At 66.9% G+C, this 47,201-nt stretch carries 41 protein-coding genes and 2 pseudogenes; 29 read left to right on the top strand and 14 right to left on the bottom strand.

Annotated elements, in window-relative coordinates; translation table 11 throughout:
- Positions 1-39 precede the first annotated feature (39 nt).
- Complete coding sequence (locus tag AB0M74_RS27895) at positions 40-1,359, top strand: FHA domain-containing protein (protein ID WP_366529258.1); 1,320 nt, start codon at positions 40-42, stop codon at positions 1,357-1,359.
- A gap of 67 nt (positions 1,360-1,426) precedes the next feature.
- Here the strand turns inward: AB0M74_RS27895 and AB0M74_RS27900 are convergent, their stop codons facing one another.
- Positions 1,427-2,872, bottom strand: a complete 1,446-nt coding sequence (locus AB0M74_RS27900; RefSeq protein WP_366529259.1) for a metallopeptidase — start codon at positions 2,870-2,872, stop codon at positions 1,427-1,429.
- Between the two features lie 105 nt (positions 2,873-2,977).
- Between AB0M74_RS27900 and AB0M74_RS27905 the strand changes: the two genes are divergently transcribed.
- The 5 genes from AB0M74_RS27905 (at position 2,978) to glmM (ending at position 9,988) form a co-directional block, all read left to right on the top strand.
- Entirely contained in the window at positions 2,978-5,470 is a 2,493-nt protein-coding gene (locus AB0M74_RS27905) for an FHA domain-containing protein (RefSeq protein ID WP_366529260.1), read from the top strand.
- A gap of 64 nt (positions 5,471-5,534) precedes the next feature.
- On the top strand, positions 5,535-7,292 hold the full coding sequence (locus tag AB0M74_RS27910; protein ID WP_366529261.1) for a hypothetical protein: 1,758 nt from the start codon (positions 5,535-5,537) through the stop codon (positions 7,290-7,292).
- A 144-nt stretch (positions 7,293-7,436) separates the two neighbouring features.
- The gene (gene rplM / locus AB0M74_RS27915) at positions 7,437-7,880 is read left to right on the top strand and encodes a 50S ribosomal protein L13 (RefSeq protein WP_366529262.1); all 444 of its coding nucleotides are present in this window, start codon (positions 7,437-7,439) and stop codon (positions 7,878-7,880) included.
- On the top strand, positions 7,877-8,392 hold the full coding sequence (rpsI, locus tag AB0M74_RS27920) for a 30S ribosomal protein S9 (protein ID WP_366529263.1): 516 nt from the start codon (positions 7,877-7,879) through the stop codon (positions 8,390-8,392). Before rplM ends, rpsI begins: the two co-directional genes overlap by 4 nt.
- Positions 8,393-8,611: 219 nt before the next feature.
- Positions 8,612-9,988 (top strand): phosphoglucosamine mutase, encoded by a 1,377-nt coding sequence (gene glmM / locus AB0M74_RS27925; protein ID WP_366529264.1) that lies wholly within the window; start codon positions 8,612-8,614, stop codon positions 9,986-9,988.
- 162 nt (positions 9,989-10,150) lie between these two features.
- On the opposite strand, the gene AB0M74_RS27930 is transcribed toward glmM, so the two are convergent.
- Positions 10,151-11,803, bottom strand: coding sequence for an ABC-F family ATP-binding cassette domain-containing protein (locus AB0M74_RS27930; protein ID WP_366529265.1), 1,653 nt, complete (start codon positions 11,801-11,803; stop codon positions 10,151-10,153).
- A gap of 162 nt (positions 11,804-11,965) precedes the next feature.
- On the opposite strand from AB0M74_RS27930, the gene AB0M74_RS27935 reads away from it, so the two are divergent.
- The 5 genes and pseudogenes from AB0M74_RS27935 (at position 11,966) to AB0M74_RS27955 (ending at position 15,322) form a co-directional block, all read left to right on the top strand.
- Complete coding sequence (locus AB0M74_RS27935) at positions 11,966-12,157, top strand: PspC domain-containing protein (protein ID WP_366529266.1); 192 nt, start codon at positions 11,966-11,968, stop codon at positions 12,155-12,157.
- Between the two features lie 117 nt (positions 12,158-12,274).
- A pseudogene (locus AB0M74_RS27940) lies at positions 12,275-12,583 on the top strand (DUF6802 family protein).
- Between the two features lie 228 nt (positions 12,584-12,811).
- Positions 12,812-13,150, top strand: a complete 339-nt coding sequence (locus tag AB0M74_RS27945; protein ID WP_366529267.1) for a hypothetical protein — start codon at positions 12,812-12,814, stop codon at positions 13,148-13,150.
- 37 nt (positions 13,151-13,187) lie between these two features.
- Positions 13,188-14,921 (top strand): hypothetical protein, encoded by a 1,734-nt coding sequence (locus tag AB0M74_RS27950; RefSeq protein WP_366529268.1) that lies wholly within the window; start codon positions 13,188-13,190, stop codon positions 14,919-14,921.
- Positions 14,922-14,968: 47 nt separating this feature from the next.
- On the top strand, positions 14,969-15,322 hold the full coding sequence (locus AB0M74_RS27955; RefSeq protein ID WP_366529269.1) for a hypothetical protein: 354 nt from the start codon (positions 14,969-14,971) through the stop codon (positions 15,320-15,322).
- On the opposite strand, the gene AB0M74_RS27960 is transcribed toward AB0M74_RS27955, so the two are convergent.
- Positions 15,295-16,155 (bottom strand): dienelactone hydrolase family protein, encoded by an 861-nt coding sequence (locus AB0M74_RS27960; RefSeq protein WP_366529270.1) that lies wholly within the window; start codon positions 16,153-16,155, stop codon positions 15,295-15,297. The two genes, AB0M74_RS27955 and AB0M74_RS27960, sit on opposite strands and share 28 nt — an antisense overlap.
- 36 nt (positions 16,156-16,191) lie before the next feature.
- On the opposite strand from AB0M74_RS27960, the gene glmS reads away from it, so the two are divergent.
- Positions 16,192-18,075 carry a glutamine--fructose-6-phosphate transaminase (isomerizing) gene (glmS, locus tag AB0M74_RS27965; protein WP_366529271.1) on the top strand — a complete coding sequence of 628 codons (1,884 nt, stop codon included), beginning with the start codon at positions 16,192-16,194 and terminating at the stop codon, positions 18,073-18,075.
- 72 nt (positions 18,076-18,147) lie between these two features.
- On the opposite strand, the gene AB0M74_RS27970 is transcribed toward glmS, so the two are convergent.
- Entirely contained in the window at positions 18,148-19,347 is a 1,200-nt protein-coding gene (locus AB0M74_RS27970; protein WP_366529272.1) for an MFS transporter, read from the bottom strand.
- Positions 19,348-19,484: 137 nt separating this feature from the next.
- Here AB0M74_RS27970 and AB0M74_RS27975 point away from each other — a divergent pair, with 137 nt between their 5' ends.
- Complete coding sequence (locus tag AB0M74_RS27975) at positions 19,485-19,976, top strand: MarR family transcriptional regulator (protein ID WP_366529273.1); 492 nt, start codon at positions 19,485-19,487, stop codon at positions 19,974-19,976.
- A 321-nt stretch (positions 19,977-20,297) separates the two neighbouring features.
- On the opposite strand, the gene AB0M74_RS27980 is transcribed toward AB0M74_RS27975, so the two are convergent.
- A complete protein-coding gene (locus AB0M74_RS27980; protein WP_366529274.1) occupies positions 20,298-20,723 on the bottom strand; it encodes a cupredoxin family copper-binding protein in 426 nt (141 codons plus the stop codon).
- Positions 20,724-20,826: 103 nt separating this feature from the next.
- On the opposite strand from AB0M74_RS27980, the gene AB0M74_RS27985 reads away from it, so the two are divergent.
- From AB0M74_RS27985 to tsaD, 7 genes are all read left to right on the top strand, one after another.
- Complete coding sequence (locus tag AB0M74_RS27985) at positions 20,827-22,314, top strand: NAD(P)H-hydrate dehydratase (RefSeq protein ID WP_366529275.1); 1,488 nt, start codon at positions 20,827-20,829, stop codon at positions 22,312-22,314.
- A gap of 469 nt (positions 22,315-22,783) precedes the next feature.
- A complete protein-coding gene (gene alr, locus AB0M74_RS27990; protein ID WP_366529276.1) occupies positions 22,784-23,911 on the top strand; it encodes an alanine racemase in 1,128 nt (375 codons plus the stop codon).
- Positions 23,908-25,008, top strand: a complete 1,101-nt coding sequence (locus tag AB0M74_RS27995; RefSeq protein ID WP_366529277.1) for an alpha/beta hydrolase — start codon at positions 23,908-23,910, stop codon at positions 25,006-25,008. The genes alr and AB0M74_RS27995 overlap by 4 nt, the downstream gene beginning before the upstream one ends.
- Positions 25,001-25,453, top strand: a complete 453-nt coding sequence (gene tsaE, locus AB0M74_RS28000) for a tRNA (adenosine(37)-N6)-threonylcarbamoyltransferase complex ATPase subunit type 1 TsaE (RefSeq protein ID WP_366529278.1) — start codon at positions 25,001-25,003, stop codon at positions 25,451-25,453. Before AB0M74_RS27995 ends, tsaE begins: the two co-directional genes overlap by 8 nt.
- Before the next feature lie 77 nt (positions 25,454-25,530).
- Positions 25,531-26,247: a tRNA (adenosine(37)-N6)-threonylcarbamoyltransferase complex dimerization subunit type 1 TsaB gene (gene tsaB / locus AB0M74_RS28005; RefSeq protein WP_366529279.1), complete on the top strand. Its 717-nt coding sequence runs from the start codon at positions 25,531-25,533 to the stop codon at positions 26,245-26,247.
- On the top strand, positions 26,247-26,762 hold the full coding sequence (gene rimI / locus AB0M74_RS28010) for a ribosomal protein S18-alanine N-acetyltransferase (RefSeq protein ID WP_366529280.1): 516 nt from the start codon (positions 26,247-26,249) through the stop codon (positions 26,760-26,762). The genes tsaB and rimI overlap by 1 nt, the downstream gene beginning before the upstream one ends.
- Positions 26,759-27,802, top strand: a complete 1,044-nt coding sequence (gene tsaD / locus AB0M74_RS28015) for a tRNA (adenosine(37)-N6)-threonylcarbamoyltransferase complex transferase subunit TsaD (RefSeq protein ID WP_366529281.1) — start codon at positions 26,759-26,761, stop codon at positions 27,800-27,802. The genes rimI and tsaD overlap by 4 nt, the downstream gene beginning before the upstream one ends.
- A gap of 18 nt (positions 27,803-27,820) precedes the next feature.
- Here the strand turns inward: tsaD and AB0M74_RS28020 are convergent, their stop codons facing one another.
- Complete coding sequence (locus AB0M74_RS28020; protein ID WP_366529282.1) at positions 27,821-29,368, bottom strand: Hsp70 family protein; 1,548 nt, start codon at positions 29,366-29,368, stop codon at positions 27,821-27,823.
- 672 nt (positions 29,369-30,040) lie between these two features.
- Here AB0M74_RS28020 and groES point away from each other — a divergent pair.
- Entirely contained in the window at positions 30,041-30,340 is a 300-nt protein-coding gene (groES, locus tag AB0M74_RS28025; RefSeq protein WP_014981824.1) for a co-chaperone GroES, read from the top strand.
- 134 nt (positions 30,341-30,474) lie between these two features.
- Positions 30,475-32,088 carry a chaperonin GroEL gene (groL, locus tag AB0M74_RS28030; protein ID WP_366529283.1) on the top strand — a complete coding sequence of 538 codons (1,614 nt, stop codon included), beginning with the start codon at positions 30,475-30,477 and terminating at the stop codon, positions 32,086-32,088.
- A gap of 197 nt (positions 32,089-32,285) precedes the next feature.
- Here the strand turns inward: groL and AB0M74_RS28035 are convergent, their stop codons facing one another.
- The 3 genes from AB0M74_RS28035 to AB0M74_RS28045 all read right to left on the bottom strand — a co-directional run bounded on the left by AB0M74_RS28035 (position 32,286) and on the right by AB0M74_RS28045 (position 33,794).
- The gene (locus AB0M74_RS28035; RefSeq protein ID WP_366529284.1) at positions 32,286-32,537 is read right to left on the bottom strand and encodes a hypothetical protein; all 252 of its coding nucleotides are present in this window, start codon (positions 32,535-32,537) and stop codon (positions 32,286-32,288) included.
- 1 nt (position 32,538) lies between these two features.
- Positions 32,539-33,114, bottom strand: a complete 576-nt coding sequence (locus tag AB0M74_RS28040) for a sigma-70 family RNA polymerase sigma factor (RefSeq protein ID WP_366529285.1) — start codon at positions 33,112-33,114, stop codon at positions 32,539-32,541.
- A gap of 386 nt (positions 33,115-33,500) precedes the next feature.
- Positions 33,501-33,794: a WhiB family transcriptional regulator gene (locus tag AB0M74_RS28045; protein ID WP_366529286.1), complete on the bottom strand. Its 294-nt coding sequence runs from the start codon at positions 33,792-33,794 to the stop codon at positions 33,501-33,503.
- On the opposite strand from AB0M74_RS28045, the gene AB0M74_RS28050 reads away from it, so the two are divergent.
- The 4 genes from AB0M74_RS28050 (at position 33,787) to AB0M74_RS28065 (ending at position 37,237) form a co-directional block, all read left to right on the top strand.
- Positions 33,787-33,951, top strand: coding sequence for a hypothetical protein (locus AB0M74_RS28050; protein WP_366529287.1), 165 nt, complete (start codon positions 33,787-33,789; stop codon positions 33,949-33,951). The two genes, AB0M74_RS28045 and AB0M74_RS28050, sit on opposite strands and share 8 nt — an antisense overlap.
- A gap of 468 nt (positions 33,952-34,419) precedes the next feature.
- Entirely contained in the window at positions 34,420-35,274 is an 855-nt protein-coding gene (locus tag AB0M74_RS28055; RefSeq protein WP_366529288.1) for a hypothetical protein, read from the top strand.
- A gap of 135 nt (positions 35,275-35,409) precedes the next feature.
- Positions 35,410-35,988 (top strand): sigma-70 family RNA polymerase sigma factor, encoded by a 579-nt coding sequence (locus AB0M74_RS28060; RefSeq protein WP_366529289.1) that lies wholly within the window; start codon positions 35,410-35,412, stop codon positions 35,986-35,988.
- Complete coding sequence (locus tag AB0M74_RS28065) at positions 35,981-37,237, top strand: anti-sigma-D factor RsdA (RefSeq protein ID WP_366529290.1); 1,257 nt, start codon at positions 35,981-35,983, stop codon at positions 37,235-37,237. The genes AB0M74_RS28060 and AB0M74_RS28065 overlap by 8 nt, the downstream gene beginning before the upstream one ends.
- A gap of 163 nt (positions 37,238-37,400) precedes the next feature.
- Here the strand turns inward: AB0M74_RS28065 and AB0M74_RS28070 are convergent, their stop codons facing one another.
- On the bottom strand, positions 37,401-37,814 hold the full coding sequence (locus AB0M74_RS28070) for a DUF5319 domain-containing protein (protein WP_011207424.1): 414 nt from the start codon (positions 37,812-37,814) through the stop codon (positions 37,401-37,403).
- Positions 37,815-38,094: 280 nt separating this feature from the next.
- Here AB0M74_RS28070 and guaB point away from each other — a divergent pair, with 280 nt between their 5' ends.
- Together guaB and AB0M74_RS28080 are read left to right on the top strand one after the other, a co-directional pair.
- Positions 38,095-39,639, top strand: a complete 1,545-nt coding sequence (gene guaB, locus AB0M74_RS28075; protein ID WP_366529291.1) for an IMP dehydrogenase — start codon at positions 38,095-38,097, stop codon at positions 39,637-39,639.
- Between the two features lie 353 nt (positions 39,640-39,992).
- Complete coding sequence (locus AB0M74_RS28080; RefSeq protein WP_366529292.1) at positions 39,993-41,150, top strand: GuaB3 family IMP dehydrogenase-related protein; 1,158 nt, start codon at positions 39,993-39,995, stop codon at positions 41,148-41,150.
- A 310-nt stretch (positions 41,151-41,460) separates the two neighbouring features.
- Here the strand turns inward: AB0M74_RS28080 and AB0M74_RS28085 are convergent, their stop codons facing one another.
- On the bottom strand, positions 41,461-42,315 hold the full coding sequence (locus tag AB0M74_RS28085) for an alpha/beta fold hydrolase (protein WP_366529293.1): 855 nt from the start codon (positions 42,313-42,315) through the stop codon (positions 41,461-41,463).
- Between the two features lie 12 nt (positions 42,316-42,327).
- Here AB0M74_RS28085 and guaA point away from each other — a divergent pair, with 12 nt between their 5' ends.
- Positions 42,328-43,908 (top strand): glutamine-hydrolyzing GMP synthase, encoded by a 1,581-nt coding sequence (gene guaA / locus AB0M74_RS28090; RefSeq protein WP_366529294.1) that lies wholly within the window; start codon positions 42,328-42,330, stop codon positions 43,906-43,908.
- 289 nt (positions 43,909-44,197) lie between these two features.
- Here the strand turns inward: guaA and AB0M74_RS28095 are convergent, their stop codons facing one another.
- The 3 genes and pseudogenes from AB0M74_RS28095 to AB0M74_RS28105 all read right to left on the bottom strand — a co-directional run.
- On the bottom strand, positions 44,198-44,368 hold the full coding sequence (locus AB0M74_RS28095) for a hypothetical protein (RefSeq protein ID WP_366529295.1): 171 nt from the start codon (positions 44,366-44,368) through the stop codon (positions 44,198-44,200).
- A 79-nt stretch (positions 44,369-44,447) separates the two neighbouring features.
- Positions 44,448-44,666, bottom strand: a complete 219-nt coding sequence (locus tag AB0M74_RS28100; protein WP_366529296.1) for a hypothetical protein — start codon at positions 44,664-44,666, stop codon at positions 44,448-44,450.
- A gap of 1,351 nt (positions 44,667-46,017) precedes the next feature.
- Positions 46,018-46,647 (bottom strand): annotated as a pseudogene (locus AB0M74_RS28105) (PspC domain-containing protein); the annotation flags it as partial.
- Positions 46,648-47,201 lie beyond the last annotated feature (554 nt).

The following is a 47,201-nucleotide window of genomic DNA, read 5'->3' on the forward strand; positions in this document are numbered from 1 at the left end:
GACGAACCCGCACTCCACAGCCGTCGGGGGCCGATACTGTTGAAGGATCGGCAGGTTGAGGTCGTCGCGGGAGGACATGCGGTCGCCAGAGTCGAGGGCGCGGTGGTGGTCGTCGCCCATCGTGGGCCTGGCAAGCCGACTTCGCAATCACCTGCGGTGCTGGCTCTGGATTCCATTGCCGAGCTCATCCGTACGGCCACCGAGCAGCGGCCCGCCGGGCCGGGCGCATTGGTGGCGCGGGAGGCCACCCGCTGGTTAATGAAGCACGCCGAACAGATCAGCCCTGGCGAGCCGATCGATTTCGGTGTGCTGTCCGCGGCCGAGACCGGTGGGGTGGCGATTTTCCTGCACGGCTCTGTTACCGCGGTGCTCGCCGGACACGGCACGATCGAGCGATATCGAGGCAGCGACGCGGCCTTCACTGTCGATCGCGTCGCGAGCGTCCCGCCGCGGGCGGTCGCATTGTTCGTCGACGATGCCAAGGGGCGCGTTCCCGAGCTGCCCGCCGAGCGGGGGATCGGCTGGCTGGTGGAGGGCATCGCGCAGGCAGGCGGCGCTATCGTCTGGTCGGATCCGGTGCGCGGTAGGTCCGGCGGGGTCGGACCGGCCGCCGACCATCAGCGCACCCCACCACCGACCGCGCACATCGAGGCAGGGCCCGCGCTTGCCGCCGAACCGAACGCGGACCCGTATCCGACCGGGACGCAGGCGTCGACGGCGATGCTCGATGCCGCTGGGGATCAGCACGGCGATGCTTTCCCGGATTACCACGACATCGACCCGCACTACGCCCCGACTCAGGCAGGCGGCATCAACCCGGCGCCGTTACCGGATCCGGATCTGCGGCGCAGGCTGGAGGCCACTGCCAAGGCCACCGTCCTCGCCGTGAAGGTGCTCGGATTCAAGTGTGCGCGTGCCCATCCCAGCGATCCGCGCTCGGCGTTCTGCACCGTGTGCGGGATGCCGGTCGACCAGACCCAGCAATTGATCGAGGTGGTCCGTCCGCCGCTCGGCATGCTGATTCTCGACGACGGCATGACCTACGTGCTGGCCGCGGATGCCGTGCTCGGACGTGATCCCGAGCATTCCGAGCAGGCACAGCGCGGCCTGATTCCGCTCGCGGTCGAGGACTCCTCGGGCGGTATGTCCCGCGCGCACGCCGAGATCATGCTGGTGAATTGGGATGTTTCCGTGGTGGATCGGGGTTCTACCAATGGCACCCGCACCCGCCTGCCCGGCTACCGTGATTGGGTGCGGTTGCCACCGAATCAACCGCTGGTGCTGGTGCCGGGCACCGAGATCCTGATCGGTAACCGCGTCCTGCGATTCGAACCCGCCGCGTCGCCCCCGTTCGGCTAGCCCGCTGTCGTGCGAGTACTGCCACCCCGACCGGCTGCCCGGACGGTCGGCCATGGGGGCGCAGTGGTCACGAATATCGCGACATACAGGTCTTTTCGCCGTTGATGACGCCCGCGCGAAACGCGTCGACACGGGAGAACCCACTTCGCACCGTCTGGCCCTGTACGTCGCTTGCGGCCAGTCCGTCTGTCAGCAGTCCGGATACGGCTTCGTCGAGGTCGCCCGCGGCGAGCGTGATATCGCCCTGGGAGATCGGACGTCCCGCTTGGGCGAGTTTCCCGGTGACCACCCCGGACAAGCAGGCCGCACGCAATCCGGTCTTGGCGCCGACCAGCGGCTGGCCGTTGCTCTGCTGTACGGCAAGGGTGTATCGGGAAATAAAGACGACATAGCCGTTGTAGTCGCCGGTCACCTTCAGTGGCAACGGATTGTCGATGTCGGCGTTGGAGGTGCCGCGCTGTGCGAGTTCGGGGATATCCGTCGCGATGGTGTTCTCGGCGGGACAATAGGAGACGGGTTCGGTGGTGACGCCGTCGCGGCAGTCGATCTTCGCGCCGGAGTAGTTGTAGGTCGGCGTCTGCTCGATCGGCAGGATCGCGGCGAGCGCCTTGCTCAGCTCGATCAGGTTGTCCTTGGTGATCGGGTATTCGCCGCGGCCCTGGTCGCCGGTGAAACTCTGCGGCAGATTGCCACGCCGTCGTGCGATCTCGTTGATATCAATAGCCTTGCACGCCTTGGGGCCGTCGGTGAAACCGATCTGCACCGCGGTGACCCGTTCGAAGGCCGAGCCGTGCACGCTCTCCGGGTCGTCGGGGTCGGCATCGCGGATCGCGACCGTCGCGGCGAGCACCGAGTTGAGGCCGTCGGAGGTGTTGATGGTGAAATGCGCGGCGCCGCCCTCGGCCACATGCCGCATGAACGCGCCCGCGAAGCAGTCGGCCTGTTGTTCTTTGACGATCACCGGGTCCTTGGGCGCAACGATCTTCGCCATACTCTGGATGGCGTGCCCGTATTCGTGGGCGAGCACCATGACCACCGACATTCTGCCGAAAGTTTCCTCCATCGTCGGCAACAGCACCGAACGGTCCCAGCCGATGGAGTTGTCCAGTCGACAGTAGGCGGCGTTCACCAGGTGATAGGTGGTTTCCTTACAGAACTCGGGAGCCTGACTCTTCTGCGCTTTCGCACTCCAGGAGATGAGCTTGTCGACCGGCTTGAACTCGCCCTGGAATTCTTTGCCGAATTCGCTGCGCCAATAGGTTTGAATATCGTCGACGGCGTTGAGCGCGAGGGTGTCGGTCGCGCCGCCGTCACCGTTGGTAGCCGCGAGGCCGGTATCGGGGACGCCGTCGCGCGGTCCGCTCGGCCCGCTGGTGGTCGGCAAACCCGCCACTTTGAACGGATCGTCGTAGACCGAGACCGCCCTGCCCTGCACCGAACGGGTGCAGCCTGCCAACAGCGTCACCGCGCACAGTACGGCCGTAAAGAGCGCGGTTGCTTGGAGTTTCGGCAAGGCTCCCCCTGGTCGGCCGGAAGACGTTCACATCGGTCGCCGGATCGGGGTAATGGCGCATCGGGGGCACCGCCGATGTCCGGGTGATGGAATAGTATCCGCTGCATGTCTTCACCGGGGGCGCAGACCATCACCGTGCGCCATGATGGAACCGAACGGGTCTTCGATTCGAGCACACCGATCACGATGGGCCGCGCGCCGGAAGTGACACTGTTCGTCGACAGCCCACTCGTCTCACGCGTGCACGCGACGCTGGCCTGGCAGGGGAGTGCCTGGGTACTGACCGACAACAGCAGCACGAACGGCGTTTTCGTGGATGCGCGCAGGCTCGGCCAGCCTGTTTCGATCGATCGGCCCACTCAGGTTCGGCTCGGTGATGCCATCAGCGGCCCGCTGCTGCATCTACTTCCCGCTATCCCGTCGCTCAGGCAGGCCCGCCCCCACGTGGCGCAGCCGCCGGGCCACCACCAGCAGCAGCATCGGCAACCGCCGCAGTCGGGGCAGCTGCCACCGTCCGCGCAGTCGCCGCTGTCCGGGCATTTGCCACAGAACGTGCCCTCGCAGCAGCTCAACATCAATATGACGACCAGGGCCGACACCTCGTCACTGCCGCCGCTTCGGGCCAGACCGTCCACCTCGCAGATCGCTCGCGGTGACCGCCTGCCGCCCGGTGGCCTCGACATCGGCCGCACCACCGACAACCAGATCGTCGTCAACGATCCATTGGCCTCACGCAAGCATGCCCGCCTGGTCGCAGCCAAGGAGGGGCTGACGATCGAGGACCTCGGTTCGGCGAACGGCACCTTCGTCAACGGCCGCCGCGAGCAGCGCACGGTGCTGCGCGAGCGCGACATCATCACCATCGGCAATATCGACTTCGTCGTCCAGCAGGGCACCCTGGTGCATCGGCAGAAGCCGGTCGCCGAGCAGGGCCTGCACGTGCACGGCGTCGGGTTCACCGTCGAGGGCAACAAGCAGCTGCTCGTCGATGTCAATATGCAGGCCGGGCGCGGCACGCTGACCGCGCTGATCGGGCCCTCCGGCGCGGGCAAGTCGACGCTGTCCAAGCTGATCGCGGGCACCACCAACCCCTCCGGCGGTGTGGTCACCTTCGAAGGGCGCAACCTGCACGCCGAGTACGAGGCACTGCGTTCCCGCATCGGCATGGTGCCGCAGGACGACGTGCTGCATCGGCAGCTCACCGTGCGTCAGGCGCTCGGTTATGCCGCGGAACTGCGCCTGCCGCCGGACAACAGCAAGGCCGATCGCCAGCAAGTGATCGACGGCGTGCTGAAAGAACTTTCGCTCACCGAGCACGCCGACACCAGGGTCGACCGGCTCTCCGGTGGTCAGCGCAAGCGTGCCTCGGTGGCGCTGGAACTGCTGACCGGTCCGTCGCTGCTGATCCTGGACGAGCCGACATCGGGTCTCGACCCGGCCCTGGATCGCCAGGTGATGGTGATGCTGCGCGAGCTGGCCGACGCCGGTCGCGTTGTCATCGTGGTGACCCACTCGGTGGCCTGCCTCGACATGTGCGATCAGGTGCTCCTGCTCGCACCCGGCGGCAAGACGGCCTTTTGCGGCCACCCGGCCGGCGTCGGTGGCGCGCTGGGCACCAGCGACTGGGCGGAGATCTTCGCCAAGGTCGCCGCGAACCCGGACCAGGCGTTCGCCGCCTACCGCTCCAGACAGGCTGCGGTGGCGCCGCCACCGCAGCCCGCGCAGACCGGGCATGCAGGCAGCCCACCACAATCCAGCGGTGGCAAACAGTTCTCCACGTTGGCGCGACGGCAGGTGCGCCTGATCTTCGCCGATCGCGGATATCTGGCGTTCCTGGTGATCCTGCCGTTCATTCTCGGTGTGCTGTCGCTGGTGGTGCCCGGCCAGAACGGCTTCCAACGCGGCGCGCTCGCGGCGCTGCCGGACGGCACCTTCGCACCGACCGGCGGTAGCGAGACCCAGCAGCTGTTGGTGGTCCTCATCCTCGGTGCCTGCTTCATGGGTTCCACGCTCACCGTGCGTGACCTGGTCGGCGAGCGCACCATCTTCTTCCGCGAGCGTGCGGTCGGACTGAAGCCCTCCGCGTATCTGATGGCGAAGATCGCTGTTTTCAGCGTCACCGCGTTTCTGCAGTCGGCGGTGCTCGTCGGCATCACTCTCGCGGGTAAAAAGGCGCCCGCCGAGGGTTCTGTGATCGCCAACGGCAGCGTCGAGCTGTACATCGATATCTCGTTGACCGCGGTCTGCTGTGTGGTCTTCGGCCTGCTGCTTTCCAGCCTGGCCAGGTCGAACGAGCAGGTGATGCCGATGCTCGTGGTGATGATCATGGCGCAGCTCGTGATGGCGGGCGGCCTGATCCCGGTTACCGGTCGGGTGGTGCTCGAGCAGCTGTCATGGCTTTTCCCAGCCCGCTGGGGGTACGCCGCGGGGGCGTCGACGGTGAATGTTCGCGAGGTCTTCCTCAATGCGCAACCGGACACGCTCTGGCAGCACAAGTCCGATATCTGGGGAATGGACGTCGCGCTGCTCGTGGCGATCACGCTGATCCTGGCGATCTTCACCTGGCGCAGGCTGCGGCTCAAGAAGTCGGCGACGTGAATCCCGCCGGTACCCGTGCCGGCGCCGACGCGCCGCGCGTGTCGGATGAGCACCAGGCACACTTATGCCTGTGACGGTGCGAGTAGGGGCGGTACATCTCGGATGGGATGTGGTGTCCGTGGCTGCGGGTGGCGGTGGCATGCCGATCCGCCCGGTGCAGGTGGAAGGTACGTATACGCCACCCGCGTATCTGCTGGCGGATGCGTCGGGGCGGTTGCACACCGCAGGAGTGGAGCGGCAGCGACCGGATCTGGGGATGGCCATCGCCGACGTGCGCGACATCCTCGGGCATCCGCAGATCGTGATCGCGGGCGCGACCTGGCCCGCGGAGCTGGTGATGCGGGCTCGCATGTACAACCCGCTCGCGGCGGTCGGCAAATACCTGCGCGGTAAGCCCGATGTGGTGGCACTGCCCTTCCCGGACAACTGGCCCGACGAGAAAGTCGAGGTGTTTGCCGAACTGGTCGAACAACTCGACGTCACCGTCGAGCCGCTGCCGGAGAGTGTCGCGCTGTCGGGGTACGTGCGTGCGCTGGGGCTGGTTCGCGCGCCCGACGAGCGCAACCCACGCGGTATCGGTGCCACCGGCGTGTACTCCGACGGCAGGACCATGCTGGTTGTCGCGGTGCACGGCGACGACGAGCAGCCGACCGAATCGGTCGACGTCATGGTCAACGCGGAATCGATGCGTGACGCCCGCTCCGCGGACAACGTGGTGATCGAGGCGATGGCAGCGGCCCGCTCCATCGGCGCGGACACCTCGACGGTGCTGCTGTCGGGCAATGTGTGCTTCAACGACGCGCTGCGGCTGGCCTTCCAGAATCATCTCGGGCACCGGTTGCAGGTGGCCGATCATCCGATGCATGCGCTGGTCCTGGGCGCCGCACACCTGCTGGCCACCGACAACGAGAACGGGGAACCGGAATCGGCGGGCAGGCACGCGGAACCGGCGCCGCAACGGCAGGCGGAGCTGTCGGGGCCGCCTCCGGCGCAATCCGCGCAATATCAGGCCGAAGCGCCTCAGCAGCAGGCTGTTGCGCCGCAGCGTCAGGCGGAGCCACCGCAGCGTCAGCCCGAATCGGCGCCGCGTCAGGGCGAGGCGATGCACGGCCGTCCCGACCAGTCGCAGCCCCGACAGGAGGCGGTTGTGCAGTACGGAGCCGGATATCCGACCGTCGGGTCGCAGGACCCGAGCGAAGACGCGACCACCCGGGTCCCGCGCGAGGATGTTCCCCGCGGCCTGCCGCCGGGTTTGGCCGAGCTCGGTAGTCGTTTCACCAGGCCGCCCGGCCAGCAGCCCGACGAACAGCGCTCGCAGGGTGCGCCGCCGTCACCGCCGCCGCCGCCGCCCGGTCCGGGACCTGGTGGCCAGGTGCCGCCGTTGGGTCCGCGTCACCCGTACGGGCCACCGCAGACCGGTCCGGAGCAGGTCCAGCACGGGCAGTGGCAGCAGCAGCCGCCCGAATTGGATGACGACGGCAAAGCGCGCAAGGGTAAGCGGTGGAACAAGCTCAAGGACAACCTGTTCGGCGCAAACATCGTGCTCGGCGCGGTGGCGCTGGCCCTCACGGCCATGCCCGCCGACGGGGAGCAGCCCGGCCCGGTGCGGCTCGCATCGGCTTCCTGCACGTTGACCCCGCAGATCACCAACGAGCACCGGCAGGGCATCGCCTCGGCGCGCGGACACCAGGCGGGTGCGTTGGAGCAGGGCGGCGCGGCGGCCGACGAGCCGGACTGCGCACAACCGGGCATCGACACCCTGCGCTTCGTGGTGCCCGGCCCGCCGGGCGCCATCGACCCCGGTCCGCCCATCACGATCTGACCGGTTTCGGTTCGCGCTATCGCGGCTGGTATCGTGGCCCGTTGGCGTGTGGAATGTTCGTCGAGGTCCGGGTCTCCACCGGCCGCCGGAATCGCCTCGACCGCACGCTTGGCCGGCAACACCGACTACAGACAGGGAAGCACTGTGCCTACGTACAGCCCCAAGGCTGGTGACGTGACCCGCAAGTGGTACGTCATCGATGCCACTGACGTAGTGCTCGGCCGTCTTTCGGTCCAGGCAGCGAATCTGCTGCGTGGCAAGACCAAGCCGACCTACGCTCCGAACTTCGACGGTGGCGACTTCGTCATCATCATCAACGCCGAAAAGGTTGCCATCAGCGGCAACAAGAAGGCGGACAAGCTGATCCACCACCACTCCGGGCACCCGGGCGGCCTCAAGTCGCGCACTGTCGGTCAGGTGTTGGACACCCGCCCCGACCGTCTCGTGGAGAAGGCCATCAAGGGCATGATCCCGAAGAACAAGCTCGGTAACGCCATCGCGAGCAAGCTGAAGGTCTACGCGGGCCCGACGCATCCGCATGCCGCTCAGCAGCCCATTCCATTCGAGATCAAGCAGGTGGCCCAGTGACCGCGCCCGAGGAATACACCGAAGAATTCGTCGAGGAGACGGTTGCCGAAGACGGCAACGTCGAGGTCGTCGACGAGGAATACGGCTACGAGGCCGAGCCGGCCACCTTCGCCCCGATCGTGATCGACCGTCCGGTGCAGACCGTCGGCCGTCGCAAGGAGGCCGTGGTTCGCGTGCGTCTGGTGCCGGGTTCCGGCAACTTCGTGCTCAACGGCCGCACCATCGAGGACTACTTCCCGAACAAGGTGCACCAGCAGCTGGTCAAGTCGCCGCTGGTGACCGTCGAGCGGTCGGAGTCCTTCGACATCTACGCTCGCCTCGTCGGCGGTGGCCCCTCGGGTCAGGCCGGTGCACTGCGTCTGGCGATCGCCCGCGCGCTGATCGAGGTCACCCCGGACGATCGTCCCGCCCTCAAGCGGGCCGGCTTCCTCACGCGTGACCCGCGTGCCGTCGAGCGCAAGAAGTACGGTCTGAAGAAGGCCCGTAAGGCGCCTCAGTACTCGAAGCGCTGATTTTGGCTACGTCGCCCGCGGTCTCCCGTCATCCTGGTTATGTCGGAGACGCCTGCGGTCGACGCGGCACCTGTGCGAGAGCAGGCTTCCAGCACGGCTGGGCGCCTGCTCTCGTGCTGTATCAACAACTTGCGGCGTTTGCGGGGCCGGCGCGGCGAGACAGGCTACCGTTTCAGGGGCCGTCGCGTACGCCGCGGAGCAACCGATGAGGGGCGAGGTATGGGACGTTTGTTCGGCACCGACGGAGTCCGCGGGCTCGCCAACGAGTCGTTGAGTCCGGAACTGGCACTGCAGATTTCCGGCGCGGCCGCGCAGATCCTGAGTCGCGGCAAGAAGCGCGCGCTCGCAGTGGTCGGCCGTGATCCGCGCGCCAGCGGCGAGATGCTGGAGGCCGCGGTGACCGCGGGCCTGACCGCCGCGGGCGTGAATGTGCTTGCGGTAGGGGTACTTCCGACGCCTGCCGTCGCCTATCTCACCGGCCTGTATGACGCGTGCCTCGGCGTGATGATCTCCGCCTCGCACAATCCCATGCCGGACAACGGAATCAAGATCTTCGCCGCGGGCGGGCACAAGCTCGACGACGCGATCGAGGACCGGATCGAAGCGTTGATCGCCGAGGCGGCGCCGGTGCGCCCGATCGGCGCCGCTATCGGACGGGTGCTCAACGCGTCCGGTGCCCGCGATCACGGCCTGGTCATTCCCGATCAGTACAGCGTGGCGGGCACCCACGAACGCTACGTCGAGCATCTGGTCGAGGTGACCGGGCAGGATCTGTCCGGGCTGACCGTCGTGGTGGACTGCGCCCACGGTGCGGCCTCCGAAGTAGGGCCGGCCGCCTACCGCGAGGCGGGGGCGACGGTGATCGCCATCAATGCCGAACCCGACGGCCTGAACATCAATGACGATTGTGGATCGACGCACCTGGACCAGGTCAGCCGTGCGGTGCGTGAGCACGGCGCGGATCTCGGCATCGCGCACGACGGCGACGCGGACCGCACCCTGGCCGTCGATGCCGACGGCGCGATCGTGGACGGCGACGCCATCCTGGCGATTCTGGCCCTTGCCATGCACGAGGCGGGTGAGCTGGTCGAGGACACCCTCGTCGCCACCGTCATGAGCAACCTCGGTCTGCACATCGCCATGCGCGAGGCCGGAATAACCCTGCGCACCACCGCGGTAGGGGACCGCTACGTCTTGGAAGAATTGCGTCGCGGCGGGTTCAACCTCGGCGGCGAACAGTCCGGCCACGTGGTCTTCCCTGACTTCGGCACCACCGGCGACGGCATCCTCACCGGCCTGAAACTGATGGCGCGGATGGCGCGTACCCGCCGCACGCTCGCCGACTTGGCTTCGGTGATTCAGACGGTGCCGCAGGTTCTGATCAACGTCCCGGTCGCCGACAAGTCGGTCGTCGCCAACGCGGCCGAGGTCCGCGAGGCGGTGCTGGAGGCCGAGCGGGTTCTCGGCGACTCCGGACGAGTCCTGTTGCGCCCCAGTGGGACCGAGTCGCTGGTCCGGGTGATGGTCGAGGCCACCGATCCGGTTCGAGCACAGCAGCTCGCCGACGATCTCGCGAAGCGGGTGGCGTCGGCCTGATATCGGCCTGCGCCGCACTGAGCGGTCGGATCGCGATCCTGAACTACCGGTGGGTCGGCGAGATCGATACTTGAACGTCGGCGCGAAATCCGACGCGGGTCATGAGCGTGTGGTCAGAAGCCCGATTTTCGGCGATTGCTACCGGAACCCGATCCCTGCCGGTCAGTCCTCGGTGAGGCGGCCGTTGTCCATGCGCCAGCGGCGCGTGGAGTGGACCGAGTCCAGCATGCGGCGGTCGTGGGTGACCAGCAGCATGGTGCCGGTGAAGGATTCGACGGCCTGCTCCAGTTGTTCGATGGCGGGCAGGTCGAGGTGGTTGGTCGGCTCGTCGAGGACGAGCAGGTTGACGCCGCGGGCTTGCAGCAGTGCCAATGCGGCGCGCGTGCGTTCGCCAGGGGAGAGGGTTTCGCAGGCCCGTGTCACGTGCGCGCCGCGCAGGCCGAATTTGGCGAGCAGTGTGCGAACCTCCGCGTCCGGCCAGTCGGGCATCTCGATACCGAAAGTCGCGGCCAGCGGTGTGCTTCCACGGAACAGGCCGCGGGCCTGATCGACCTCACCGATCTCGACACCGGAACCGAGTGCGGCAGTTCCGTTGTCCGGCTGGATTTTTCCCAATAGCAGTGCGAGCAGCGTCGACTTGCCGGATCCGTTCGCACCGGTCAACACGATGCGATCGGCCCAATCCACCTGCGTGGTAATCGGACCCAGCGTGAAATCGCCGCGCGTGAGGGTCGCGTTCGACAGGGTGGCGACCACCGATCCGCTGCGTGGCGCCGCGGCGATCTCCATCCGCAGCTCCCATTCCTTGCGTGGCTCCTCCACCACGTCCAGTCGCTCGATGCGGCGCTGGGTTTGGCGGGCCTTGGCGGCCTGCTTCTCGGTGGATTCGGCACGCATCTTGCGGCCCGCTTTGTCGGAGTCGACCTTCTTCGGATCGCGTGTCTTGCGGCGGGCGTTGCGAACGCCGTGCTCGAGCCAGTTGCGCTGCATCTGTGCCCGAGCTTCGAGACCGGACTTGGTGTCCGCGTAGTCGTCGTAGGCCTCGCGGGCGTGCCGGCGGGCGATCTCGCGCTCCATCAGATACGACTCGTAGCTGCCGTCGTAGATACCGATCTGCTGCTGTGCGAGATCGAGCTCGACAATCCGATTCACCGTGCGTGCCAAGAACTCCCGGTCGTGGCTGATCACCATCAGCGGTTCGCGCACGCCGGTCACAAACTGCTCCAGCCGCGCGAGTCCGTCCAGATCCAGGTCGTTGGTCGGTTCGTCGAGCAGCAGAATGTCGAAGCGGGACAACAACACCGAGGCAAGTCCGGCGCGCGCCGCCTGGCCGCCGGAGAGCCCGATCATGGGGGTGCCGAGGCCGCTCGCGAGGCTATCGGCGAGGCCGAGGTCGGCCGCGACTTCCTCGGCGCGCTGATCGAGGTCCGCGCCGCCGAGCGCAAGCCATCGCTCCAAGGCAGGTGTGTAGTCGTCGGTACCGCCGTCGGCAAGTCGCTCGGCGGCGGAATCCATCGCCTGCTGCGCCGCGGTGACTCCGGTACGGCGGCCGAGGAATTCGAGCACTGTCTCGCCGGGGACGCGTTCGGGTTCCTGCGCGAGATATCCGATGGTGGCATCGGGCGGGCTCAGCGTGATGCTGCCGGTGGCGCTGGTTCGGTCGGCCAGCATCCGCAGCAGTGTCGACTTGCCTGCGCCGTTCACCCCGACCAAACCGATCACGTCGCCGGGTGCCAGGGTGAGATCCAGGTCCTCGAACAGGGTGCGTTCGCCGTGGCCCGCGGACAGTCCGCGCGCATACAGAGTGGTGCTCACCTGCATAGTCTGCCGTGCCCGCTTTTTCGGTCGGATCGGGGTTGGACCCTGAGGGCGGGCCGGGGAGAAATCAGGGTCGGGATCGGTCATGGGACCGATGTGCCGCCGGGTGATTCCGCGGAGAGTGGAGAGCACCGAGATCGACACCAGAGAGAGAAGACCATGACAGCACCCGCTCGCCGCCTCACCCGCTCGACCGCCGACAGCTGGATCGCCGGCGTCTGTGGTGGCATCGCCGAATATTTCGGCTGGAACGCCAATGTCGTCCGACTCCTTTTCGTACTGTCCTGTCTGCTTCCCGGCCCGCAGTTCATCGTCTATCTGGTGTTGTGGCTGATCATCCCCAAGAAGTGACAATCCTCAACAAGTAGGCCGAGGAGGCTGCGTCCGGGACTCGCGGATGACAGGTTGCAGCGGCACCCCGCATCTGGTGAAATGCCGCACCATCACGCGAGTCCCGATGAGGAGGTCATGGTCACCTCGGGCGAATTCCACGGCCTGGATCTACGGTGCGTCGACGCATCCTCCTCGCTGGAAGGTCTTGGTCCAGTAGACCTGCACCACCCCACCCAGGACATCGACGGTGACGGCACTCTCGACTCCGTTACCACCTCCGGCCCCGAAGCGATGCAGGTCTGGGTCGGACTATGACCACGACGGCGTCGCGGATCAGGTCACCGTCGTCGAAAAGACGGTGACTACGCGGCATGGGAGTTCCACCACAACCCTGATAGGACCTCCGGGTGGGTGCGCACCGATCAGGGGAAGATCGGTAAGTAGCACCGTAGTTGCGCGTCATCCCGGTGACGGGAGCAGATGTGCAGGGGGATGGCTGGTTGTAGCCGGTCGTTCTGCCCAGTAGATTTTCCGGCAAGCGACCTCGTCTGGGTCGGGGTGGATTGCATGGAACCGAACGTGGGCCGGACGCGTCGAAGGAAGTATGGCGGTACTGGCGACCAGCGGTGAATCCGGCGGCGCGGTGCACGCGAAGCGAAATGGAGGGTGTAGATGAGCAGCACGCCGAGCCGGGCATCCATGCTGGGTGTCAGCACTGGTGAGTTGGGGAAACTGGCCAGCGACATTCGGATATCGGCGGGCGTGGTGCAGACCCAATCGAAGCGCGTGACCGACCACATGTTCGGCGTGGGTAATGACGAAGCAGGCCGAAATTACTCGCAGGAGGGGATTGCCGTTCATGGGGGTTTCGAGAAGATCGGCAATTGGCTCAAGAACTGGTCCGAGGCTTCGACCGCAATCGCCGACTCGGTCGGTGCTGCGGTGGTCGTCTACTCGACCACAGTCGAAGAGCATGCGAAACAGATCGCTGCAGCGGACGACAAGAAATAGCACCCCGACGAACTCGGAATTGTGAGGGGCCGGCACCGTGGCGTATGAATATGCTGGTAAGAAGATCGATGACATCCTCGACTATGGTGTGCACGGTCTGGAATACTGGCGCAAATTCCTTCCGCTCTATGAAAAAGCTTTCAATAGTGGGCCGGGTCAGTTCGGTGATCTGAACAAGTTGCAGGCGAAGTACGACGAGCAGCGTCGCATGGACCTTCCCAAGCTGGAAACCGCGGCTTGGGAGTTGACCATGGCTTTGAACGAGGCGGACGGACAACGTAACGCTCAGCAAGGTCAGCTCACCAACATGACCGACATGTGGCAGGGCGATGCGGCCACCGCGGCGACGACCATGATGGGTGACCAGCTGAAGCTTGCGCTCGACGATATCAACAAGGCGCGAGTCGCCGCTGTCGCCATTGCGGCGATGGTGGAACCTTTGCGAAAGTCTGTCTATACGAAGGCCGATATCACGCTCGGGCTGCTGGAAAATGGAGCGAATGGGGCGCGCGAGATCAAGATCCGCGGTAGAACTCCCGAAGATATCGAGTTGATGATCGATGTTCGCAGCGCTACCAAATGGATCAGCGATGATCAGATTCGAAAGCTGGATAGGGTCTTTGAAGACCTTGACGTCCGAAGCGGCGATCTAAAGGATAAGAACTACATAAGCACGGGAATCGGGCAGAAGACCTGGCAGGCTTGTGATAACTGGATCAAGGATGTATTCAAGAAAGATGTAGAGGATAAGCTTGTCCGCTACAACGCAGCTTGTGAGACGACCGACAAGCTGTTCAAGGATCAGTATCAGATTGCCGTGAAGGCAATGAATCAGGTCGCCGAAGTTGCGTATCCGAGGCCTGCTGCTGCGCCTTCGGATAAACCGAGTACGCCAGGGACGCCGGGTACGCCCGGAACCCCAGGGACGCCGGGTACGCCCGGAACCCCAGGGACGCCGGGCACGCCAGGAACCCCAGGGACGCCGGGCACGCCTGGCACCCCCGGTACGCCTGGCACCCCCGGTACGCCCGGCACCCCGACAACTCCCGCCGGCACCAACCCGACTTCTACGAATCCGACGTCTACCAACTCGCTACAAGGTCTCGCTTCCCTCAGCCAGGTCGCCAGCACGCTGTCGCCGATCGCGACCCAGATCGCCACCGCGGCAAGCCAAGGACTGACGTCGCTGAGCGGCACCATCAAAGAAGGTCTCGACCAGGCGCTGCAGCAGATCGAGAAGACGATCGATCCGACCAAGGCGGAGGATCAGGACGGAGACGGGAAGCCCGACGACAAGAAGGACGGCAAACCAGCGGCCGAATTCGACCTCGCGGGCAAACACCTGAAGTTCGAGATGGGGCCGGAGGGCCAATTGAAAGCGGTCGTGACCGACGCGGACGGGAAGCCCCACGAGTACAGCGTGAAGCTGGACGAGAAGGGAAACCCGGTCATCTCCAGCGGGGAGCCGAAGGGGGAAGACGGGAAACCGGCGTCACCGCCGACGGACAACCCCGGCAGCCCTCCCGGTAATGCCGGCAGCCCTGGTGCACCGGGCAGTCCTCCTGGCAACTCGGGCAACCCCGGCAGCCCTGCTGCCCCCGCAGGTAGTACGCCGCCGGAAAACCCGAATCAACCCGGTGTGCCGACTGGTGCGCCGCCACCGCGGCGGGAGGAAGACGGCGAGCACCGCCCGCCTCCAATGTCCGTGCCCGAAGGGCAGCAACCGCCGTTCGACAGTGGTGCCGAATTGGCGGAGGCCGGGCCGCTGTGAGGCCGACCGAGTGACCCGAAAACTTGTGACTACCAAGGAGAGCCGAGATGGTTGACTACGTCGCCGAGGTCGAGCGCGTTGCCGAGGAGAGTCTTCGACGGATGTCGGTACTTCGGGAAGAACTCGAGGAGGTCAAGCAGGAGACGGCTCGTCGAGACCAAGAATTCTCTGCGAACCTGGCCACCGAGATGAGTCAATTCTGGCAGGAGTATGCCGAAACCGAAGAGGCTGCTCGCGCCGAGGCCGAAGAGCGGGAACGGCTCGAGGCCGAAGCGCGCGAGCAGCGGGAGGCGATCGCGCGGTCGATCGCCGCTCGCAAGGCGCACGAACTCGTCACCCCCGTGGACGAGGATGACGATCCGGAGGGCGAGTACTACCGCCGCAAGAGCTGGCTGATCTGACCCACGGAGAGTTTCGGCTTTTTCTCCTCGTCCCTGGGGGCGTGGGGGTCGATGGATGTGGTGTGCGGGATAACCGCCTCGGGGTCGGCGAAGGGGGCGTAGGTCTTGTCGCCGAGGAGTTGGTGGAGCAGGTAGCCGGTGAGCAGGGCGCGGGTGGTGCGGGCCGTTTTCGCTTCGTGTTTGCCCGCGCCCAGGGCGGCAAGGACGCGGCGGCCTTCGATGATGCCGTTGTGGGAGGCGCCGTCGAGCTGGCGCAGGACAACGGGGCCGGCCCAGGCGGTGGCGAGGGGAATGGCATTGGAGCTGACGGAGTCGATGTCGGTGGCGCCAGCGAGGATCAGGGCGGGGATGTCGATGTCGGGGGCCAGGGTCTCGGCGGAGGGAGCGGTGGGCGCCGGATAGAGGGCGGCGACCGCGGCGACCTTGCGCTGTGCGGCGGCGATGACCGCGGCGCCCGCGCCCATCGCATGACCGGCCAGGGCTAGCCGGTCGGGGTGCACGCTGATCGTGCCGTCACCGAGCCGGACACGAGTGCAGATGTCCAGCGTGGTGAGCAGATCGGTGGCCAGGCCGAGATGTGACGGAATCGGCCCGCGCTCGGTATCAGGGGCCGCCGCCACGAAACCCCAGGACGCGAGGTGCTCGAGTAGTCCGCGATAGTTCGAAGCACTGGTCAGCCAGCTGTGGCCGAACGCGACAGCAGGCAGGTTCAACCCCGATTCAGGCGTGTACACCACCCCGGGCTGGCCTGCGATGGCCAGATTGCCGCGCAGCACCCGATGCGGGCCTTTGCTGGTCAGGGTGCTCAGAAGTGATTTCACAGACGCCGACACGACGAGAACGTTATCCGATAAGTACTCTGGTGAGCCATGTGCGGAATCGTGGGGTACGTCGGGTACCGGGACGCCCTCGGCGTTGTCGTTGACGCGTTGCGCCGCATGGAATATCGCGGCTACGACTCGGCGGGGGTCGCGATCCTCGGTGGTTCGGGCGCGATCGCGGTGGAACGCAAGGCCGGACGCCTGGCGAATCTCGAGGCGGAACTGGCCGAGAACGGCGTGGCGCGCTTCGCGGGCGCCGCAGGCATGGGCCACACCCGTTGGGCCACCCACGGCGCGCCGACCGATCGCAACGCGCACCCGCACCGTGACGACAGCGGCAAGGTCGCCGTGGTGCACAACGGCATCATCGAGAACTTCGCGCCGCTGCGTCGCGAGCTCGAGGACGCAGGCGTCGAGCTGCGCAGTGACACCGATACCGAGGTCGCCGTGCACCTGGTCGCCCGGGCGTACGCCGCGGGCCCGACCGCGGGTGATTTCGTGGCGAGCGCGCTCGCGGTGCTGCGCCGGCTGGAGGGCGCGTTCACGCTGGTCTTCACCCATGCCGACCATCCGGACCGGATTGTCGCCGCACGCCGCTCCACCCCGCTAGTGGTGGGTGTCGGCGAGGGCGAGATGTTCATCGCCTCCGACGTCACCGCGTTCATCGAGCACACTCGCGAAGCGGTCGAATTGGGTCAGGATCAGGCCGTGGTGATCACTGCCGACGGCTACCAGGTCACCGACTTCGACGGCAACGACGCGAACGGGCGCACTCGGCCGTTCACCATCGACTGGGATCTGGCCGCCGCGGAAAAGGGTGGCCACGACTACTTCATGCTCAAGGAGATCGAGGAGCAGCCCAGCGCCGTCGCAGACACCTTGATCGGGCATTTCACGTTCGACGAGACCGGCTCCGGCCGGATCGTGCTCGACGAGCAGCGCCTCGCGGATCAGGAACTGCGCGACTTCGACAAGGTCTTCGTCGTCGCCTGCGGCAGCTCGTACCATGCCGGCCTGCTGGCCAAGTATGCGATCGAGCACTGGACCCGGCTGCCTGTCGAAGTGGAGCTGGCCAGCGAATTCCGCTACCGTGACCCGGTTTTGGACCGGTCGACACTGGTAGTGGCGATCTCCCAATCAGGGGAGACCGCCGATACGCTGGAGGCGGTGCGGCACGCGAAGGAACAGAAGGCGCGGGTGCTCGCGATCTGCAATACCAACGGTGCGCAGATTCCCCGCGAGTCCGACGCGGTGCTCTACACCAGGACCGGTCCGGAGATCGGCGTCGCGTCCACGAAGGCGTTCCTGGCCCAGGTGGCCGCGAATTACCTGGTCGGGCTGGCTCTGGCGCAGGCGCGCGGCACCAAGTATCCGGACGAGGTGGCCCGCGAGTTCGCCGAGCTCGAGGCGATGCCGCGGCTGGTCGAGCAAGTGCTGGAGACGGGGCCGCAGGTCCGGGCGCTGGCCAGGCAGCTCGCGCATGTGCCGACGGTGCTCTTCCTCGGCAGGCACGTCGGTTACCCGGTGGCGCTGGAGGGTGCGCTCAAGCTGAAGGAATTGGCGTACATGCACGCCGAGGGCTTCGCCGCGGGCGAGCTCAAGCACGGCCCGATCGCGTTGATCGAGGACGGGCTGCCGGTGATCGTGGTGATGCCGTCCCCGAAGGGGCGCGCCGTGCTGCACTCGAAGCTGCTCAGCAATATTCGCGAGATCCAGGCCCGCGGCGCCCGCACCATCGTGATCGCGGAGGAGGGCGACGACACGGTCCGGCCGTACGCCGACGATCTGATCGAGATACCCTCGGCGCCGACCCTGTTCCAGCCGCTGCTCTCGACGGTCCCGCTGCAGATCTTCGCCGCCGAGATCGCCCAGGCCCGCGGCTACGACGTCGACAAGCCCCGCAACCTGGCCAAGTCCGTCACCGTCGAATAGGCCACTACCGCAGATCTTCTTGCAGAGGAGTCCGGCGGCGATCGGGGATCGCCGCCGGAGCCGGGGGATGGGTCAGTGGTGGCCGGCGGGTACCAGCGCTTCGGTCGACGCGGTGGGTTCCCGGTGGGTGGTGGCGCGTGCCAAGCTGCCGGACAACAAGGCCACTGCTAGCGCGCTGAGAGCGAGGATCACGCCGACCCAGTTGGGGGCGGTGTAACCGAAGCCTGCCGCGATGACCAGGCCGCCGAGCCAGGCGGAGAGTGCGTTGCCGAGGTTGAACGCACCGATATTGACCGCGGAGGCCAGGGTCGGTGCGCCTGCGGCTTGGTCGAGGACGCGTTTCTGGAGGGGTGGGACGGTCGCGAAGCCGAGGGCGCCGATCAGCACCACTGTGACGGCGGCGGCAGGCTTGCTGTGGGCAGTAAGGGCGAAGAGGGCGAGCACGGTCGCGAGGGAGCCGAGTGCGATATACAGCATCGGCATCAGGTGACGGTCGGCGTAGCGGCCGCCGATCAGGTTGCCCGCGAACATGCCGATGCCGAAGAGCACGAGCAGCCAGGTGACGGAGGATTCCGCGTAGCCGGTCACTTCGGTCATCATGGGGGCGAGATAGGTGATCGCGGCGAAGACGCCGCCGAAGCCGAGCACCGTCATCGCCATCGCGAGCAGGACCTGTGGATTGCGGAAAACGGCGAGCTCGTTGCGTAGCCGGGCGTCTTGCGGCGCCGGTTGCTCGGGAACCAGTGCGGCGACGCCGATCAGCCCGATCAGCCCGACCAGTGCGACCACGAGGAAGGTGAGCCGCCAGCCGAAATGCTGGCCGAGCAGGGTGCCCAGTGGCACCCCGATCACGGTCGCGACGGTGAGTCCGGTGAACATGGTGGCGATCGCACCCGCCTTGCGGTCCGCGTTCACCAGACTTCCCGCGACGACCGCGCCGATGCCGAAGAAGGCGCCGTGCGCGAGCGAGGCGACGATCCGGCCGGTCATCATGAGGCTGAAAGTCGGTGCGGCGGCCGACAACACGTTGCCTGCGACCAGTAGCAGCAACATGCCCAGCAGCATGCGCTTGCGAGAGACGCGGGTGCCGAGCCCGGTCATCAGTGGTGCGCCGACCACGACGCCGAGGGCATACCCGGTGACCAGTAGGCCCGCGGTCGGGATCGACACGGCGTAGGTGTCGGCGATGTCGGGGAGTAGCCCGACTATGACGAATTCGGTGGTGCCGATTCCGAAGGCCCCGAGGGTCAGAGCCAGGAGTGCCAGTGGCATGGGTACAGCCTCCACTTATCGTTGCGCCTGAGCTTTACAGGCGTAAACAATAGTTGCAGACGCGTATTAATTGCAAGCGCGGGCTATTGCGGAACTCGTCTACTCTGGTACTGCGACCACGACGCAGGAGGAAGACCATGACCGCGGATGCCGCTCTGACCGGCCTGGCAGATGGCTGGTACGCACTGTCGCTGCTGCACGATCGGATCGAGGCGCATATCGAGCGCGCCCTACAAACCGGTCACCATCTGAGCGTGCGCGAGTTCTCACTGCTGGTCGTGCTGAGCCGTCAGCACGACGGGCCCGGTGGCCATCTGCGCATGAACCAAGTCGCCGACGCCGTCGTGCTCAGCCAGAGCGCGACCACCCGACTGGTCTCCCGGCTCGAAGACCGCGGCCTGCTGACGCGCTATCTGTGCGTCGACGACCGCCGCGGCATCTACACCGATGTCACACCACCGGGCCTGGAATTGCTCGAGCAGGCCCGGCCCACCCACGATGCAGCGCTGTCGAATGCGCTGGGCCAAGCTGCCGCCGATCCGGAGCTCGCGCCACTCGTCGCCGCCGTGGAGGCCATGAACACCGCCTCGACAGTGCGGCGGCCGGTCGCTGCGTCCAGGCCGGTGTGACGAGCAGATCGTTCGACGCGACATTCACCGAGTGCCGAGTCGATCCGCATCGCCGGCGGATCTCCCGAAAGACCGTCACCATGCCGACCAGTAATGGCGACAGCAGACCGGCGCTGTCGCTTGGATGTGATCGTTCACTGGATTCGACCGGCGGACCCGGGAACGATCAATCTGTTGGGGCGAGCGGTACGCCCGGGTAAGTGGGCACCGGATTGCCTTGCGGGCAGGTCATTCTGATGAGTCGGCCGTCGCGGACAATGCGCGCCGAAAACGCCGCCGGTCCCGCTTGGTCCACCGGATCGCTGCGAGCGGGTCTCGTGGCTATTCGACCGTGACGCTGCCGCGCATCTGCGGGTGCAATGAGCAGAGATAGCGGTAGTTGCCCGGTGCGGTGAAGGTGTAACTCCACTCGCCCCTGTCGAAGATGGGGCTGTTCAGTCCCATCGCCCGGTCGCCGATGCCTTGCACGTTGTGCGGCACGCTGTCACTGAATTTCCAGGTCACGGTGTCGCCGACCTTGACGGTGACCTCGGCGGGGGAGAACTTCATGTTGTCGGCATCGACGGTCACCGCGGCGGACTTCTTTTCGCCGGGCGCGGTGCTCGACGCGGCGGGCGCGGCCGACTTCGTCGTGGTCGGGGCGGCGGATTTCGGCTTGTCCGAGCCACAGCCGGAGAGCAACATCATCGCGGCCAGGCCGAGCCCGGCTACGACCTGAGTGGACCTCGCACGGCTGACCATCGGCATGACGGCCAAGCGTAGTCTGCTGACGGTGCGGGCTTACGCAGTGCCTGTGCGGCCGAGCCTGATCAGCAGCAGTGCCCGAGCAACGCAGTGGAGGCGAGCATCCATGTCCACCCAGCGGGGATTCTTCACCGCCGACGAAGTGCGGGCGGCCGAAGCCGAATTGTTCACCCGAGTCCCGGACGGCGTACCGATGCAACGCGCCGCGCACGGCCTGGCGACCGTTGTCGCGGGCGAGTTGCGGGCGCGGACCGGAGGGATCGCCGGGCGGTCGGTGACGGTGTTGGTCGGTTCCGGTGACAATGGCGGCGATGCGCTGTGGGCGGGCTCGATGCTGCGTCGTCGCGGTGTGGCGGTCACGGCCGTGTTGCTGAATCCCGAACGGGCACACGCCAAAGGACTGGCTGCGCTTCGGAAGGCAGGAGGTCGGGTTCGCGACGCCCGTGGTGGGCGAACGTCGACCTCGAGTCGGGCCGGCGATATCGGCGTACCGGATCTGGTGATCGATGGCATTGTCGGGATCTCCGGCCGTGGTCCGCTGCGGCCGAACGCCGCGGAACTCGTTGCCGCGCTCGACGCGCCGATCGTCGCCGCGGATCTGCCCAGCGGTGTCGACCCGGACACCGGTGCCGTCACCGGCCCTGCGGTCCGCGCGGATGTCACCGTCGCCTTCGGCGCCTACAAGCCGGTCCATGTGCTCGCCGCGCCGTACTGCGGGCGAATCGAACTGGTGCCCATCGGTTTACAGCTGCCCGATCCGAACCTCGCGGCGCTGGATCCGGCGTCGGTCGGCGCGCGCTGGCCGGTACCGGGCCCGCTCGACGACAAGTACACGCAGGGCGTCACGGGCGTCTGCGCGGGCAGCGGCACATATCCGGGTGCGGCCGTGTTGTGCACCGGCGCGGCCATCGCCGCGACTTCGGGCATGGTCCGCTACGCCGGAACCGGCTCGGCCGATGTCCTCTCACATTTCCCGGAAGTGGTTGCCGCCCAGAGCATCGCGGACACCGGTCGAGTCCAGTCCTGGGTGTTCGGCCCGGGCGCGGGCACCGACACAGACGCACGCAAACGACTCGCCGAGGTACTCGCGACCGACCTTCCCGTCGTCGTCGACGCCGACGGCCTTACCCTGCTCGCCGCCGATCCCGATTTGCTTCGCGGACGCTGCGCACCGACCGTATTGACCCCGCACGCAGGCGAATTCGCGCGTCTGACCGGACACGAAGTGGGGCAGGACCGGGTCGCAGCCGTCCGCGAGCTGGCCGATTCCTGGCAGGTCACCATCCTGCTGAAAGGCCGCGCTACCCTCGTCGCCGCCCCTGGCGCACCGGTGCTCGTCAACGAGGCAGGCGGCTCATGGGCCGCGACCGCGGGGGCGGGCGACGTCCTCTCCGGCATCATCGGCGCCCTCCTCGCGGCGGGCCGGGACCCGGCCTGGTCCGCCGCGGCCGCCGCCCGCGCACACGCCCTGGCCGCCAACCTGGCCGCCCACGAAAACCACCTCGCCGGAGCTCCGACTTCGGCAACCCCACTCCTGCAGCACGTTCGTCCGGCCATCCGCACCCTGCGCGCCTTCGCCCTCGGCGAATACTGACTGCGGTGGGAATCTGTCGGTCGCCGCGGAGTTCGGCCGCCATCGCGCACTCCGCACGCTGTGCTGGCGGTGCCCTCGAGGCGCTGCGGCAAACGTGACGATGCCGGTCTCTGACCACTTCACTCGGCGACGGCCCAGTCCGCCGGTCGCCGATGATCTGGTGCCCACAACACGCTGCGGCAAAGCCGTGTCGATGTCGGCCTCCGACCACTCACTCGGCGACGGGCGAGTCCGCCGGTCGCCGATGATCTGGTGCGCATGTGGCGTCGCGCGCACGCCGATCAGGAACTTCGATCGTGCGGGGCGTTCGGGTGCTGTACCGGTGACCGAAGTGACACCTGTTTCCGCGAGAACGCGGGTAGTCCTCGGCTGGTGCGCCGAGAACTCGGCCAGGTGCCGGACCGCGAGCCCGCAATGGCACGATCGATGCACACCACGACCGGCGGACGACGCGGAGAGGCGGACAAGCGTGAATGCGCAAGTGGAGGCGGTTGTCGACCTGGGTGCCATTGCGCACAACGTGCGGATCCTGCGCGAGCATGCCGGTGATGCCGCGGTGATGGCGGTGGTCAAGGCCGACGGCTACAACCACGGCGCGGTCGAGGTCGGGCGGGCCGCGCTCGGCGCGGGTGCGGCCGAACTCGGCGTCACGACGATCGATGAGGCCCTGCAACTGCGTGCGGCGGGCATCACCGCGCCGATTCTGTGCTGGCTCAACAACTCCGACGCTGACTTCGCCGCCGCCGTCGCCGCCGATGTCGAACTCGGTGTCTCGTCGCTCACGCATTTGCGGGCATTGGAGGCAGCGGCGCGTGCCACCGGTCGGACGGCAACAGCGACGGTGAAGGTCGACACCGGTCTCAACCGCAACGGCGTCTCGGCGCTCGAATACCCGCAGGTGCTCGCGGCGTTGCGCGGGCTCGTCGACGAGCAGGTGGTGCGCTTCCGGGCGATCTTCTCCCATCTCGCGCACGCTGACGAGCCACAGCATCCGATGATCGATGTGCAGCGTGACCGCTTCCTCGAGGCGATCGCGACCGCCAAAGAACACGGCTTGGAACCGGAACTGGTGCATCTGGCGAACTCGGCCGCCGCGCTGACCCGCCCCGACCTGGCTTTCGACATGGTGCGACCCGGTATCGCGGTGTACGGCCTGTCGCCGGTACCGGAGATCTCCGATTTCGGGTTGCGTCCCGCGATGACATTCCAGGCCAGGGTCGCCCTGGTGAAACAGGTCGCCGCGGGCGAGGGCGTCTCCTACGGGCACGAGTGGGTCGCGCCGGAGGACACCACCGTCGCGCTCATCCCGGCCGGCTACGCCGACGGTGTGTTCCGTAACCTCGGCGGCCGTTTCGCGGTGACGCTCGGCGGCGCGCGATACCCCAATATCGGGCGGGTGTGCATGGACCAGATCGTCGTCGACCTGGGGAACAATGCGGCAGGTATCGCGGAGGGCGACACCGCCGTCCTGTTCGGAGCCGGCCAGGACGAACCACGCGCGCAGGACTGGGCCGACGCGCTCGGCACCATCCACTACGAGATCGTGTGCTCCCCGCGCGGTCGCGTGCTCCGGCGACACGTCGGTGGCCTCGGATGAGACAGCCGAAGCCGGCGGACTATCGCATCACCATGCTGCGCGGTGGGCTGGCGACCGCGGGCGTCGTCGGTGCCCTTGCCGGTACGCACGCTTTGCGCAGAATGGGCGCCAGAGTGCTCTGGCCCGCGCGCCGCGATGAATACCGCGACGAGAACTTCGCGCTGTTCGACGACGACCGCTCCGGCGCGGTGCTCACCGAGGACGGTGTGCGGCTTGCCACTCGCGAATGCGGTCCCGCGGCCGCACCGGTCACCGTGATATTCGTGCACGGCTTCTGCAACACCATGGAATCCTTCCACTTCCAGCGTCGCGATCTGGAAAAGCGTTGGGGTGCAAGGGCCCGGCTGGTGTTCTTCGATCTGCGCGGGCACGGCGGCTCCGGCACCCCGACCACCGAGAGCTGCACTGTCGCCCAGCTCGGCCGCGATCTGGCCGCGGTCATCGAGACCCGTGTGCCGACCGGTCCCGTCGTCTTGGTCGGCCATTCGCTCGGTGGGATGGCGATACTCGCCGCGGCCGCGCAGTTCCCGGAGCTGTTCGCGGCGCGGGTAACCGGCATCGGGCTGCTGTCCACCGCTGCGGCGGAGGTCACCTCCGCGGGCATCGCCCAACTTCTCCGTAACCCGGCCGTCGACAGTTTTCGACTCGTCGTGCACATCGCGCCCGCGCTGGTCCAGGCCGGCCGCGCCACCGCGCGGCATGTGATCGCCCCGATCCTGCACGTCAGCTCTTATCACGGCCCGGTGAGCTCGACGTTGTCCCGGTTCACCACGATGATGATCGACCGGACCCCGGTCGAGACGATCGTGAAATTCCTGAAAGCGATCGAGCTGCACGACGAATCGGCGGCCCTGCCCACGCTGGCGCACCTACCGGTGCTGGTGCTGGGCGGTACCCACGATCTGGTGATCCCGTTCCGCAATTCCCGTACCTTGGCCGCGGCGCTGCCCAACAGTGAACTCGTCGGACTGGATGACGCCGCGCACATGGCGCACCTGCAATACCCGGATATCGTCAACGCCGCACTCGACCGGCTGCTCGTACGCGCCGGTGCTATCGAACAAACCGCAACCGAATCGGAGGTCCTCGGTGGCTGAACGGCAACAGCGCGTCCTGCCCACCGTCGCCGACACCGAGGCATTCGGCCGCGAACTCGCGGCCCAACTCGGCGCAGGTGATCTGGTGGTGCTGGACGGTCCGCTCGGTGCTGGCAAGACCGCGCTGACCCGTGGCATCGCCGCCGGACTCGGCGTGCAGGGCCGAGTCAGTTCACCGACCTTCATCATCGCCAGGCAACACCGTGCCGGGCAGCGCGTAGGCGCCGCGCCGGTGCCGCTCGTGCACGTGGACGCCTACCGGCTCGGCGGCGATCTGGACGAGCTCGATGCCCTCGACCTCGATACAGATCTGCATCAGGCGGTCGTCGTGGTGGAGTGGGGCAGTGGTGTCGTGGAACACTTGGCCGAGCATCACCTGTATGTGTTGCTGTCGCGCGAACCGGATTCCGAGGTGCGCACGGCGATCTGGGAATGGGTGCACTGATACGTGGCCGCGGCCGAGGTTGCTCTCGAGTAGCTCCGCACCGGCCGCACCTACCAACCGGTATCGTTAGGTCAATCATGCTTGTACTAGCCGTCGACACCGCGACACCTGCCGTTACAGCGGGATTGGTGGAACTGGAGCAGGTCGCCGACAGCGACTTGCCGCAGGTCGCTCGAATCAACACCCCCGCTGGGGTGCGCACCCTCGCCTCCCGTGTGCGGGTCGATCCCCGCGCGCACGCCGAGGTGCTCACGCCGCAAATCCTCGAATGTCTCACCGAGGCAGGCCGTTCCAGGACCGATCTTGCCGCCGTGGTGGTCGGCATCGGTCCTGGCCCGTTCACCGGACTACGGGTCGGGATGGCAACAGCCGCCGCATTCGGTGACGCGCTGGGGCTGCCCGTGTACGGGGTGTGCAGCCTCGACGCGATCGCCGCCGACGCCGCGGCCGACCTCACACCGGGCAGCGAGCTACTCGTGGTCACCGACGCGCGCCGCCGCGAGGTGTATTGGGCGCGCTACCGCGACGGGGTGCGCATCGCCGGACCCGATGTGAGCAAGCCGGGCGACCTGGATGCGGCGCACGCCACAGTGATTGCCGGATCCGCCTCTCATGTCGACTTCTTCGACCTGCCCGTGCTGCCGGTGGAGACCCCATCCCCGGCCGGGCTGGTGCAGGCGGCCGCGGTCGATCTGCTCGCGCATGTTGTGCCGGAGCCGTTGGTCCCGCTGTACCTACGCAGGCCGGACGCGGTCGAACGCAGCTATCGCACGCTCGACCGGACGGGAGCGTGATGATGGTGTCGATCCGGATCGAACCGATGGACGGCGCCGACATCGAGCGTTGTGTCGAACTCGAACAACTGCTGTTTCCCGAAGACGACCCGTGGCAGGCGGTGTCGTTCCGGTCCGAGTTGGCCGCGTCGCACAACCGGTACATCGTCGCCCGCGACGACGACGGGCGAATGGTCGGCTACGCGGGCGTCGCACTGCTCGGTGATGAGAAACACCCCGAGGCCGAGGTGCACACCATCGGCGTCGACCCGCACTGCCATCGCGCGGGTATCGGCACCGTGCTGCTCGAGGCGTTGCTCGCCGAGGCGGGCAAGCGTGGCGGACCGGTGTTTCTCGAAGTGCGCACCGACAACGCCCCTGCGATCGCGATGTACGCCAAGCACGGCTTCCACATCATCGGGCTGCGCAAGAACTACTACCATCCGAGCGGCGCCGACGCCTACACCATGCGCAGGCCCGCGCTGACCGGTGCGGGTGTGGGCTGGGACATGGCTCGCGGGGAGGTGCTGTCGTGATCGTCATGGGCGTCGAAAGCTCTTGCGACGAAACCGGAGTCGGCATAGTGCGCTGGCACGATGACGGCACCTGTGAGCTGCTCGCCGACGAGGTCGCCTCCAGTGTCGAGCAGCATGCCCGATTCGGCGGCGTCGTCCCCGAGATCGCCTCGCGCGCGCATCTGGAGGCCATCGTGCCCGCCATGCGCAGGGCACTCGCTGCCGCGGACATCGCGAAGCCCGACGCGCTGGCGGTGACCATCGGGCCTGGGCTCGCCGGTGCCCTGCTGGTCGGCGCCGCCGCCGCGAAAGCCTATGCGGCAGCGTGGGATGTGCCGTTCTACGCGTTGAACCACCTCGGCGGGCATGTCGCGGTCGACACCCTGGAGCACGGACCGATGCCACCGTGCGTCGCGCTGCTGGTGTCGGGCGGGCACACCCACCTGCTGCACGTCACCGATCTGGCCGAGCCGATAGTCGAGCTGGGCAGCACCATCGACGACGCGGCAGGAGAGGCGTTCGACAAGGTCGCCCGGCTACTCGGGCTCGGTTTCCCCGGCGGCCCCGCGCTCGACGCGGTGGCGGCGGGCGGTGATCCGAAGGCGATTGCTTTCCCACGTGGTATGACAGGTCCGCGCGATGCGCGCTACGACTTCTCCTTCTCCGGTGTGAAGACAGCTGTCGCCCGCTACGTGGAGGCAGCCCAGCGCAATGGTTTCACCGCGGCCGAACTGCCGATTCCCGATATCGCGGCGTCCTTCCAGGAGTCGGTCGCCGACGTGCTCACCATGAAGGCGGTTCGTGCGGCCCAGGATGTCGGCGTCGACACGCTGGTCCTCGGTGGCGGCGCGACCGCCAATTCCCGAATCCGCTCGCTCGCCGAGGAGCGTTGCGCGGCAGCAGGATTGGCACTTCGGGTGCCGAAACCTCGGCTGTGCACCGATAACGGCGTGATGATCGCGGCGCTCGGCGCCCACGTGATCGCAGGCGGCGCGAAGCCGTCACCGCTGACGGTGGCGACAGACCCCGGCCTGCCGGTGTCGGTCAGCCAGGTCGACTGACTGCCGCGGCGGATCCGGCTAGCGCGCGGGAACCAGCAGTTGCGGTGAATTACCGCCGGCGGAGCCGGAATTCGCGCGCGGCAGCAGCGGAACCTGCGATTTCGCTGGTGCCTGGGGCGGTGCCGGGGTGGGCGCGGTAGACGGTGCCGTGGTCTCTTCGTCCGCCTGGCTGTGTTCGGCCGGGTTCGAGGAGGACCCGGCCGGTGGGGCGAGCGGGTTGCCGAACAACGAGCCGAGCAGCTCCGGGAACGGGATCGGCGGCAGGTTCGGGTCGGGACGCAGCGTGGGCTGCGTCGGCGGGGTGCTCTCGGGTGTCGGCGTGGTGCTCGCTCGCGTGGTCGGCTGGCCGTGATCCTGGGTGATGGACGGGAGATTGCTGCCGCTCGGGCGGCCTTCCCGACTCTGGCCGCTCGGTGTCGGCGGAACCGGCGCCGATGCCGAGGGCATCTGGGTGCTGCTCGTGGTGCCCGCGGGGGAGACGTCGTCGCCGGAGGTCGGCGCGAAGGTCTTCACGCCGTAGCCGATGATCAGTCCGACCACCACGATGGCCCCAGCCAGCGTGCCGACCACCTTGGTGAAGGTGCCGACCGGCGCATCGGCGGTGAGCGCGCCGACCGGGAATACCGCGGGCTGTGCCGCGTCGGCGACCAACGCGGCGCCCTTGGCGATCACTGCCTCCGGTTCCGGGACCGTGTGCACGGGGATATCGAATTCATCGCAGAGCGTGGACACCACGGCGGGGATATTGGCCCCGCCGCCGATCACCGTGACCGCCTGTGGGAACTCGGGCGCCCGCGCGAAGACCGCCGCGGCGTAGACGCCGATCTCGCGCAGCAGGTCGGTGATCAGCTCCTCGAAATCGGCCCGGGTCAGCTTGAGTGGCTGCCCGGCGACATGGTCGATGGTCACGGCGGGCGCGATGGACAGATGTTCCTTGGCGGCGCGGCCGCGATTGGTCAGCATGCCGCGGTTCGGGCGGGTGCCGCGCCGGGCGTAGTGCAGGTCGACCAGATGGTGGTAGATGAGTTCGTCGACGGCATTGCCGCTGATCGCGGTGGTGCGCTCGCTGCGGAGCACGGTGCCGTCGGCTTGGTCGGCGACGGTGACGGTGAGACCGGACGCGCCGAGGTCGATGACGGCGACGGTGTCGTAGCGGTCCAGCAGGCCGGTGTGGCGCAGGTAGGTCAGCGCTGCCGTGCTCTCCGGGATCAGCCGCAGGTCGCGCTGCTTGCCGGTCGCCGAGCGGATCAGCTGCGCCTGCTCCTTGCTGCGGTAGGCGACGGCAACACTGGTGGGCGGTCGGCTGGCGGCCGATTCCAGCCCGATCGAGTGGGCGCCGGCGAACCGTGCGCCCACCGGGTGCTCGACGTCGCGCGGCAGCTGAGTGGTCGGTAGCTGGGTCGTCATGAGCTCGATCGAGGACGCCACCAGATCGCCGAGATCGGAGTGGGCCGCGTCGGCGGAAACGACGCGGTAATCGAAATTCTGCGCGCCGTTGGACGCGGTCGCGACCAGCGCCGAGCAAACGACCTCGTTCCCGGCGGAGATGCCGAGTGATGTTCGCATGTCACCTCCCTTCGAGCGGATGGTCATGTGCTGCCGACCATCTCGAATGGACTACCGAACTTCTCGCGTGGATGGCGAGCGATTCGGACTCGGGATCCGGCCGATCCATTGTCCGGATGGGTCGCGGGGACCGGCCGTGGATCACGTGTGGTCTTGCCCTCTGGTGAAGCTGGTTCTCTCAAACGCTTGTACTGTGACGGCTGTGACGATCGGGTAATGCTCGGCTTCCCCTGTGACGCTGGTTGTTTCGTAGCCCTCCATGCGCCCCTGCTGACGCCGGTTCGTGATGAACGCAGCGCGCGGAGAACAACCGTCGTCCATACTGTCACAATCCGTTACCCGAACGTTACAGATTTGCTGATCTCTTGGGAAGTTTTCCGGCCCTTCGGCATGGCGTGACACCCGCCACCGATCCGACACGCCGTCAGAATTGGCACAGCCCAACCTTGAGCGCTGGCACTCTCATGTATAGAGTGCTAGTCGGCACTGTGAGTAGTGCTTAGTGCCAGTTCGACCACTGAGCAGGTGTCCCGGCACCCGCGACGACGGGGCTATGCGCAGGGGTCGACGTAGCTAGCGACTGCTTACAGGTCGCGCGAAACAACACGACACCGATGGTCCGGGACAACAGTTCCGGACGACCGTATATCCCCTGAAAGTGGAGGGCTCAACGTGGCGAGCGTGAACATCAAGCCGCTCGAGGACAAGATCCTCGTCCAGGCCAACGAGGCCGAGACGACGACGGCCTCCGGCCTGGTCATCCCCGACACGGCGAAGGAGAAGCCGCAGGAGGGCACCGTCATCGCCGTCGGCGAGGGGCGCGTCACCGATAAGGGTGACCGTATCCCGGTCGACGTCAAGGAGGGCGACACCGTCATCTACAGCAAGTACGGCGGCACCGAGATCAAGTACCAGGGCGAGGAATACCTCATCCTGTCGGCGCGCGACGTGCTGGCCGTCGTCACCAAGTGACCGAGCTCCGCGCGGTCGGCTGACCGTGCTGCCCGGCCATTGCCGGGATCGAGTCGTCACGACACTGCCCCGGTTCCCCTGAGCGGGGCCGGGGCAGTGTCGTTTCAGCACTGGAACCCTAAGGAATAGGACTTATGGCAAAGCAGATCGAGTTCGACGAGAAGGCTCGCCGGGCTCTGGAACGCGGTGTCGACAAGCTCGCCGACGCCGTGAAGGTCACCCTCGGGCCGCGTGGCCGCCACGTTGTGCTCGCGAAGGCCTTCGGCGGCCCGACCGTCACCAACGACGGTGTCACCATCGCGCGCGACATCGACCTCGAAAACCCCTTCGAGAACATGGGCGCGCAGCTGGTCAAGAGTGTCGCCACCAAGACCAACGACGTTGCGGGCGACGGCACCACCACCGCGACCGTGCTCGCGCAGGCGCTGGTGCGCGCGGGCCTGAAGAACATCGCCGCGGGTGCGAACCCGATCGCGGTGGGCTCGGGCATCGGCAAAGCCGCCGACGTGGTCTCCGAAGCGCTGCTCGCGCTGGCCACCCCGGTCTCCGGTGAGCAGGCCATCGCTCAAGTCGCGACCGTGTCCTCGCGCGACGAGGAGATCGGCGCCATGGTCGGCAAGGCGCTGACCACCGTCGGCAAGGACGGCGTCGTCACCGTCGAGGAGTCCTCGACGCTGCAGACCGAACTCGTCGTCACCGAGGGCGTCCAGTTCGACAAGGGCTACCTCTCGCCCTACTTCGTCACTGACACCGACAGCCAGCAGGCCGTGCTCGAGGACGCCTTCATCCTGCTGAACCGGGAGAAGATCAGCTCGCTGCCCGATCTGCTCCCCGTGCTCGAGAAGATCGCCGAGTCCGGCAAGCCGGTGCTGATCATCGCCGAGGACGTCGACGGCGAGGCGCTCTCGACCCTGGTCGTGAACTCGATCCGCAAGACCATCAAGGCCGTTGCCGTCAAGGCGCCGTTCTTCGGTGATCGCCGCAAGGCGTTCCTCGACGACCTCGCCGTCGTCACCGCGGGCACCGTGGTGAACCCGGACCTCGGTATCACGCTGCGTGAGTCCGGCCTCGAGGTGCTCGGCAAGGCGCGTCGCGTCGTCGTCACCAAGGACGACACCACCATCATCGACGGTGCGGGCACCGTCGAGGACATCACGGCCCGCGGCGCGCAGCTGCGTCGTGAGATCGAGGCCACCGACTCCGACTGGGATCGCGAGAAGCTCGAAGAGCGGCTGGCGAAGTTGTCCGGCGGCGTCGCGGTGATCAAGGTCGGCGCGGCCACCGAGACCGCGCTCAAGGAGCGCAAGTACCGGGTCGAGGATGCTGTCAGCGCCGCGAAGGCCGCCGTCGACGAGGGCATCGTCCCCGGTGGCGGTACCGCACTCGTGCTCGCCGGCGCCAAGCTCGACGAGCTGCGCGATTCGCTCTCCGGCGACGAGGCGGTCGGCGTCGAGGTGGTGCGCACAGCACTGTCGGCGCCGCTGTTCTGGATCGCCACCAACGCGGGCGCCGACGGCTCCGTAGTGGTCAGCAAGGTCGCCGACGGGAAGGAAGGCTTCAACGCCGCCACCCTCACCTACGGTGATCTGCTCACCGACGGTGTCGTCGATCCGGTCAAGGTGACCCGCTCGGCCGTCGTGAACGCGGCGTCGGTGGCCAGGATGATCCTCACCACCGAGAGCGCTGTGGTGGACAAGCCCGCCGAAGAGGCTCACGACCACGGTCATGGACACGGCCACAGCCACTGAGTTCGGTTCGATATGCGAAGGCCCCTCGGAACCCAAGGATTCCGGGGGGCCTTCGTCTGTGAACTTTATGAACAGAACAATGGATTTCGTACATTGAGTTCAGGGAAATTCCTGGGTTGCTTCCGAAATCGACTATGCACCGAATGTTGGTTCGCGTGTCTTCTTCCTGATGTGCTGCGGAGGCGGGGAATGAACGCTCAAGAGGCGACGGGCGGTTGCTCGTCGGCGATGGCCGTGAGCAATCGCCCACGCAGGGCAGCGGGCGGCTCAACCGCTGACACCGCCGCGAAGGCGGCGAGGACGTCTCTCGTCTCTTGCGCTTCGGCAAGGAATTCCGCGCGTAGGGCGGGGTCCTCGCTATCGAGCAGGTCTCGTACCGCGTGATGGTCTTCGTCGTCGATCGATGCGAGCGCGACGGCGTGCGCGAGATCGATCTGGACTTCGTTCATCTCACGTCACCCCCAAACTTTTTTTCAGTCGTGTCAGTCCGTCCCGGATGCGGGACTTAACCGTTGGTAACCCTACGCCGAGGTAAGTGGCTACTTCTGCGTAGGTTCGCCCGCCGTAGTAGGCGAGCGAGATGGCCTCTCGCTGGGTCGGTGTCAAGGTGGCGAGACCCTCGAGGACGGCCTGTTGTTCGAGCCTTCGCTCGACTTCTTCGGTGACCTCATCGAATTCGTTGCCGAGAACCCTTATCCCGTAGGCGACTTCGCGCTGGGTATGGGCTTGTTCGGCGCGAACCCGGTCGACCGCTCGCCGGTGGGCCAGCGTCATCAGCCACGTGACCGCCGACCCTTTCGCCGAGTCGAAACTCGCCGCAGTCCGCCAGATCTGTAGGAAGACCTCTTGGGTGGTCTCCTCCGCATATCCGGGATCATGCAGAACGCGGAGCACCAGACCGAAGACGCGCGCGCACGTTCGGTCGTAGAGCTCGGCGAAAGCTTCCTGGTCGGACCGGCCGCAACGCTCGAGAAGGGCGGCTAGCTCGATACTTTCGGCTGCGCGTGCCGACACCGCAGAATCCACACGAGGTGGGATGGCTTCTCTTCGGAACGAGTCGCCCTCTGCGGCCATCGGCCGCGTTGTCACAACGCTCCATTCTGTGTCATCGATCACTACCGTAGCGCGCCGCTATGACCACCCTTTCGGTGGGGTGGCGGCAATCTATGTGTGGTCCAGCGACTTCGACACACCGGATGTTTCCTCGAGAGACACTTGGCACGCCGATGGTTGTCGCGAAACGCCGAACCGACAGCCAGGTGGCTTCTGGCTGTTGCTGCGGCAGTCATGTCGGTGGTGGCCGCTACCGCCTGCGCCGAGGCGCTCAAAGGTGTTGTATTGGCCGGTTGTTTGCTAGGGATTCGGCGCGCCAGGTGGTGCGGATGGGATCGGATTCCGCATGGCGCACTCGGCTATACCGCCATGCGGCGGCGGCTACGGCGCGCGTGCATCTCGCGTTCCGTTTCCGACATTCCACCCCAGATGCCGTAGGGCTCGCTGACTTTCAAGGCGTGGCTGCGGCATTGCATCAGTACCGGGCAGCTCCGGCAGATTTCCTTGGCGCGCATCTCCCGTGCGGTGCGGGCGCGGCCGCGTTCGCCGTCGGGATGGAAGAACACAGCGGAATCCTGCCCGCGGCAAGACCCTCTCATCTGCCAGTCCCAGACATCGGCGTTCGGTCCGGGAAGGTGGGTCGGCATGGGCATGGTGAACTCCTCGTGGTGCGAGCTCGTCAGCGTTGTCGAGCAGTTGTTCTGCAATCAGTTGTGGCCACGGCGCTGGGTCGGCGGCGTGCCTGTCGGCTCGCCCTTCGCGGTCGCTGTAATTTCGCGCGGCGCCGACCGTGGCGGTGAGTTACGTTAGGTCCAGCCGCGAAATTCCGTCAATAGTTCGACGCAGCAGTTTTCCAAATGTTGGGCTGCGAAATTTAACCTCTACGGTGTTTACTTTTTGCATTGCTTCCGGTGATACTGGTCGGTTGATCGACGGCTCGTATGGAACCGTCTGGCTGGATCAGCGAGTATATCCGCAGGTGGGCGCGGTTTCGGTGGTCGACTCCCCATGTCTGGGGAGCCATGTCCATCGTGGGGGCGGTCACAGTGTCGATCCGGGCCGATGGTATGTCGGATCGGACATGGCGGAATCGGGGCGCTGAGGTTAATTGCGCGAAACGCATGTGAATTCCTATCGCACGTGCCAGTTGATTGCCCGTACGAGATTTACCTGATGGAAACACGATGTCGGCATTCGAAATGCTGGATGGTTGCCGGGATGTCTCGGCGATGTTTCCGGGCGCGCTGGCCTGCTCGCGGCGCGCGATAGAGTTCGGCCGTGTCCGCGCCAGCTATCCCTATATATAGCGAGTCAACACCGCTCGCTGCCGCCGCGTTCGGTGACCGTCGTGCATTCGGCGCTGCCGAGTTGCCAGTGCCGCGAAGCACCCTCGATTCATGGCATCGGGCGGTAATTCTCGGCGGCGGGGGCCACTACGCCGCAGCCCGCGCCGAACTCCGGTTGCTGCGCGTGCGCACCACCGACCCGGTGCTGCTTTCGCTCGCCGCGAGCACCGAGGGTTCGCTGTCGCGGCAGCTCGGCTGGCATGCCCGCGCCGCGGTCGCCGACGGGCGGGCCGCGGCGCTCATCCTCCCCACTCGTGCCGAGGGCGGGATTGGGGTCGGCCCGGACCGCTGCGACGCCGTCTGTGATGCGTTGACCGGCCTCGCCGCCGACGCGCTCGGCACCGGCAGACTCACGCTGGCCACCCGATTGCTGTGGCGCAGCCACGATGCTCTCGACCCGGAACAGCTGCGCTGGCGGCCGTGGGTGCGCTGGCACTGGGTTTCGGCGGAGACCGCCCTTGCCTCGGGCCGCGCCGACCCCGCGCGCACCCATGCCGAGGCCGCGGTGGAATTGGCCGAGCGTGGCCCCTCGATCCGGCACCGGGTCAAATCCAGGTTGCTGGTCGCGGCGGCGGCCGCGGCCGGGGGCGACGTCGAGCATGCGCGCGCGCTCGCCGAGACGGTTGCCGCCCAATGCCGCGAATACGGCCTGCTTCCGCTGCGCTGGGCGTGCGCCATGCTGCGTGCTGGCGTATCCGACGACGACGCCGCGACCGCCGAAGCTGCCGAATGTGCTGCGGCTATTGCTCGGCGTGGCGGGCGGTTTCGGCCCGCGGGTGTTGCCTAGGTCTTCCACTGGAGGCGACCCGTGTTGCCCGGTTCCCGGCGTTGTGTAGCTATTGTTAGATCCGTTCCGCCCCACCGGCGGAAGCACTGGTCATCCCCGACCGTGCCACTTGTAACGCCAGGAATTTCTCTGACGATGACGAACACGGGCGAAGAGTTGGACCTCGCCGTCGCTGCGGCTGCGCAGGGCGACAGATCCGCTTTAGCTCAGGTACTCGAAATGGTCCGCCCGCTGGTGGTGCGCTACTGCCGCGCGCGGATCGGCGCCGCGGAGCGAGGACAACTCTCTGCGGATGACGTTGCGCAGGAGGTATGTCTGGCTGTGATGACCGCCTTGCCCAGGTATCAAGACCAGGGCAGGCCCTTCATGGCCTTCGTATACGGAATCGCTTCGCACAAGGTCGCCGACGCTCATCGGAACGCCGCCCGTAACAAGGCGGAGGCCATGGCCGAAGTACCAGATGTCATATCCACCGACCATGGTCCGGAACAACGAGCTCTCGAATCAGAGACGAGCAGGCAGATGAACAGTCTGCTCGCGACTCTTCCTGAGAAACATCGGGAGATCCTGATCCTGCGATTGGTCATGGGTTTGTCAGCGGAAGAAACCGCAGTCGCCGTGGGCAGTACGGCGGGTGCGATACGGGTGGCCCAACACAGGGCACTCGCAAAACTGAAGTCACAAGTGGCGAGGGCAGGTGAAATGTATGGCTAGGGATGGCGAGCGCGGTCGGGGCGACTGGAAGGCGCGGCTTGGATCGCGAAATAGCGGTCCCTACGCCGAGAGCGTCGGTGACACCGGTCCGGTGGACATCGCCGCGGTACGCCGCGACGATGCGCTGATCGATGCCATTGCGAGCGACGGTCCGGTACGGACCGACAGCGCGGAGGAGTATCAGCTCGCGACGCTGTTGGCCGATTGGCGGGCCGAGCTGTTCTCGGAGCCGATGCCGGTGGAACCGAGCCTCGATGAAATCGTGGCCGCGGTCAACCAGGAGATCGGTGCTCGACAAGTCCGTATCGGCGCACAGACCGGCGGACGACTACGGCTACTTCGCCCGATCGCGGGGACGGCTGCCGCACTGGCGCTTGTCATCGGCGGGATGACGGCGTTTTCCTACAACGCAGAGCCCGGTGATCCGCTATGGCGGGTCAAGGAGGTCGTGTTCAGTGAACAGGCCCAGACCACCGTGGTCCAGCGTGCCGACGACTACTTGACCGAGGCGCAGGCATTCATCGATTCGGGTAACCCCGAAATGGCGAAGACCAAGCTGGAGGGCGCTCGGGAGAACGTGACTCAGGTCAACGACACCGATAAGCAGAGCGTGCTGGCGGCTCGCTGGGATTTGGTTCTCGCTGAGTTGCGTAAGAGGGCACCGGAAATCGCGAGCTCGATCACCGCGACGCCGACGCCGACGCGGCCCGCCGATCCGAAGCCGAGCACCGACACCTCCGGTACGAAGCCGACGACCGGCAATCCGCAGCAGACCATTCTGCAGTCGCCGGATGCCTCGGGGACGAAGCCGCCGACGAGCGCGGACCTTACTGCTCCCGGTCAACCGTCGACCACAGTGCCGCCGGTGATTCCGCCGATCACGCCCGAGCCGACGACGCCTCCCGTGCAGAGTCAGCCGCCGACGCAGGATCAAACGCCCCCCGCCGTGCCGACCACGGTGGTGGTCGTGCCGCCCGTCGATACCGGTCCGCCGACGCAGCCCGCCACGCCTCCGTCGGCACCGGCCACCAACCCCGGAACCGTGGTTCCCACCGGAACCGGCGGTTCCGGTGGGACTGGTGGTTCCACTGGGACGGGCGGTTCGACTGGGACTGGTGGTTCCACTGGGACTGGTGGGACTGGGGGGTCCACCGGGACGGGTGGTTCCCCCGGAACAGGCGGTGGAACAGGCGGATCTACCGGAACAGGTGGAATTGGCGGAACGGGTGGAGCGGGCCCCGCTACCTAGCTCGAGAACAACAACGCCTAGCTCGAGAAGAACAACCGATACAAGACAGCAACCGATCGCCGACCGGCGGTCGGCTTTTTGTCTGTGAGGTTGCTTACAGCACGTCTGTGCGAGTCCCGTGCTGTTGGCTCGGCTGGGCCGACCTCCGCTGCCGGCGGAAGAGTCAGCTGTCGAACCCGTCGAATCCGTCGCCGTGGAAAGCCTCGTTCATCGAGGCATCGGCGTAGCCCCTGCAGTAGTCCCAGGTGACATACGCTTCCGGCGTCGGATCGTAGGCGGGTTCGTGCGGGCGCACGGTGCCGTCGACCAGCAGCTGAAGCAGGTTGGCGCGCAACATGTCCCAGTCGTGGTAGTGATCCTGCCTGCAGTCTTCGCAGCTGACCACGAGTCCACGGATACCGCGATGCGCCAGTAATGCCTCATACACTGCGAGATCGGCGAGATCCTCCTCGACCGCAAGGCGCTCGTGGGGATCCAGCGGCTCGCCGGGCTCGATGGCATCGAGCGCGGCGGACGGGTCGGAGGGGTCTCCGGCAAACGGATCCGGCGGCAAGCCAGGTGGTAGATGGTCACGCACACCCCCACGGTACGCAGAACAGGGGGGTCTTCGCCAGCTATGCGCACCGCCAGTTTCGCAGGCGTGTTCAGTTTCGCGGGTATGCGTCGCGAGTTGACCAGAGCCACAGCCGCCCTCGCGCACCGCGATCGTGGGCGAGTTTGCGGGACAGATACCATGGGTGAAAGGCGCCGGCCAGTACCCGACATTGGCGGAGCCGTCACCGTCCATCCCATCAGTTCTGCGCGACGCCGGTCGACCGGTGTCGGTCGCTTTCGACGTCCAGGAGGGGTCGATCCGAATGAGTAATCCCGTACCGGGCGAACGTATCGGAGTCCGCCCCCATACGGGTGGTGACGATCCGAACAAGATCGCCATGCTCGGCCTCACGTTCGACGATGTGCTGCTGCTACCGGCCGCTTCGGACCTCATCCCCAGCTCGGTGGAGACCTCCAGCCAGCTGACCCGCGAGATCCGGCTGCGCACACCGCTGGTGAGTTCCGCGATGGACACCGTGACCGAAGCCAGGATGGCCATCTCCATGGCCCGCGCCGGCGGCATGGGTGTGCTGCACCGTAACTTGGCGGCCGCCGACCAGGCCGCGCAGGTGGAAACCGTGAAGCGGTCCGAGGCGGGCATGGTGACCGATCCGGTGACCTGTCGCCCGACCGACACCCTCGCCGAGGTCGACGCGATGTGCGCCCGGTTCCGTATTTCCGGCCTGCCCGTCGTGGATGAGACCGGCGAGCTCGTGGGGATCATCACCAACCGCGATATGCGCTTCGAGGTCGACCAGAACCGGCGTGTCGCCGATGTGATGACCAGAGCGCCGTTGATCACCGCGCAGGAGGGCGTCACCGCGGAGGCCGCGCTCGGTCTGCTGCGCAGGCACAAGATCGAGAAGCTGCCGATCGTCGACGGCGGTGGCCGCTTGCGCGGACTCATCACGGTCAAGGACTTCGTCAAGACCGATCAGTACCCGAACGCCACCAAGGATCGTGACGGCCGCCTGCTCGTCGGCGCCGCGATCGGTGTCGGCGACGACGCGTGGTCGCGTGCGATGACGCTGGCCGACGCCGGCGTGGACGTGCTGATCGTCGACACCGCGCACGGACATCAGGTGCAGGTGCTGCAGATGGTCACCAAGGTCAAGGCCGAGGTCGGCGATCGCATCCAGATCGTCGGCGGCAACGTCGCGACAAGGGCAGGCGCTGCCGCGCTCGTCGAGGCGGGTGCCGACGCGGTGAAGGTCGGCGTCGGCCCCGGTTCCATCTGTACGACCCGTGTCGTGGCTGGTGTCGGCGCGCCGCAGATCACCGCCATCCTCGAGGCTGTTGCCGCATGCAAGCCGCACGGCGTGCCGGTGATCGCCGATGGCGGCATCCAGTTCTCCGGTGACATCGCCAAGGCGATCGCCGCGGGCGCGTCCACCGTGATGCTCGGCTCGGTGCTGGCAGGCACGGCCGAATCGCCCGGTGAGCTGATCCTGGTGGGCGGCAAGCAGTTCAAGAGCTACCGCGGCATGGGTTCGCTCGGTGCCATGCAGGGGCGTGGGCAGGCGAAGTCCTTCTCGAAGGACCGCTATTTCCAGGACGACGTGCTGGCCGAGGACAAGCTGGTGCCCGAGGGCATCGAGGGCAGGGTGCCGTTCCGCGGATCGGTCAACCAAGTGATCCACCAGCTCGTCGGCGGCCTGCGCGCCGCGATGGGCTACACGGGGTCGCAGTCGATCGCGCACCTGCAGGAAGCCCAGTTCGTGCAGATCACCGCGGCCGGCCTCAAAGAGAGCCACCCGCACGACATCACCATGACCGTCGAGGCCCCTAACTACACCGGTCGCGGCTAGTCGGCTCGTCGGTGATGTACTGGACCGGTCGGTCGGTGCATGATGGACCTGGCGCGCATGCCGTTCCGGTATGCGGCCGACAGTCGAGTTCTGTGGTGGGGCGGGACAAAGGCGCGCCCCACCACCGCTGAACCGGTAACCAAGAGTCGCGAGCGCCGCCACCGGCGTCCCCGCTCGCCACGACACCGTCTTCCGAGCGAAGCGAGACCGAGCCCTAGAGTTCGCGGCCCGTCTCGCTTCCGAGTGGGCGAAGCGCATGCGCCGTAGGCGCGAGTCTCGCCCGCTCGGAAGCGAGACCAAGGGGGCCGCGAACACGCGGCGCCGCAGGCGCCGCCGAAAAACAAGGAGACACAGTGCGCGACATGGTCGAGATCGGCATGGGCCGGACCGCCCGGCGTACCTACGAGCTGGATGATGTCGACATCGTTCCGTCGCGGCGGACTCGTTCGTCGAAGCAGGTATCGCTGTCCTGGCAGCTGGACGCCTACCGTTTCGAGATCCCGTTCCTCGCGCACCCCACCGACGCGTTGGTCTCGCCGGAGTTCGCTATCGAGCTCGGTCGCCTCGGCGGGCTCGGTGTCATCAACGGCGAGGGCTTGTGGGCCAGGCATGCCGATGTCGCCGCGAAGATCGATCAGCTGGTCGAGTTGGTCGGCAAGGGCGGCTACGAGCGGGCCGTCGCACTGCTGCAAGAACTGCACGCCGCGCCGATGCAGCCCGACCTGCTGGCCGCCGCGGTGTCGCAGGTGCGTGCCGCGGGCGTCACGGTGGCGGTGCGGGTCAGCCCGCAGAATGCCCGCGCTCTGACTCCGGCGCTGGTGCAGGCGGGCATCGACCTGCTCGTCGTGCACGGCACCATCATTTCCGCCGAGCATGTCGGTGATGGTGAGCCGCTGAACCTCAAGACTTTCATCTCCGAGCTCGATGTGCCGGTGGTCGCGGGTGGTGTGAGCGATCACCGGACTGCGCTGCATCTGATGCGCACCGGCGCGGCCGGTGTGATCGTCGGCTACGGTTCCTTCCCCGGGGCGACGACCACCGGTGAGGTGCTCGGCATCGGGGTGCCGATGGCCACCGCGATCGCCGACGCCGCCGCCGCGCGCCGCGACTACCTGGACGAGACCGGTGGTCGCTACGTGCACGTTATCGCCGACGGTGACGTCGCGACCTCCGGTCAGCTGGCCAAGGCGATCGCGTGCGGCGCGGACGCCGCCATGCTCGGTGTGCCGTTGTCGGTCGCCGCCGAGGCTCCGGGCCGCGGCTGGTACTGGCCTTCGGCGGCCGCGCACCCCTCGGTGCCGCGTGGCGCGCTGTTGCCGGTCGACGAGAGCTGGGTCGACAGCGCGGACGGCGACGTGGTCCGGCCGAGCCTGGAGCGAGTGCTGTTCGGGCCCTCCGACGACCCGTTCGGTTCGCTGAATCTCGTTGGTGGACTCCGTCGCTCGATGGCGAAGGCCGGTTACTCCGACCTCAAGGAATTCCAGAAGGTCGGGCTCAGCGTTCGCGCTTGATCGGACGCGCGGTTCGATTGCGCGAATGTCGAACTCGCCGAGGTTTGTTCAGCGTGCGCGAATCGGAGTGGGCTGGCTCTCGATTATCTGGGGCGTCGCTGCGACATCGGGTTCCCGTTTCCGGGAGAGGCGAGATCCTCACGGTGTACGCGCGTGCCGCGCAGCCTGCGTGCGTCCAGGTGACCTATTTGCTCCGGTGACAGCGTCGAGGCGGCCACCGCGTACGTGTCGACCGTGATGGCCGGCTCGGTGCCGGCGGGCTCCGACTGTACGGGCCGCGGCTCGCCGCAGCGGTGAACTCGCGTCGCGCTCAACGAACTCGCGTCGGCACCGTGCGTTCCCGCAGGAATTGTTGTATCGCATGGTTCACCGGTTCTGGGTGGGTCATGGTGACGGCCAGTCGCGCTCCCGCGATTTCGACGTAGGTCGATCCGGTCAGCCCCCGGGCGAGTTGTCGGGCGCGGTCGCGGGCGAGGCCGCTGTCGGTGGCGTGAATCACCAAGGCGGGGCTGGTGATTTCGGGCAGTCGGTCCTGCACCGAATCCCGGCCGAGCAGGCAGCCCGCCGCGACCTCGATGCCGCTGCGGTCGCGCACCAGCCAGCGTTTGGTCCAGATCGATCGATACCACTCGTCGTCGCCGATCAACCAGTGCGCCAGCTGGTCGACCGCGTCCCGCCTGGAGCTGTCGTCGTACCATTCGTCCAGAAATTTCTGGGTCGCCGTCGACTGTTCGGGAGTTGGTCCGTGTGCTTCGGTGCTGATGAGAATCAGCGCCGACACCCGCTCGGGTGCGATGAGCGCGGTGCGCAAAGCGGTGAAGCCCCCTTGCGCCGTGCCGCCGACCACGGCCCGTTCGGCGCCGAGGTGATCCAGCACCGTCAGCGCGTCGCGTGCGGCGGTCCAATAGGTGAAGGGTAGTCCCTGGTCCCTGGTGCGCCCATGGCCGCGCGCGTCCCAGGACACAATGCGGAATTCCGGTGCCAGCGCGGCCATTTGCGAAGCGAACATCGTTCGGTCCATGAAGAATTCGTGTGCGAGTAGGACAACCGGACCGTGCCCGCCGCTGTCCTCATAGTGGATGTCGGCATCGATCGCGCGGGCGAATGGCACGAGCATGAGGATAGCCAGCGGTGCGGGGGTGCGCGGGACGATTTGCGCCCTCATTAAACTGTGACGGTGGCAGATACTCAGAGACCGGTCCTTGTCGTCGACTTCGGCGCGCAGTACGCCCAGCTGATCGCCAGGCGGGTCCGCGAATCGAGTGTTTTCTCCGAGGTGATCCCGCATACCACCACGGTGGAGGAGATCGCGGAGAAGCAGCCGCTCGCGGTGATCCTGTCCGGTGGTCCCTCCAGCGTGTACGCCGAGGGCGCGCCGCAGCTGGACGCCAGGCTGTTCGATCTCGGCATCCCGGTTTTCGGCATCTGCTACGGCTTCCAGGCCATGGCGCAGGCGCTCGGCGGCACGGTCGCACACACCGGCACCCGCGAGTACGGCCGCACCGAACTCAGTACCGATGGCGGCCTGCTGCACGGCGGCCTGCCCACCATTCAGCCGGTGTGGATGAGCCACGGCGACGCGGTGACCGACGCGCCGGAGGGCTTCGAGGTCACCGGCACCAGTGCGGGCGCCCCGGTCGCCGCATTCGAGGATCGGGCCCGCAAGTTGGCGGGCGTGCAGTACCACCCGGAGGTGCTGCACTCGCCGCACGGTCAGCAGGTGCTCAGCCGGTTCCTGCACGAGCTGGCCGGTATCCCGGCTACGTGGACCCCGGCCAATATCGCCGACTCGCTGATCGCCTCGGTGCGCGAGCAGATCGGCGACGGCCACGCGATCTGTGGTCTGTCCGGCGGCGTGGACAGCGCGGTCGCGGCAGCGCTGGTGCAGCGTGCCGTCGGTGATCGGCTGACCTGCGTGTTCGTCGACCATGGCCTGTTGCGGGCCGGGGAGCGCGAGCAGGTGCAGCAGGACTTCGTCGCCGCGACCGGCGCCAAGCTGGTGACTGTCGACGCGGTGGACAAGTTCCTCGGTGAGCTGAAAGGTGTCACCGACCCCGAGGAGAAGCGCAAGATCATCGGCCGTGAGTTCATCCGGTCGTTCGAGGACGCGGTCTCGGAGGTGGTGATCGCCGAGGGCGGCGTGGAGTCGGATGGCTCGGGTCCCTCGGTCGAGTTCCTGGTGCAGGGCACGCTGTACCCGGATGTCGTCGAGTCCGGTGGCGGTGCGGGCACCGCGAACATCAAGAGCCACCACAATGTCGGCGGCCTGCCGGACGATCTGGAGTTCGAGCTCGTCGAGCCGCTGCGGCTGCTGTTCAAGGACGAAGTGCGCGCGGTCGGTCGTGAGCTCGGGCTGCCGGAGGAAATCGTTGCGCGCCAGCCGTTCCCGGGTCCGGGTCTGGCCATCCGCATTGTCGGCGAGGTCACCGCGGACCGGCTCGACACCTTGCGTCAGGCCGATGCCATTGCCCGCGAAGAACTTACGGCCGCGGGCCTGGATCGGCAGATCTGGCAGTGCCCCGTCGTGCTGCTCGCGGATGTGCGCTCGGTCGGCGTGCAGGGTGACGGCCGAACCTACGGTCACCCGATCGTGTTGCGCCCGGTCTCCAGCGAAGACGCGATGACCGCGGACTGGACGCGGCTGCCCTATGAGGTGCTGGAGCGGATCTCCACTCGCATCACCAACGAGGTCGCCGAGGTGAACCGCGTGGTCCTCGACGTGACGAGCAAGCCGCCGGGCACCATCGAGTGGGAGTGACGCGCACCTGATCGTGTTGGATCCCAACGGGTTTCGGATCGTGTGGTCCGCGAGGTTCTGATCGTGTTGGATCCCAACGGGGTTCGGATCGTGTGGTCCGCGAGGTTCTGATCGTGTTGGATCCCAACGGGGTTCGGATCGTGTGGATCGCGAGGTTCTGATCACCTTCGATCCCGGCGGGATTCGGGCGTGGCGGGTGGGGTGTGGGTGCTGCTCGCCGTCGAGGGATGAGCGGCCGGTACGCCCCGCGTCGAAGGTGTCGCGCGCGGATCGACCGTGTGATGCCGGCTCATTCCATCACAGTGGATCCCGTCGGCCTGCCCAGGATGAACTGGCCGAGCAGCATGCCACCGCCGAGATAGGACCGGGTCGGCGTCAGCGGGATGATCCGACCCATCGGGGTTCCCTGGTCGGTCGGTTCGTCGTCGGTCTCTGGTGTGTCGAACGGGTCTGCGGTCATCGCTTTCTCCTCGGTCGTCCGACGACAAATGACCCGTCTTGTGGACGGGTCATTGTCGTCGGTCATAGTCGGTTGTCGGTCAGCGGCGTCTGCGTGGGGAGACCACCAGCACGATGCCGATGACGATGGCGGCGATCACCACGATCCAGCCGAGGGGGATCACGCCGGTCGCGGGCATCGAGGCCGGGCCGACGAAAGCCCAGACGCTGACCGCGAGTGCGAGTAGGCCGACGATCAGCAGCGAGGCGGACGGTCCGCGGCGGTCGGTCGAGTTGTCGGTGTCGGATTTGTCAGCCACGACGCACCTCCGCATTGCCTGCCCGGACGTTGACCTTCAGATCGAGCACCGGTGCCCCGGGGGTGTTCGGGCCGGTAATCCCGGTAGGGCAGTTGACTTCCCCCATATTGACGGTGCATTCGGTGCGTACTGTCATGCCCGCAGGTAGCAGCACCTCGGCCTCGCCCATCTGGACTGCGAGATCTATGCTGCGGCTCTCGGTCAGATTCAGCGACCGCAGGTCCAGCGTGCCGGTTCCCATGGTCACCGCATATTTCGCATTCAGTTCGGTTATCGAGGCCGGCACCCAGGTGCGGTCACCCATGGTGGCGTTGTCGAACTCGATCGGGCCGATCATCGAAGCCATCAGGACGAACCCGGCCAATGGGGCGGTCACCACCAGCAGGCCGTAGCCGCGCCGCAGGAACGCGCCGAGCACCATCCCGAGACCGATCACCGCGAGCGCCACCGCCGCGATCCGCCCCGGCGTCATCCAGTCCACGCCCGAGGCTGCCGCCGCGCCTGCTCCCGCCGCGGCGAGGATGGCAAGGCCGAGTACCACCGGTGTCAGCCGGGAGCGCGGACGCTTCGGCGGCGGTGCGACGATGGTGCGAGTGGGGGTCGGTTCGGGCAGATCCCAGGCAAGCGGGGCGACTCCGAGCGGATCCCAGGAAGGCGGAGTCCGGTCGCCGAAGGCGGCGTGGGTCGGTGCGCTCGTGGTCCGCGTCGGAAGTTGAGCGGTCTGGCCGTTCGGAGCTTTTGTGCCGGAAGAGGTTTCGTCGGAGCCGAGGGACTTGTGGGCGGTAGCCGAGGTGGAGATGTCGGCAGCGCGGTCGGTGTCGGTGGGCGTGCTCTTGTCGAACGAAGGCGTTGCGTCCGGGCCGGATGGCGAGCCGCCTGTTTCGGGTGTCGTGCTCGTCTCCGGTATGGGACCGCTGGTGTCGGACGACGGGGTCTCGGGCATGGTGTTCGCAGGTGTCGTGGTGTCCGACGACGAGGTGCCGGGCGTAGACGTGCCTGCGGACGGCACTCCCTGTGGTGACAGCGTGCTCGTGTCGGACAGTGCCGCGTCAGCCCGCTTGTCGAGTAGGACTGTCTCGGCCCCGCTCTTGTCGAGCTGGATCGTGTCGGTGTCGTTCCCGTCTAGCTGCGTAGTGTCTGTGGTGCTGTTGACCAGCAGCGCTGTCTCGGCGTTGTTCTTGTCATGCGGCACAGTCTCGGCATCGCCTTTGTTGAGCGAGACCGACTCGGCTTCACCATCGTCGAGCAGCATCGCATCGCGAGCTACACGTTGCGTCTGAGCGTCTGCGCTGCGTCGAGTCGGCGACGGGGTCGCCTCGTCCTGCTGGACAGGTGTCGTCTCGTGCCGAACCGGGGTGTCCGGGATGTAGGCGTCCGGCAGCTTGGTGTACGGCGTGTACACGCTGGTCGACGGGACATCGGGGGAGTAGAAGTCAGTGGTGTTCGTCCGCAGCGGGGATCCCGCGGGGAACACCGTGCCGGGATAGCCGGTTGCGGCGAGGCCACCGTCGGCGACGAAACCGCCGAGCGCGCTGGTGCCGGGCGGCGGTGTCGGCTGCCGCATATGCAGCATCCACCAGCCCGCCAGCATCAGTGCCATGCTGATCAGCCCCGAGCCGGCCAACCCGACCCCGACCGGGCCCATGGTGCTCACCGCGATGGCCAGCGCCACGATCAACACGATGGTCTTGGTCTGGGACTGCGAGCTCTGCCCCTTGCCGAACAGCGACTCCGCCGCCGACGCCTGATCCCCGTCTTCGCTCAGCAGCAGCCACGCCAACAGATACAGCACGATCCCGGCGCCACCGAAGATCGTCGACACCACGAGCGCGACCCGCACCAGCACCGGATCGACGTTGTAACGCCGCCCGAAACCGGCCGCGACGCCCGCGATCGGACCTTGCCGCGGCAAGCGGACGGGCCGCGTGTGCCACATCTGCTGGAGTTGATCGCCGAAGCTCGTTTTCGTCATGTTTCCCATGGTGGGCCGGACCAGCTCGTCGGCACATCGGGGGGAACCCTGAATAATTTGCTGATCCTTTTGGACCGCCCGGTCTGTACTTTCCGCATGATCGGATCCCAGAAGCCCGTGCTCACGCCATGCAGGCAAGCTCAGTCGAATGACGCTTACCCCAGCTGCGGCAGACCCGACGCAGCTCACTGCGTCGAAACGGTCTCGTCATCTCTGGACCCCTGTCGTTCGGCCCGTGTCGAGAAAGCACGCACCATCTACCAGCACCCCGAACACGGGAACGAGACAACCCCTGGTGTTAGTCGATCAGCCGCCCCGGGCATCGGGGTTCTTGTACTCGCGGCAGGCCGGACATATCCGCGACCAGCTCCCGACAGCGTGACCCGAGCGGTCAGCCAACCGTCGATTCCCTACGGTGGCCAGCGCACCGGGACCCGTCGAACGTAGTCGAATGGTGGTTGCCCAGGCCGGGCGGATTCACGTGGTCGATGCAACAGGGGCAGTGTTGGACAGTACCTGGTCGAGGATGTAGGTCGGTGTTCGGAAGCCGTGGCGTTTGCGGG

Origin of the sequence: Nocardia sp. NPDC051463 (genome assembly GCF_040681975.1) — a bacterium.
In the GTDB taxonomy this organism is placed as follows: domain Bacteria; phylum Actinomycetota; class Actinomycetes; order Mycobacteriales; family Mycobacteriaceae; genus Nocardia.

Bases quoted from the DNA above. Each gene is read 5' to 3' on its own strand.
- glmS (WP_366529271.1), top strand. From the start codon at position 16,192: ATGTGCGGAATCGTGGGGTACGTCGGGTACCGGGACGCCCTCGGCGTT.
- AB0M74_RS27985 (WP_366529275.1), top strand. From the start codon at position 20,827: ATGTCCACCCAGCGGGGATTCTTCACCGCCGACGAAGTGCGGGCGGCC.
- AB0M74_RS27980 (WP_366529274.1), bottom strand. From the start codon at position 20,723: ATGCCGATGGTCAGCCGTGCGAGGTCCACTCAGGTCGTAGCCGGGCTC.
- AB0M74_RS28045 (WP_366529286.1), bottom strand. From the start codon at position 33,794: ATGCCCATGCCGACCCACCTTCCCGGACCGAACGCCGATGTCTGGGAC.
- AB0M74_RS28065 (WP_366529290.1), top strand. From the start codon at position 35,981: ATGGCTAGGGATGGCGAGCGCGGTCGGGGCGACTGGAAGGCGCGGCTT.
- AB0M74_RS27945 (WP_366529267.1), top strand. From the start codon at position 12,812: ATGAGCAGCACGCCGAGCCGGGCATCCATGCTGGGTGTCAGCACTGGT.
- AB0M74_RS28060 (WP_366529289.1), top strand. From the start codon at position 35,410: ATGACGAACACGGGCGAAGAGTTGGACCTCGCCGTCGCTGCGGCTGCG.
- AB0M74_RS28035 (WP_366529284.1), bottom strand. From the start codon at position 32,537: ATGAACGAAGTCCAGATCGATCTCGCGCACGCCGTCGCGCTCGCATCG.
- groL (WP_366529283.1), top strand. From the start codon at position 30,475: ATGGCAAAGCAGATCGAGTTCGACGAGAAGGCTCGCCGGGCTCTGGAA.
- rimI (WP_366529280.1), top strand. From the start codon at position 26,247: ATGATGGTGTCGATCCGGATCGAACCGATGGACGGCGCCGACATCGAG.
- AB0M74_RS28085 (WP_366529293.1), bottom strand. From the start codon at position 42,315: ATGAGGGCGCAAATCGTCCCGCGCACCCCCGCACCGCTGGCTATCCTC.
- AB0M74_RS27935 (WP_366529266.1), top strand. From the start codon at position 11,966: ATGACAGCACCCGCTCGCCGCCTCACCCGCTCGACCGCCGACAGCTGG.
- AB0M74_RS28020 (WP_366529282.1), bottom strand. From the start codon at position 29,368: ATGCGAACATCACTCGGCATCTCCGCCGGGAACGAGGTCGTTTGCTCG.
- AB0M74_RS27970 (WP_366529272.1), bottom strand. From the start codon at position 19,347: ATGCCACTGGCACTCCTGGCTCTGACCCTCGGGGCCTTCGGAATCGGC.
- AB0M74_RS27955 (WP_366529269.1), top strand. From the start codon at position 14,969: ATGGTTGACTACGTCGCCGAGGTCGAGCGCGTTGCCGAGGAGAGTCTT.
- AB0M74_RS28095 (WP_366529295.1), bottom strand. From the start codon at position 44,368: ATGACCGCAGACCCGTTCGACACACCAGAGACCGACGACGAACCGACC.
- AB0M74_RS27905 (WP_366529260.1), top strand. From the start codon at position 2,978: ATGTCTTCACCGGGGGCGCAGACCATCACCGTGCGCCATGATGGAACC.
- glmM (WP_366529264.1), top strand. From the start codon at position 8,612: ATGGGACGTTTGTTCGGCACCGACGGAGTCCGCGGGCTCGCCAACGAG.
- AB0M74_RS27910 (WP_366529261.1), top strand. From the start codon at position 5,535: ATGCCTGTGACGGTGCGAGTAGGGGCGGTACATCTCGGATGGGATGTG.
- AB0M74_RS27995 (WP_366529277.1), top strand. From the start codon at position 23,908: ATGAGACAGCCGAAGCCGGCGGACTATCGCATCACCATGCTGCGCGGT.
- AB0M74_RS28050 (WP_366529287.1), top strand. From the start codon at position 33,787: ATGGGCATGGTGAACTCCTCGTGGTGCGAGCTCGTCAGCGTTGTCGAG.
- AB0M74_RS27975 (WP_366529273.1), top strand. From the start codon at position 19,485: ATGACCGCGGATGCCGCTCTGACCGGCCTGGCAGATGGCTGGTACGCA.
- tsaB (WP_366529279.1), top strand. From the start codon at position 25,531: ATGCTTGTACTAGCCGTCGACACCGCGACACCTGCCGTTACAGCGGGA.
- guaB (WP_366529291.1), top strand. From the start codon at position 38,095: ATGAGTAATCCCGTACCGGGCGAACGTATCGGAGTCCGCCCCCATACG.